The organism is Enterobacter cloacae complex sp. P12RS (assembly GCF_014895875.1).
Taxonomy (GTDB): domain Bacteria; phylum Pseudomonadota; class Gammaproteobacteria; order Enterobacterales; family Enterobacteriaceae; genus Enterobacter; species Enterobacter bugandensis.
Map to the genome: position 1 here is coordinate 1 of NZ_JADBQO010000012.1, position 54,738 is coordinate 54,738.

General features: G+C 53.5%; 66 protein-coding genes, 1 pseudogene and 1 other annotated feature (1 of these 68 only partly in view). Of the genes and pseudogenes, 47 read left to right on the plus strand and 20 right to left on the minus strand.

From position 1 onward, the window contains the following. Positions 1-280 precede the first annotated feature (280 nt). The 3 genes from clpB to rluD form a co-directional block, all read right to left on the minus strand. Complete coding sequence (gene clpB, locus IM284_RS09260; protein WP_047366676.1) at positions 281-2,854, minus strand: ATP-dependent chaperone ClpB; 2,574 nt, start codon at positions 2,852-2,854, stop codon at positions 281-283. Positions 2,855-2,983: 129 nt separating this feature from the next. Next, positions 2,984-3,715 (minus strand): purine nucleoside phosphorylase YfiH, encoded by a 732-nt coding sequence (yfiH, locus tag IM284_RS09265; RefSeq protein WP_047366677.1) that lies wholly within the window; start codon positions 3,713-3,715, stop codon positions 2,984-2,986. Then, a complete protein-coding gene (gene rluD, locus IM284_RS09270) occupies positions 3,712-4,692 on the minus strand; it encodes a 23S rRNA pseudouridine(1911/1915/1917) synthase RluD (protein ID WP_028014116.1) in 981 nt (326 codons plus the stop codon). Before rluD ends, yfiH begins: the two co-directional genes overlap by 4 nt. A 131-nt stretch (positions 4,693-4,823) precedes the next feature. On the opposite strand from rluD, the gene bamD reads away from it, so the two are divergent. The 4 genes from bamD (at position 4,824) to pheA (ending at position 7,591) form a co-directional block, all read left to right on the plus strand. Further along, the gene (gene bamD / locus IM284_RS09275) at positions 4,824-5,561 is read left to right on the plus strand and encodes an outer membrane protein assembly factor BamD (RefSeq protein ID WP_023308867.1); all 738 of its coding nucleotides are present in this window, start codon (positions 4,824-4,826) and stop codon (positions 5,559-5,561) included. A gap of 268 nt (positions 5,562-5,829) precedes the next feature. Then, entirely contained in the window at positions 5,830-6,171 is a 342-nt protein-coding gene (raiA, locus tag IM284_RS09280; protein ID WP_003863162.1) for a ribosome-associated translation inhibitor RaiA, read from the plus strand. 103 nt (positions 6,172-6,274) lie between these two features. Continuing rightward, positions 6,275-6,400 (plus strand) — a sequence feature (Phe leader region). Then, on the plus strand, positions 6,276-6,323 hold the full coding sequence (gene pheL, locus IM284_RS09285) for a pheA operon leader peptide PheL (RefSeq protein ID WP_100249759.1): 48 nt from the start codon (positions 6,276-6,278) through the stop codon (positions 6,321-6,323). Its footprint overlaps the feature before it by 48 nt. 30 nt (positions 6,401-6,430) lie before the next feature. Next, positions 6,431-7,591 (plus strand): bifunctional chorismate mutase/prephenate dehydratase, encoded by a 1,161-nt coding sequence (pheA, locus tag IM284_RS09290; protein ID WP_028014117.1) that lies wholly within the window; start codon positions 6,431-6,433, stop codon positions 7,589-7,591. On the opposite strand, the gene IM284_RS09295 is transcribed toward pheA, so the two are convergent. The 3 genes and pseudogenes from IM284_RS09295 to IM284_RS23740 all read right to left on the minus strand — a co-directional run. After that, entirely contained in the window at positions 7,588-8,460 is an 873-nt protein-coding gene (locus IM284_RS09295) for an SMP-30/gluconolactonase/LRE family protein (RefSeq protein ID WP_047366678.1), read from the minus strand. The genes pheA and IM284_RS09295 overlap by 4 nt on opposite strands. Before the next feature lie 189 nt (positions 8,461-8,649). Then, positions 8,650-9,630, minus strand: coding sequence for a tyrosine-type recombinase/integrase (locus IM284_RS09300; RefSeq protein WP_193055776.1), 981 nt, complete (start codon positions 9,628-9,630; stop codon positions 8,650-8,652). 219 nt (positions 9,631-9,849) lie between these two features. Then, positions 9,850-9,993: pseudogene (locus IM284_RS23740) on the minus strand (helix-turn-helix domain-containing protein); the annotation flags it as partial. A gap of 158 nt (positions 9,994-10,151) precedes the next feature. Between IM284_RS23740 and IM284_RS09310 the strand changes: the two are divergent. The 9 genes from IM284_RS09310 to IM284_RS09345 all read left to right on the plus strand — a co-directional run bounded on the left by IM284_RS09310 (position 10,152) and on the right by IM284_RS09345 (position 15,036). Then, the gene (locus IM284_RS09310; protein ID WP_047634742.1) at positions 10,152-10,424 is read left to right on the plus strand and encodes a Cox family DNA-binding protein; all 273 of its coding nucleotides are present in this window, start codon (positions 10,152-10,154) and stop codon (positions 10,422-10,424) included. A gap of 2 nt (positions 10,425-10,426) precedes the next feature. Next, a complete protein-coding gene (locus tag IM284_RS09315) occupies positions 10,427-10,606 on the plus strand; it encodes a hypothetical protein (RefSeq protein WP_193055796.1) in 180 nt (59 codons plus the stop codon). Beyond that, on the plus strand, positions 10,597-11,097 hold the full coding sequence (locus tag IM284_RS09320; RefSeq protein ID WP_193055777.1) for a replication protein B: 501 nt from the start codon (positions 10,597-10,599) through the stop codon (positions 11,095-11,097). Before IM284_RS09315 ends, IM284_RS09320 begins: the two co-directional genes overlap by 10 nt. A gap of 64 nt (positions 11,098-11,161) precedes the next feature. After that, entirely contained in the window at positions 11,162-11,377 is a 216-nt protein-coding gene (locus tag IM284_RS09325) for a DUF2732 family protein (RefSeq protein WP_193055778.1), read from the plus strand. 15 nt (positions 11,378-11,392) lie between these two features. Continuing rightward, entirely contained in the window at positions 11,393-11,668 is a 276-nt protein-coding gene (locus tag IM284_RS09330) for a DUF5405 family protein (RefSeq protein WP_193055779.1), read from the plus strand. Continuing rightward, positions 11,658-13,943 (plus strand): replication endonuclease, encoded by a 2,286-nt coding sequence (locus IM284_RS09335; RefSeq protein WP_193055780.1) that lies wholly within the window; start codon positions 11,658-11,660, stop codon positions 13,941-13,943. Before IM284_RS09330 ends, IM284_RS09335 begins: the two co-directional genes overlap by 11 nt. A 5-nt stretch (positions 13,944-13,948) precedes the next feature. Next, positions 13,949-14,413 (plus strand): DUF3850 domain-containing protein, encoded by a 465-nt coding sequence (locus IM284_RS09340; protein ID WP_193055781.1) that lies wholly within the window; start codon positions 13,949-13,951, stop codon positions 14,411-14,413. Further along, on the plus strand, positions 14,410-14,646 hold the full coding sequence (locus IM284_RS23345; protein WP_226838642.1) for a hypothetical protein: 237 nt from the start codon (positions 14,410-14,412) through the stop codon (positions 14,644-14,646). Before IM284_RS09340 ends, IM284_RS23345 begins: the two co-directional genes overlap by 4 nt. 132 nt (positions 14,647-14,778) lie before the next feature. Then, entirely contained in the window at positions 14,779-15,036 is a 258-nt protein-coding gene (locus IM284_RS09345; RefSeq protein ID WP_193055782.1) for a hypothetical protein, read from the plus strand. A gap of 312 nt (positions 15,037-15,348) precedes the next feature. Here the strand turns inward: IM284_RS09345 and IM284_RS09350 are convergent, their stop codons facing one another. Together IM284_RS09350 and IM284_RS09355 are read right to left on the minus strand one after the other, a co-directional pair. Further along, positions 15,349-16,374 carry a phage portal protein gene (locus IM284_RS09350; RefSeq protein WP_062856926.1) on the minus strand — a complete coding sequence of 342 codons (1,026 nt, stop codon included), beginning with the start codon at positions 16,372-16,374 and terminating at the stop codon, positions 15,349-15,351. Between the two features lies 1 nt (position 16,375). After that, a complete protein-coding gene (locus IM284_RS09355) occupies positions 16,376-18,145 on the minus strand; it encodes a terminase ATPase subunit family protein (protein WP_193055783.1) in 1,770 nt (589 codons plus the stop codon). Between the two features lie 166 nt (positions 18,146-18,311). Between IM284_RS09355 and IM284_RS09360 the strand changes: the two genes are divergently transcribed. The 12 genes from IM284_RS09360 (at position 18,312) to IM284_RS09415 (ending at position 24,848) form a co-directional block, all read left to right on the plus strand. Next, positions 18,312-19,166: a GPO family capsid scaffolding protein gene (locus tag IM284_RS09360; protein WP_193055784.1), complete on the plus strand. Its 855-nt coding sequence runs from the start codon at positions 18,312-18,314 to the stop codon at positions 19,164-19,166. Between the two features lie 55 nt (positions 19,167-19,221). Beyond that, positions 19,222-20,289, plus strand: a complete 1,068-nt coding sequence (locus IM284_RS09365) for a phage major capsid protein, P2 family (RefSeq protein ID WP_193055785.1) — start codon at positions 19,222-19,224, stop codon at positions 20,287-20,289. A gap of 3 nt (positions 20,290-20,292) precedes the next feature. Continuing rightward, entirely contained in the window at positions 20,293-21,048 is a 756-nt protein-coding gene (locus tag IM284_RS09370) for a terminase endonuclease subunit (protein WP_193055786.1), read from the plus strand. A gap of 99 nt (positions 21,049-21,147) precedes the next feature. After that, the gene (locus IM284_RS09375) at positions 21,148-21,654 is read left to right on the plus strand and encodes a head completion/stabilization protein (protein WP_048957951.1); all 507 of its coding nucleotides are present in this window, start codon (positions 21,148-21,150) and stop codon (positions 21,652-21,654) included. Then, positions 21,654-21,857, plus strand: a complete 204-nt coding sequence (locus tag IM284_RS09380; protein ID WP_048957952.1) for a tail protein X — start codon at positions 21,654-21,656, stop codon at positions 21,855-21,857. Before IM284_RS09375 ends, IM284_RS09380 begins: the two co-directional genes overlap by 1 nt. Beyond that, the gene (locus IM284_RS09385) at positions 21,848-22,069 is read left to right on the plus strand and encodes a primosomal protein (protein ID WP_117580349.1); all 222 of its coding nucleotides are present in this window, start codon (positions 21,848-21,850) and stop codon (positions 22,067-22,069) included. Before IM284_RS09380 ends, IM284_RS09385 begins: the two co-directional genes overlap by 10 nt. Then, positions 22,053-22,562, plus strand: coding sequence for a lysozyme (locus IM284_RS09390; RefSeq protein WP_193055787.1), 510 nt, complete (start codon positions 22,053-22,055; stop codon positions 22,560-22,562). Before IM284_RS09385 ends, IM284_RS09390 begins: the two co-directional genes overlap by 17 nt. Then, entirely contained in the window at positions 22,559-22,984 is a 426-nt protein-coding gene (gene lysB, locus IM284_RS09395; protein ID WP_048957954.1) for an Rz-like lysis system protein LysB, read from the plus strand. Before IM284_RS09390 ends, lysB begins: the two co-directional genes overlap by 4 nt. Further along, on the plus strand, positions 22,872-23,117 hold the full coding sequence (lysC, locus tag IM284_RS09400; RefSeq protein WP_073971452.1) for an Rz1-like lysis system protein LysC: 246 nt from the start codon (positions 22,872-22,874) through the stop codon (positions 23,115-23,117). Before lysB ends, lysC begins: the two co-directional genes overlap by 113 nt. Continuing rightward, complete coding sequence (locus IM284_RS09405; protein WP_063437424.1) at positions 23,080-23,547, plus strand: phage tail protein; 468 nt, start codon at positions 23,080-23,082, stop codon at positions 23,545-23,547. Before lysC ends, IM284_RS09405 begins: the two co-directional genes overlap by 38 nt. Beyond that, positions 23,540-23,986, plus strand: a complete 447-nt coding sequence (locus IM284_RS09410) for a phage virion morphogenesis protein (RefSeq protein ID WP_063437425.1) — start codon at positions 23,540-23,542, stop codon at positions 23,984-23,986. The genes IM284_RS09405 and IM284_RS09410 overlap by 8 nt, the downstream gene beginning before the upstream one ends. Before the next feature lie 130 nt (positions 23,987-24,116). Beyond that, on the plus strand, positions 24,117-24,848 hold the full coding sequence (locus tag IM284_RS09415) for a hypothetical protein (RefSeq protein WP_226838646.1): 732 nt from the start codon (positions 24,117-24,119) through the stop codon (positions 24,846-24,848). A gap of 46 nt (positions 24,849-24,894) precedes the next feature. On the opposite strand, the gene IM284_RS09420 is transcribed toward IM284_RS09415, so the two are convergent. Beyond that, positions 24,895-26,379 (minus strand): SIR2 family protein, encoded by a 1,485-nt coding sequence (locus tag IM284_RS09420; protein ID WP_063437427.1) that lies wholly within the window; start codon positions 26,377-26,379, stop codon positions 24,895-24,897. Positions 26,380-26,635: 256 nt separating this feature from the next. Here IM284_RS09420 and IM284_RS09425 point away from each other — a divergent pair, with 256 nt between their 5' ends. The 14 genes from IM284_RS09425 to IM284_RS09490 all read left to right on the plus strand — a co-directional run bounded on the left by IM284_RS09425 (position 26,636) and on the right by IM284_RS09490 (position 38,376). Beyond that, positions 26,636-27,277 carry a phage baseplate assembly protein V gene (locus IM284_RS09425; RefSeq protein WP_063437428.1) on the plus strand — a complete coding sequence of 214 codons (642 nt, stop codon included), beginning with the start codon at positions 26,636-26,638 and terminating at the stop codon, positions 27,275-27,277. Further along, a complete protein-coding gene (locus tag IM284_RS09430; RefSeq protein ID WP_193055788.1) occupies positions 27,274-27,624 on the plus strand; it encodes a GPW/gp25 family protein in 351 nt (116 codons plus the stop codon). The genes IM284_RS09425 and IM284_RS09430 overlap by 4 nt, the downstream gene beginning before the upstream one ends. Before the next feature lie 5 nt (positions 27,625-27,629). After that, positions 27,630-28,538, plus strand: a complete 909-nt coding sequence (locus IM284_RS09435; RefSeq protein ID WP_063437429.1) for a baseplate assembly protein — start codon at positions 27,630-27,632, stop codon at positions 28,536-28,538. Then, entirely contained in the window at positions 28,531-29,064 is a 534-nt protein-coding gene (locus IM284_RS09440) for a phage tail protein I (RefSeq protein WP_193055789.1), read from the plus strand. The genes IM284_RS09435 and IM284_RS09440 overlap by 8 nt, the downstream gene beginning before the upstream one ends. A gap of 7 nt (positions 29,065-29,071) precedes the next feature. Further along, a complete protein-coding gene (locus IM284_RS23350) occupies positions 29,072-31,072 on the plus strand; it encodes a phage tail protein (RefSeq protein ID WP_226838649.1) in 2,001 nt (666 codons plus the stop codon). Continuing rightward, positions 31,072-31,614: a tail fiber assembly protein gene (locus tag IM284_RS09450; protein ID WP_226838652.1), complete on the plus strand. Its 543-nt coding sequence runs from the start codon at positions 31,072-31,074 to the stop codon at positions 31,612-31,614. Before IM284_RS23350 ends, IM284_RS09450 begins: the two co-directional genes overlap by 1 nt. Positions 31,615-31,764: 150 nt before the next feature. Further along, on the plus strand, positions 31,765-32,958 hold the full coding sequence (locus tag IM284_RS09455; RefSeq protein WP_193055790.1) for a phage tail sheath protein: 1,194 nt from the start codon (positions 31,765-31,767) through the stop codon (positions 32,956-32,958). 12 nt (positions 32,959-32,970) lie between these two features. Further along, a complete protein-coding gene (locus tag IM284_RS09460) occupies positions 32,971-33,489 on the plus strand; it encodes a phage major tail tube protein (RefSeq protein WP_047749184.1) in 519 nt (172 codons plus the stop codon). 60 nt (positions 33,490-33,549) lie between these two features. Continuing rightward, entirely contained in the window at positions 33,550-33,843 is a 294-nt protein-coding gene (locus IM284_RS09465) for a phage tail assembly protein (protein WP_193055791.1), read from the plus strand. Next, positions 33,840-33,998, plus strand: a complete 159-nt coding sequence (locus IM284_RS09470; protein WP_240326290.1) for a GpE family phage tail protein — start codon at positions 33,840-33,842, stop codon at positions 33,996-33,998. The genes IM284_RS09465 and IM284_RS09470 overlap by 4 nt, the downstream gene beginning before the upstream one ends. Further along, positions 33,988-36,435: a phage tail tape measure protein gene (locus IM284_RS09475; protein WP_193055792.1), complete on the plus strand. Its 2,448-nt coding sequence runs from the start codon at positions 33,988-33,990 to the stop codon at positions 36,433-36,435. The genes IM284_RS09470 and IM284_RS09475 overlap by 11 nt, the downstream gene beginning before the upstream one ends. Before the next feature lie 12 nt (positions 36,436-36,447). After that, the gene (locus IM284_RS09480; RefSeq protein WP_193055793.1) at positions 36,448-36,912 is read left to right on the plus strand and encodes a phage tail protein; all 465 of its coding nucleotides are present in this window, start codon (positions 36,448-36,450) and stop codon (positions 36,910-36,912) included. Continuing rightward, a complete protein-coding gene (locus IM284_RS09485) occupies positions 36,909-38,078 on the plus strand; it encodes a phage late control D family protein (RefSeq protein WP_193055794.1) in 1,170 nt (389 codons plus the stop codon). The genes IM284_RS09480 and IM284_RS09485 overlap by 4 nt, the downstream gene beginning before the upstream one ends. Positions 38,079-38,154: 76 nt before the next feature. Next, entirely contained in the window at positions 38,155-38,376 is a 222-nt protein-coding gene (locus IM284_RS09490; RefSeq protein WP_032665565.1) for a DNA-binding transcriptional regulator, read from the plus strand. Positions 38,377-38,424: 48 nt separating this feature from the next. Here the strand turns inward: IM284_RS09490 and IM284_RS09495 are convergent, their stop codons facing one another. The 3 genes from IM284_RS09495 to aroF all read right to left on the minus strand — a co-directional run bounded on the left by IM284_RS09495 (position 38,425) and on the right by aroF (position 41,218). After that, a complete protein-coding gene (locus IM284_RS09495) occupies positions 38,425-38,931 on the minus strand; it encodes a hypothetical protein (RefSeq protein ID WP_226838655.1) in 507 nt (168 codons plus the stop codon). Between the two features lie 84 nt (positions 38,932-39,015). Further along, positions 39,016-40,137, minus strand: coding sequence for a bifunctional chorismate mutase/prephenate dehydrogenase (gene tyrA / locus IM284_RS09500; RefSeq protein WP_047366679.1), 1,122 nt, complete (start codon positions 40,135-40,137; stop codon positions 39,016-39,018). 10 nt (positions 40,138-40,147) lie between these two features. Further along, complete coding sequence (gene aroF / locus IM284_RS09505) at positions 40,148-41,218, minus strand: 3-deoxy-7-phosphoheptulonate synthase AroF (protein ID WP_047366680.1); 1,071 nt, start codon at positions 41,216-41,218, stop codon at positions 40,148-40,150. 213 nt (positions 41,219-41,431) lie between these two features. Here aroF and IM284_RS09510 point away from each other — a divergent pair, with 213 nt between their 5' ends. From IM284_RS09510 to IM284_RS09525, 4 genes are all read left to right on the plus strand, one after another. Next, positions 41,432-41,806 carry a DUF2799 domain-containing protein gene (locus IM284_RS09510; protein ID WP_041908636.1) on the plus strand — a complete coding sequence of 125 codons (375 nt, stop codon included), beginning with the start codon at positions 41,432-41,434 and terminating at the stop codon, positions 41,804-41,806. Positions 41,807-42,034: 228 nt separating this feature from the next. Beyond that, a complete protein-coding gene (locus tag IM284_RS09515) occupies positions 42,035-42,496 on the plus strand; it encodes a YfiR family protein (RefSeq protein WP_370529584.1) in 462 nt (153 codons plus the stop codon). Further along, positions 42,489-43,709, plus strand: a complete 1,221-nt coding sequence (gene dgcN, locus IM284_RS09520) for a diguanylate cyclase DgcN (protein WP_045260861.1) — start codon at positions 42,489-42,491, stop codon at positions 43,707-43,709. The genes IM284_RS09515 and dgcN overlap by 8 nt, the downstream gene beginning before the upstream one ends. 12 nt (positions 43,710-43,721) lie before the next feature. Then, positions 43,722-44,207, plus strand: coding sequence for an OmpA family protein (locus tag IM284_RS09525; RefSeq protein ID WP_028014123.1), 486 nt, complete (start codon positions 43,722-43,724; stop codon positions 44,205-44,207). A gap of 2 nt (positions 44,208-44,209) precedes the next feature. Here the strand turns inward: IM284_RS09525 and IM284_RS09530 are convergent, their stop codons facing one another. From IM284_RS09530 to ffh, 7 genes are all read right to left on the minus strand, one after another. Continuing rightward, a complete protein-coding gene (locus IM284_RS09530; protein ID WP_047366681.1) occupies positions 44,210-45,580 on the minus strand; it encodes a PepSY domain-containing protein in 1,371 nt (456 codons plus the stop codon). 39 nt (positions 45,581-45,619) lie between these two features. After that, positions 45,620-46,024 (minus strand): DUF2946 domain-containing protein, encoded by a 405-nt coding sequence (locus tag IM284_RS09535; RefSeq protein ID WP_045260864.1) that lies wholly within the window; start codon positions 46,022-46,024, stop codon positions 45,620-45,622. Positions 46,025-46,156: 132 nt separating this feature from the next. Further along, positions 46,157-46,504: a 50S ribosomal protein L19 gene (gene rplS / locus IM284_RS09540; RefSeq protein WP_002914145.1), complete on the minus strand. Its 348-nt coding sequence runs from the start codon at positions 46,502-46,504 to the stop codon at positions 46,157-46,159. Between the two features lie 43 nt (positions 46,505-46,547). Further along, positions 46,548-47,315 (minus strand): tRNA (guanosine(37)-N1)-methyltransferase TrmD, encoded by a 768-nt coding sequence (gene trmD / locus IM284_RS09545; RefSeq protein ID WP_047366682.1) that lies wholly within the window; start codon positions 47,313-47,315, stop codon positions 46,548-46,550. 31 nt (positions 47,316-47,346) lie between these two features. Then, positions 47,347-47,886 (minus strand): ribosome maturation factor RimM, encoded by a 540-nt coding sequence (gene rimM, locus IM284_RS09550; protein ID WP_028014127.1) that lies wholly within the window; start codon positions 47,884-47,886, stop codon positions 47,347-47,349. 15 nt (positions 47,887-47,901) lie between these two features. After that, positions 47,902-48,150: a 30S ribosomal protein S16 gene (gene rpsP / locus IM284_RS09555; RefSeq protein ID WP_022649067.1), complete on the minus strand. Its 249-nt coding sequence runs from the start codon at positions 48,148-48,150 to the stop codon at positions 47,902-47,904. Between the two features lie 116 nt (positions 48,151-48,266). After that, on the minus strand, positions 48,267-49,628 hold the full coding sequence (gene ffh / locus IM284_RS09560) for a signal recognition particle protein (protein ID WP_003863132.1): 1,362 nt from the start codon (positions 49,626-49,628) through the stop codon (positions 48,267-48,269). Positions 49,629-49,794: 166 nt separating this feature from the next. Here ffh and IM284_RS09565 point away from each other — a divergent pair, with 166 nt between their 5' ends. Together IM284_RS09565 and IM284_RS09570 are read left to right on the plus strand one after the other, a co-directional pair. Continuing rightward, complete coding sequence (locus IM284_RS09565; protein ID WP_032645009.1) at positions 49,795-50,586, plus strand: inner membrane protein YpjD; 792 nt, start codon at positions 49,795-49,797, stop codon at positions 50,584-50,586. Between the two features lie 19 nt (positions 50,587-50,605). Continuing rightward, complete coding sequence (locus IM284_RS09570; RefSeq protein ID WP_032644905.1) at positions 50,606-51,892, plus strand: HlyC/CorC family transporter; 1,287 nt, start codon at positions 50,606-50,608, stop codon at positions 51,890-51,892. Between the two features lie 51 nt (positions 51,893-51,943). Here IM284_RS09570 and grpE read toward each other — a convergent pair whose 3' ends face one another. Then, positions 51,944-52,537, minus strand: a complete 594-nt coding sequence (gene grpE / locus IM284_RS09575; protein WP_032644906.1) for a nucleotide exchange factor GrpE — start codon at positions 52,535-52,537, stop codon at positions 51,944-51,946. 122 nt (positions 52,538-52,659) lie between these two features. Between grpE and nadK the strand changes: the two genes are divergently transcribed. Then, positions 52,660-53,538, plus strand: coding sequence for an NAD(+) kinase (nadK, locus tag IM284_RS09580; protein WP_008502500.1), 879 nt, complete (start codon positions 52,660-52,662; stop codon positions 53,536-53,538). A gap of 85 nt (positions 53,539-53,623) precedes the next feature. After that, on the plus strand, positions 53,624-54,738 hold the 5' portion of the coding sequence (gene recN, locus IM284_RS09585) for a DNA repair protein RecN (RefSeq protein ID WP_047366683.1). The gene runs 547 nt beyond the window's last position; only the first 1,115 of its 1,662 coding nucleotides appear in the window; it begins with the start codon at positions 53,624-53,626; the stop codon falls past the right edge of the window.

Consider the following 54,738-nt stretch of genomic DNA (forward strand, 5'->3'; position numbering starts at 1 on the left):
GCCGCTTCGTTTTCGCTGCGACGCGGGGTGTGCATATTACGCTTTCCCGCTTCAGAGTCAAGCGTTTATTTTGCTTTTCTCTGCTGACCCGGCGGCGTGTGTGCCGTTGTTCCGTGTCAGTGGAGGCGCATTATAGGGAGTAATTCCGAAGCTGCAAGGATAAAGTGAAAATTATTTACTGACTGCTCACTTTCCAGGCAAAACGCATCCCAGACCTCAATTTTCGCCTGGTTTTTAAACAAAAACGAGCCGCAAGCGGCTCGTTTTTGCGTTTTGTGACTTACTGCACTGCCACAATACGATCGTCGTTGGCTTCCAGACGGATAACTTTGCCCGGAATCAGTTCTCCGGAGAGGATCTGCTGCGCCAGCGGGTTTTCGATCTGCTGCTGAATAGCACGTTTCAGTGGACGCGCACCATAAACCGGATCGTAACCATTCTCGCTCAGCAGCTTCAGCGCATCGTCGGAGATGTGAATTTCATATCCACGCTCTTCCAGACGTTTGTACAGACGCTGCAGCTGGATCTGCGCAATCGACGCAATGTGTTTTTCACCCAGAGGATGGAATACCACCACTTCGTCAATACGGTTAATGAACTCCGGACGGAAGTTATGGCTCACCACACCGAGCACCAGATCCTTCATATGGCTGTAGTCCAGCTCACCGAAACGTTCCTGAATCAAATCGGAACCCAGGTTCGAGGTCATGATGACGACCGTATTACGGAAATCGACCGTTCTCCCCTGCCCGTCTGTCAGACGACCATCATCCAGCACCTGAAGCAGGATGTTGAACACATCCGGATGCGCTTTTTCCACCTCATCCAGCAGGATGACGGAATAAGGACGCCGGCGCACCGCTTCGGTCAGGTAGCCGCCCTCTTCATAACCAACATATCCCGGAGGCGCACCGACCAGGCGCGAGACGGAGTGTTTCTCCATGAACTCGGACATGTCGATACGCACCATCGCATCGTCGCTGTCGAACATAAAGTTTGCCAGCGCTTTACACAGTTCGGTTTTACCGACACCGGTCGGCCCCAGGAACAGGAACGAACCGATCGGGCGATTTGGATCGGAAAGCCCAGCACGGCTACGGCGAATAGCGTTGGAGACCGCTTCAACCGCCTCGTCCTGACCAATCACCCGCTGATGCAGATCCTGTTCCATACGCAGCAGCTTATCGCGTTCGCTTTCCATCATGCGCGCCACCGGAATACCGGTCCAGCGAGCGAGCACTTCGGCAATTTCGGCATCCGTCACTTTATTACGTAACAGACGCATGGTTTTGCCTTCAGACTGCGTGGCGATCTCAAGCTGTTTCTCCAGCTCAGGGATTTTGCCGTACTGCAGTTCAGACATACGTGCCAGGTCACCCACACGGCGAGCCTGCTCAATGGCAATTTTGGCCTGTTCGAGTTCCGCTTTAATGGTCTGCGTGCCAGAGAGGGAGGCTTTCTCGGCTTTCCACTCTTCTTCCAGCTCAGAATACTGGCGCTCTTTATCGTCCAGCTCTTCATTGAGCATATCCAGGCGTTTCTTACTGGCTTCATCAGACTCTTTTTTCAGCGCCTGCTGTTCCAGCTTGAGCTGAATGATGCGGCGGTCGAGTCGGTCCAGTTCTTCCGGCTTCGAGTCAATCTGCATACGAATGCTCGACGCCGCTTCATCGATCAGGTCGATTGCTTTATCAGGCAACTGACGATCGGCGATATACCGATGCGAAAGCGTCGCCGCCGCAACGATGGCCGGGTCAGTAATCTGTACATGGTGGTGCAGTTCATAACGCTCTTTCAGACCACGCAGGATCGCGATGGTATCTTCAACGCTTGGCTCAGCAACAAACACTTTCTGGAAGCGACGTTCCAGAGCGGCATCTTTCTCAATGTACTGACGATACTCATCAAGCGTAGTGGCACCGACACAGTGAAGTTCACCACGCGCCAGCGCAGGTTTCAGCATGTTCCCGGCATCCATTGCGCCGTCAGCTTTACCGGCCCCGACCATGGTGTGCAGTTCGTCGATAAACAGAATGACGTTGCCTTCCTGTTTCGCCAGGTCGTTCAGCACGCCTTTCAAACGCTCTTCAAACTCACCGCGGTATTTCGCCCCGGCCACCAGCGCGCCCATATCCAGCGCCAGTACGCGGCGGCCTTTCAACCCTTCCGGCACTTCACCGTTTACGATACGCTGCGCAAGCCCTTCAACGATGGCGGTTTTACCGACCCCCGGCTCACCAATCAGTACCGGGTTGTTTTTGGTACGACGCTGCAGTACCTGAATCGTACGGCGGATCTCTTCGTCACGGCCGATAACCGGGTCAAGTTTGCCCTGCTCGGCACGTTCGGTCAGATCGACCGTAAATTTCTTCAAAGCCTGACGTTGGTCTTCGGCTCCCTGATCGTTCACGCTTTCACCTCCGCGCATTTTCTCAATCGCCTGAGTCACATTGGCGGTGGTCGCACCGGCAGATTTCAGCAGTTCGGTCAAGGTACCGCGTGATTCAAGCGCCGCCAGAACAAAGAGCTCCGACGAAATAAAGTTGTCCCCACGTTTTTGCGCCAGCTTGTCGCAAAGGTTCAGCACGCGCACCAGATCCTGAGACGGCTGCACATCGCCGCCGGTACCTTCTACCTGCGGTAAACGGCTCAGAGCCTGATCGATAGCGGTGCGTAACTGGCCAGCATTAATGCCAGCAGACGTTAATAAAGGACGTACCGATCCCCCTTCCTGATTCAGCAAGGCGCTCATTAAATGAAGAGGTTCGATGAATTGGTTGTCGTGCCCCAGTGCAAGGGACTGGGCATCGGCGAGAGCAAGCTGGAATTTATTAGTAAGACGATCCAGACGCATAACTCCTCCCATAACAGGTCAAATTTGCTACTGGAGATTAAATGAGGTCATCCCTCAATTATTCAAGGTTAATGACCTGAATTATGTGAAAAGAAAACGGCACGTGCCGGATCGTCTTGATTCTTTAGGTTATATCAGCCAAATGAAACTTGCCATACGACCCGTCGTCTTGTCGCGGCGATAGGAGAAAAAATCACCCTTTTCGGTGAACGTACAGCGATCGCCGCCGAAGATCTGCGTTACGCCAATATTATTCAGACGCTGGCGGGCAAGCTGGTAAATATCCGCCAGATATTTTTCCCCGGCAGGCAGGAAGGCCTCAATGGCTTGCGGATCTTTTTCCATGAATGCTTCGCGAACCTCCGGCCCCACTTCAAAAGCACGAGGGCCAATCGCCGGACCTAGCCAGGCCATGATATTGGCGGGATCATCATTGAAGCAGGCGACGGTCTCTTCCAGCACGCCCTCGCATAAGCCACGCCAGCCCGCGTGCGCTGCTGCTACCTCCGTACCGGCACGGTTACAAAACAGAACCGGCAGACAATCGGCGGTCATTACGGCACAAACCGTACCCGGCGTATTACTGTAAGAAGCATCGGCGCGTTTGGAAGCGTAAGGTTCTCCCGTCAGCTTCAGTACCGCTTTGCCGTGAACCTGCTCCAGCCAAACCGGCTTCGACGGCAGATTTCCCGCAGCAAACAGACGCGTGCGGTTCTCTTCAACGTGTTCCGGGCTATCGCCGCAGTGCGCACCGAGGTTTAAAGACTCCCACGCGCCCTGGCTCACGCCGCCAATACGGGTCGAACTACAGGCGGCCACGCCTGCAGGCAGCGGCCACTCCGGGACAATCAGTTTGGTCATAACCAGTCCACTTGATCCTTATGTTCTTCGAAATCGGCACGCATGGCATCAATGAGTTCCACCATATCCTGCGGGATAGGCGCATGCCATTCCATCTGGATACCACTGATCGGGTGATAAAGACGCAGCATGGTCGCGTGCAGCGCCTGACGATCGAATTTACGCAGTACGCTGATGAACTCATCCGACGCGCCTTTTGGCGGACGCGGACGACCACCGTACACCTGATCCCCCACCAGCGGATGGGTAATGTGCGCCATGTGTACGCGGATCTGGTGAGTACGACCGGTTTCCAGGCGCAGGCGCAGGCGGGTATGAATACGGAAGTGCTCCATAATGCGATAGTGCGTCACCGCCGGTTTACCCATCGGATGCACCGACATATGGGTACGTTTCGTCGGGTGACGGCTGATCGGCTCTTCTACCGTGCCGCCAGCGGTCATGTGTCCAATCGCCACCGCTTCATATTCGCGAGTAATCTCACGCAGCTGCAGCGACTCCACCAGACGGGTCTGAGCGGGAACGGTCTTCGCCACCACCATCAGACCGGTGGTGTCTTTATCCAGACGGTGAACGATGCCTGCACGTGGGACATCCGCAATCGGCGGATAATAATGAAGAAGTGCGTTAAGTACCGTACCGTCTGGATTCCCTGCGCCCGGATGAACAACCAGGTCGCGCGGCTTGTTGATCACCAGAATGTCATCATCTTCATAGACGATGTCCAATGGGATATCCTGCGGCTCGAAGCGGATTTCCTCTTCGATTTCAGCATTGATGGCAACAGCTTCCCCACCAAACACTTTCTCTTTTGGTTTGTCCCAGATCTTGCCGTTTACCAGCACGCGCTGGTCAAGGATCCATTCTTTTATGCGTGAACGCGAATAATCAGGGAACAATTCAGCCAAAGCCTGATCTAAGCGTTGACCGAGCTGATTTTCGGAGACTGTTGCGGTAAGTTCTACTCGTTGTGCCATAAACTGCTTCTTTGTTTAACGTTGGGTTTTACGGCTTTGCCGTTTAATATAGTGTGCTATTGTAGCTGGTCTTAATCGGGAGCAGGAACAGAGTTTCTCCCGGACAAACATTTGAGGAAAGTCAAAACGTCATGACGCGCATGAAATATCTGGTGGCAGCGGCCACGTTGAGCCTGGCTTTGGTGGGCTGCTCCGGTTCGAATGAACAGGTCCCTGACAATCCGCCGAATGAAATCTATGCGACTGCACAACAAAAGTTGCAGGACGGTAACTGGAAACAGGCGATAACGCAACTGGAAGCGTTGGATAATCGCTATCCATTTGGTCCGTATTCGCAGCAGGTACAGTTAGATCTTATCTACGCCTACTACAAAAATGCCGATCTGCCGCTGGCTCAGGCAACTATCGATCGTTTCATGCGTCTGAACCCGACTCATCCTAACATCGACTACGTCATGTACATGCGCGGCCTGACCAACATGGCGCTGGACGACAGCGCCCTGCAGGGCTTCTTCGGCGTAGATCGCTCCGACCGTGACCCGCAGCATGCGCGTGACGCCTTCAATGACTTCTCTAAACTGGTGCGCGGCTATCCAAACAGCCAGTACGTGACCGACGCGACCAAACGTCTGGTGTTCCTGAAAGATCGTCTGGCGAAATATGAGTACTCCGTTGCGGAATACTATACCCGCCGTGGCGCATGGGTTGCCGTGGTTAACCGCGTAGAAGGTATGCTGCGTGATTACCCGGATACTCAGGCAACGCGTGACGGCCTGAAGCTGATGGAAAATGCTTACCGTCAGATGCAGATGACCGCTCAGGCTGAAAAAGTGGCGAAAATCATCGCCGCGAACAGCAGCAACACGTGATAGCGTTTCAATGCAAAACGGCAGCCCGAAGGCTGCCGTTTTTTTATTCAATTCAGACATCCGCTGAAGCGCTTTAGCCTCAACACATCCCGTCAACTATGACCGTAATTCGTACCTTCCACAAGGTAAATCTCATCTCTTCCTGCCCTGCCTCACAAAAAAGATTCCCTGACAAAAACCGACAAAATAACGTGATCTAAATCACACATTTTGACATTAGGTCGGGTATGCTGGAATCACCAAGACGGAAAGACAAGAGGTAAAATTTATGACAATGAACATTACCAGTAAACAAATGGAAATTACTCCGGCAATTCGCCAGCACGTCGCAGACCGTCTCGCCAAACTGGATAAATGGCAAACACATTTGATTAATCCACATATCATCCTGTCTAAGGAGCCCCAGGGTTTCATCGCTGACGCAACTATCAATACTCCAAACGGCCATCTGGTCGCCAGCGCAAAACATGAGGATATGTACACCGCAATCAACGATTTGATCAACAAGCTGGAACGGCAGCTCAATAAAGTGCAACACAAAGGTGAAGCCCGTCGCGCCGCAACGTCGGTGAAAGACGCCAGCTTCGCGGAAGAAGTTGAAGAAGAGTAATCCTTTAAATTGAGTGTACCGCCAACGCGCCTTCGGGCGCGTTTTTTATTGACAGGGTGAAAACAGTACGGGTACTTTAACGGTATCAATCACAGGATGACTTTATGAAACTTACGCCGTTCTTCTTCGCATTCTTTTTTACCTTCCCCTGAACGGGAGGCGTTTCGTCGTGTGATAAAGAATGCGAAGACGAACAACAAGGCCTCCCACACCGGGGGGCCTTTTTTATTGATAACGATAAAATGAGACAGGCAACACTATGACACCGGAAAACCCGTTACTGGATCTGCGAGTAAAAATCAGCGCGCTGGATGAAAAATTACTGGCGCTGCTGGCCGAACGTCGCGCCCTCGCCGTTGAAGTGGGCAAAGCCAAGCTGGACTCCCATCGCCCGGTGCGTGATATCGACCGCGAGCGCGATCTGCTGGAGCGTCTCATCCAGCTCGGTAAAGCGCATCACCTCGATGCCCATTACATCACCCGGCTGTTCCAGCTCATCATCGAAGATTCCGTTCTAACCCAGCAAGCGCTACTCCAGCAGCATCTCAATAAAACCAACCCGCACTCGGCGCGCATCGCCTTCCTCGGGCCTAAAGGCTCCTACTCTCATCTGGCCGCACGCCAGTATGCCGCACGTCATTTTGAAGAGTTTATTGAGAGCGGCTGCGCAAAATTCGCCGATATTTTTAACCAGGTTGAGACCGGCCAGGCGGATTACGCCGTGGTGCCGATTGAAAACACCAGTTCCGGCGCCATCAACGACGTCTACGATCTACTGCAGCATACCAGCCTGTCGCTGGTCGGCGAGCTGACGATCCCTATCGATCACTGCGTGCTGGTCTCCGGTTCAACGGACCTGAACACGATCGAAACGGTCTACAGCCATCCGCAGCCTTTCCAGCAGTGTAGCCAGTTCCTGAACCGCTATCCGAACTGGAAAATTGAGTACACCGAAAGCACCTCGGCGGCAATGGAAAAAGTAGCGCAAGCCAACTCCCCAACCGTTGCTGCGCTCGGCAGCGAAGCGGGCGGCGCGCTGTATGGCTTACAGGTTCTGGAACGCAATCTTGCTAACCAGACGCAAAACATTACCCGCTTCGTGGTGCTGGCCCGCAAGGCAATCAACGTGTCAGACCAGGTGCCGGCGAAAACCACGCTGCTGATGGCGACCGGCCAGCAGGCGGGCGCGCTGGTAGAAGCCCTGCTGGTGCTGCGCAACCACAATTTGATCATGACCAGGCTGGAATCACGCCCAATCCACGGTAATCCATGGGAAGAGATGTTTTACCTCGATATCCAGGCCAACCTGGAATCTGCATCCATGCAGAAAGCCCTGCGCGAACTGGGTGAAATTACCCGTTCAATGAAAGTGCTGGGCTGCTATCCGAGCGAAAACGTCGTCCCGGTCGATCCAAGCTAGCATTCGATAAAACGGCTTTTCTTCATCCCTGCCACATTAACCGGCAGGGTGAAGACGGCTCCGGAAAGCGGATACTTCGCCACCTCCTCCGCATCCATATTTTCCCGCGTGGTGGTAATGAACAGCGTTTTCATATCATCGCCGCCAAAGCAGACCATCGTCGGGCAACGCACCGGCATGCGGTATTCTTCCAGTTGCTCCCCTTGTGGAGAAAAACGCGCGATACGCCAGCCGTCAAACTGCGCGCTCCAGTAGCAGCCTTCCACATCCATCGCCGCACCGTCCGGTATCCCCTCGCCCTCTTTAAACTGACGAAACACCTCACGCCTGCCGGGTTCACCCTGTTCATCAAGCGGGGTACGGAAGATCACACCGTTGGGCGTGTCTGAGGTAAACATCCACTGCTTATCCGGGCTAAACGCCAGGCCGTTGTGCCCGTGGATATCGCACTGGATCACCTTCGGCGTCAGGTCGTTGTCGATGCGCATCAGCAGCGCGCCGTTGTAATCTCCCGGCCCCCAGAACGTGCCCGCATAGAACCGGCCCTGATGGTCGGTGCCCCCATCATTAAAACGTGCGAGCTGCGGGTTTGAGGGGTTATCACACACCTTGCGGCGCAGCAGTCCGTGTTTATCGGTTAGCCAGATGCCCGTGCGCATCGCAACGATAAAACCACCCTGCTCGCGCAGCGCGAAACAGCCGACCTCCTCGTGGAAAGAGAGCACGGTATGTTCCGCCGTCGGCAGGTGGTAGCGGTGGATCTCCCCTTCCAGAATATCCGCCCAGTAAAGCGCATTTTCTTCTGCGCTCCACGTCGGGCATTCGGGCAGATGCCCGGTGTAGTTCAACAGCAGCTGCGGTTCAGCCATGACAGTTCCCCAAAATGAAAAAAGCCAGCATTGCTGGCTTTTACCATATAATGCGTGGGTGTGGTTTATCAATCACTTACAAACATCCACTAATAAAAACAGTAAGTTAAAAAAAGCTGCAACCATCTGGAACCGTTTCAAATACCCCGAAGTGTGGACGCAATGTGGACACTCCGGGGTGAGCAGAACCTACAGCGATATTCCTCCTGAAAGCGGATTCAATGCAACGGCATTTTGCAGGTACTCCGGCGAAAGATGTGCATAGGTCATCGTCTGTTGGATGTTTGCGTGACCCAGTATTTGCTGTAATGCAATGATGTTACCCCCGTTCATCATGAAATGACTTGCGAAGGTATGACGCAAAATATGCGTTGCCTGATTTGCAGGAATATCGGGTTTAACCATCTTGAGCACCTTGCAAAAACTCACATAATCGACGTTGAACAGATTCCCGCTGGCTTTCTTCTTTATCAGCGATTCAAGCTCAGAAGAAATCGGTACAGTGCGCTTTTTCCCGTTTTTGGTTTTCAGGAACGTTACGCGCCCGTTTACTATCTGTGCTGGTTTGAGTGTTACCAGCTCTGACCATCGTCCACCGGTACTAATCCCCAACAGGGCAACCAGCAGGTCATCTCCTGTAAATGACTTAAGCAGCAGCGCAATTTCCGCTTTGTTTAGGAAAGCCATTTCCGGGTTAGCCTCTGCCAATGGTGGCAGACCATGAACGGGGTGCGCGCCCGCAAACTCTTCAAGTTGAATCAGCTTCGTGAACATGCCTGATAAGCGGTACATGTCACGGTTTATCGTCGATGCGCTTACACCCTCACTAAGCCGCGTTGAACGGTAATCCATAAGTATTCTTTTGCTTAACCTTGTAACAGGTATGTCACCCATATCACCGATGGTTTTAAGCAAATGATTAAACTCCTTCGTTCCGCGCTCATGGTTCTGGCCGTAGTACTTCCACCATACGTCCAGCAATTCTGAAAGCGTTCGGCGATCAGCTCGCTTACCCGCCCATTCTTTAGTATTAGCGTTCACCAGCGTATAGCGTTCGAATGCTACCGCTTCGGCTTTTCTTTCAAACTTCCGGCGGATGCGACGTCCTTCGCGCCCACGCGGTCTAATGTCCACTTCATATCGCCCATCATCAAGCTTCTTAATTGACATAAGAAAGCCCTCCGGTGGGGTTGTAACTATCTTGGTAACAAAGAGTGAAAATGTAATGCTTATATATAGTTAGCCAATCTTCTTCTCGGAGTGGTCTGATTTTGTTGGTTCTTGCCCATTGTGTGCGAAAGCCGGTGCGATCTGACCAGCTTGCGGGGCGGTTTTATCTGTCATTAACCAAAGCGTGTATTTCTGAAAGAGGGGAGCGTTAGTCACTCGAAGCACAACACTTAACCCTGGCTCCTTTTGCCCACTTTCATAGTTCTTGATTGTTCCTAAAGCTATCCCGCTCAGTTCACTGAATTTAGTCTGAGTTAACCCTTCGGCTTTTCTGATGGCTTTTAATTTTTCAAATGTCTGCATTTGACAGTAACCTATTGGTGACTTATATTCCCCATCTAGGTAATCAATGGATTACCTTTTCGGGCGTGAGTCCAGCACCTCAGGAAGCATCCTGAGCCGTTTTTAAGCCGCTGGATCCTGCAAGGTTAGCATGTAACCAGATGAGAATGGAGACTGTAATGGAAGCGAATGACTACGTTATTCAGTACCCGCTTGATGCGGTGCACCCCGATAAGTTCGCAGAACTGCTAGGAAAACCCCGCACCGCAGTAGCTGCAATGATTGAAAAAAACAAACTGCCTGTTGTCGAATTCCGCGATCCGACAAAACCAAAAGCCCGCGCCGGTGACAAGCTGGTTTATGTACCTGAGTTCAATCGCGGTGTGCGAGAAGCGTTTTATAACCGCCCGGTAGAGCAGCGTGATGCGTGGTTGTTGTGGATGGGGCTATGACTATGAAAGAACCACGTTGCATCGCTCAGTTACTCCGTAACGAAAGCCCGAACCCTATTAATTTCACGATCACCCATGGTCGGGGGCGTAAAGGCATCATCATCCGTACCCGTAAGCCTGGTATTTTGGCCGTCGTTGTTAAGCGCATCATGAAAATCAGAGAGGTGTCAAAATGGCTGTGATGACTCTTGATTTAGTACAAAAACAACCTGCAGCTCTGCGCGTAGTAATCGGCAAGCATCTTGCAGAACCACGCTGGCAGGACTCCTGCGATTTTTATAATCAGATGATGGAACGTGATCGCCTGACGGTCTGTTTTCATGCTCAGCTTAAACAGCGTCACGCGACCATGCGTTTTGAAGAAATGAACGATGTAGATCGTGAGCGCCTCGCCTGCGCGATTGACGAGCTGCGCGGCGCATTTTCTAAACGTCGTCAGGTCGGAGCCAGTGAATCGACGTATATAAGTTATCTGACAGTAAGCCAGCGTCGCACTTTATTCCTTCATGCCGGATTAACTGAGAATGAATTTAATCAGCCTTACTGGCGTGTTAATGAGGATTCATGTTATTGGCGGGAAAAATTATTCCGTGCGCTACGTGAGTTATTCAGCTTATTTGAATATGCCCCAACTATTTTAACCTCAGTTAAGCCTGAGCAATATTTGCATTAATTAACTCGCAAACTTTTTTACGCGCTTGAATGCGTGGGACATCTTTTTGTCTGGAATCGGGTAAATGAATAAACAAATATCAGCACCTCGCAGCAACATCAAAGCTCTACTGGCTCAGGCCGCAGGCGAGGCGCAGTTAGTCGCCGCGACCCGGTTCGCGTCTGCGCTTGATTCTCTGATAGCTCACATTTGCAAGTCTGAAATGAATCGCACGGAAATCATCGAGCTGTTAGGGCAGGAATCCGAAAAGCTGCACAATTCTATTTTGAATCAGCAATAAACTATCAGGGGTTTTATGAGCATTAATATTGTTATCGAAAATAAATTCGTAATTACCAGCGACCAATTCCAGTTTATTTTGCAGGAAAAGAAAATCGCTAAGTCTGGAAAAAATGCCGGTAAAGAGTGGCTCGATGCCGTTGGCTATTATCCAACAATCAGCAAGCTCGTTTCCGGTCTGGTGCTGCATAATATTTTAACCGGTGAAGCTCGTCAGTTTTCAGAGTTAGAGAAGCAGGTCGAGCATATAGGTCAAAAATGTCTGGAAGCATTCACTGCTAATGGCCGTTGAGACCCGGGGGCGCGTTGCCCCCTCGCCACCCCCACCACTAACAAAAAGCACCGGTGAGAATTTCGTCGGTGCTTATCCGTGGAACAAATCCCGCGAGGCCATTGGCCGCGACAGACCCCTTACACGTGCCGAACTCCGTCAGGTGCAAGGTGTTTTAAACCGTATTGACCGCCTGCCGTTTTTCCTGCAAACGCTGTTTACCTCGCGTTATAACTTCATCCGCCGCACAAAGAGCCCTTTGGGTGGGCTATATTTCCTCAAAAACACTTTTGAGCGCAAGCTGTTGCCGCGTCTTGAGCGTGTTAATGAGCTGTGCGGGATGAATGAATCCGCCTCGATTGGTTTTCTGTCCGAGCGCGACCAGTATGCGCGCTTACCAGATATGAATGACAAAGAACTCAGGAAATTTGCGGCCAGAATTGCCTCTCAGCTCTGGAGCAAATACGAGGAGTTAAGCGATGCCTGGGCGGAGGCGCACGGCGGGAAAGAAACACTTTTCACCGATGAAGCTCAGTCGCACCTATACGGGCAAGTGGCCGGTGTTGCTCACGCTTTTAACATCACCCCTATCTACTGGAAAAAATACCGTAAGGGTCAGATGACGGTCCGCATGGCATTTTCCGCTATTTCACGACTGATTAAAGACGAGTGGTGGGTTAACCAGCTCAAGGCGCAGCGTATGCGCTGGCGCGAGGCGCTGCTCATCGCTGCCGGTGAGGTCAACAAAGACCGCTCCCCCTACGCCAGCAAAATGGCGATCCGCGATGTTCATGCGCGCCGCCTGGCTAATCTCGAATTCCTGAAATCCTGCGAGCTGGAAAACAAAGTTACCGGCGAACGTATCGACCTCATCAGCAAGGTCATGGGGAGTATTTCAAACCCTGAAATACGTCGCATGGAGCTAATGAATACCATCGCCGGGATTGAGCGCTACGCGGCCAGCGTTGGTGACGTGGGGATGTTTATCACGCTGACCACTCCATCGAAGTATCACCCGACCCGTCAGGTTGGCAAAGCTGAAAGCAAAACTGTGCAGCTCAATCATGGCTGGAACGAAACCGCATTCACGCCAAAAGACGGCCAGCGCTATCTCTGCCGAATCTGGAGCCTGATGCGTACCGCTTTCAAGGATAACGATTTGGAAGTGTACGGGATGCGCGTTGTCGAACCGCACCACGACGGCACGCCTCACTGGCACATGATGCTGTTTTGCAAACCCGGTCAGCGTAAAGCCATCAACGAAATCATGCGTCGTTATGCCCTCAAAGAGGACGGACACGAAAAGGGCGCGGCAAAACAGCGCTTTGAGTCCCGTCATCTTAATCAGGGCGGCGCGGCGGGTTATATCGCTAAATACATTGCCAAAAATATCGACGGTTACGCGCTCGACGGCCAGCTCGACCACGACACCGGCAAGCCCCTGAAAGATACGGCCGCAGCCGTCACCGCATGGGCGTCTACATGGCGCATCCCGCAGTTTAAACCAATTGGCCTGCCGACAATGGGCGCTTACCGCGAACTGCGCAAGCTGCCGCGTGGCGTGAGTATTGCCAGCGAGTTTGACGACAGGGTCGAGGCTGCGCGAGCGGCTGCAGATGCAGGCGAATTTGACCAGTACATCATCGCGCAGGGTGGAGCAAATATGCCGCGTGATGCTCAGGTCGTCAGGGTCGCTCGTAAGGTGACGGATGAGGTCAACGAATATGAGGAAGATATCGAGAGGGTTGTCGGGATTTATGCCCCTCACCTCGGGGCTCATCGTGTCCATGTAACCCGTACAGCCGAATGGCGCATCGTTCCAAAAGTTTTGGCCGTTGAGCCTTTGACTTTAAAAAGCGGCTCTGCCGCGCCTCGGAGTCCTGTCAATAACTGTGGAAAGCTCACCGGCGGTGGCGATCCAGTTATGACCCCTACACCGTCTGAGCAAGCCGCAGCGGTGTTAAATCTGATTGAGAGCGGGGTTATCGGTTGGAATGAGCCGGACGTCGTGAAGGTGCTTAACGGGGCGTTAAAAGCTGGCGCACCGCGAAAAAATCGGCAGCAAAGAAGTAATGCGCCGCTCAAAACCAGCGAGCAAGCGCCATCAGCAAGGATGACAAAGCCCGAAAGGGATCGCGTCGCAAAAATTCGTTTCGATTTGGCTCAGGAGGGCATTACCCCTGAACGTTGGGAGCTCGACGCGCTGGCGCGTGGGGCAACGGTGATTTATGGAGATAAAAAATTCAAATATCCGGCTGTTGATGAGTGGCCGGGATTTTCAATGCAAGAGGAATGAAGTCAATGAGCAAAATTCACGATTTAGAGATTTTACCGTCACAGTTTGAAGTGATCCGTAGCGGTGAAAAGCGAGGTTTGTGTCGGTTTAATGACCTCGCTTATGCGTGCGGTGATGTCATTAGGTTACATGAGTGGGAACCGGAAAGCGGCTATACCGGGCAACGTGTGTTAGTCAGAGTTACAGACGTCACTGATTTAAGCGAGTGTGCGGAAAATTATGTAATGTTGAGTTTCCAGTTAATTCTTGATGAACCTGCCACCAATAAGAACTTGATGAACTGGAAAGAGCTAAGCGAGAGGGGGCTGGTTTTCAGAATAAATCACGAAATATTACATCCGTTAGGGCTGGCTGTTGGTTATGAATCGACTGGTGGGGTTTCGGCTGGTGCTTTCGTCGCTGATGATGGTGTCTGGCAATATTCTGACGAGCTGGTCGCAGAAGCGAAAAAAAACGGGTGGTTAAAATGACTAAATTACATCGAGAGGCACCCCGGCACAGAACCGACAGTATCAAATTGATGGCAATCGTCCATCGCTTGCAACAGATTATGATTAACGAAAATCTGACTCCTGACGAGCTGGTCGGGTGCGCCGGTATCGTAAGAGATAACCATCGCAAATATAGCGACATCAGCAATACGAAAAGTGAGGTGTTCGCACCGGCAAAGGGTCCTAGAATTCCGCCACCACGGCGACCGTAAAAACAGCGCCGGTGCTGAAACTTGCTTTCAGTGCCGGTGGTGTTGAACAACGAGCCCGGCGAGGCGTTAGCATTTTCCCCGAAAACCTGCTAAAAATACTGTATGTGCATACAGTATTTGTTGGAGGGGATTATGGCAGGTCATGACTTAAATTTTCAGGTGGTCTATCGGGGCGAGACCTTAGAGTATTACTGCCCCGGAGGGTGGGTTTTCTTCCAGCGGCCTAAAGAGTGCGGCGGCGGGTACTGGTTAGGGCGCACGTATGACAACGTTTTTATGATTGAATACGAGCGGCCTGTATCACTCAATGACGGCATGAGCTACTTAGACACTCTGCGAAAAGTAGAGGCAAAAAGTAACGAATTTGACGCGAATTTTTCACTGTTTTAGCTCCGCATGCATCAGGTGCATGAGTTTGCATTCGTTTTTTATTTCAGGATTCGCCAGTCAGCGCCAGTGCTGGCGCGGCTCGGCGCTCCTGATGCACCTGCATTAAAAGCGACCCGTTAAGCGGGCAGGCGAGGCGGGGATAGCACTGCGCGCCAGCCGTGGTGGCAGGATTTATTTTGCGCGTCTGTGCGCGTCGTAGCGGCGCGCTGAGCGGTGAGGTCGAATCCAGAGGCGGTGGCGGGGATGCGTGGCGTGTGCGGCGTCTGGTGAGGTCTGAGGATGTGCCGCCCGCAGGCGGCATTTTGGGCGGGGTTACTCGGTATCGATGTTGTAATCTTTAAAGCGGATCACCTCCATCCCTAACCAATCGTTTATCTCTTTAAAACGCTCCTGCAGCGGCGTCAGCTCGTTACGCACAAATACCCGCGCCACCTTCTCAATATCCCCCATCGAGCCGATATTTTCAGGCTTGCCGCCCATCAGTTGAAACGGCACGCGATGCGCGTCAAGCAGGTCAGCGGCGCTCACCTTCTTAATGTTAAAAAAATCATCTTTCGTGGCGACTTCACTCAGCGGCACGATCTTAATGCCGTCCGGTTTCCCGTTCGGAGCATAGAAAAACAGGTTTTTGAAATTACCGAGCCCTTTTGAGTCACGCATGGCTGAGCGCAGCGCCTCGACGTCGGTACTACTCTGCGCCGCGTCGGTCACGTACATGATGTAACCCGCATGCGCGCCGTTCTGGTAATACTTGCGGCGAAACAGCGTGGCGGACTCATTCAGCCAGGCGGAATTGAGCGCGCTCAGGTATTCCGGCATCCCGTAGAGCTCCTGATTGATATCAGGCTCAAGCAGGTGAAACACCGAACCGGGGGCGAACTGGTGCGGATTGGTAAAGCTCGACACGTACCAGTAAACGCCATCCTCGACACCACGGCGGGTGTATTTGGCCGGGGAAGTTTCAAGTTTAAAGAGCTGGCCGGTCACGCTCATGCGCTTTTCGAGATAGCCGTTTGCAAACACCAGATAATCAAGCACAAGGCGGCTGAAGTCCTGACGCGACAGCAACGGGTGCGGGATAAAAGTGCTGGTCAGTATGTTGCGCTTGACGTAAATCGGGGAGCTGTGGTGTACGGCGGCGCGCAGGCTTTTCGCCAGCCCGGAGAAGTTGACCGGCGGCTCGTACCACTTCCCGTTATTGATACACTCGACATAGTCGAGGATGTCGCGGCGATCCAGCACGGGCGACGGCTCACCAAAGGTGAACGCCTCCATTTTCTGCGGCGCGCTGGCGGTCATGCTGGTCTGTTTTGGCTGTTTCTTTTGGCGTTTTTTCATCTTAGTTAATATCCAGAATGGAGCTTGATTGCATACCGCTACCGGCGGAAAGCGGCTCGTTTAACAGGGCGTGCATGGTCGCCCACGCGATATCCGCGTGGCTGGCTTCCTCGCTGCGGCTGGCTTCATAGGTGGCGCTGCGGCCGCTGCTGGTCATTGTTTTGCGGATAGCCATAAATGACTGAGTGATGTCGGTCGCACCGGCGTCATATTCCAGACACCCGCGCCTGATGGTGTCTTTCGCTTTCAGCACCATTGCGGTTTTCATTTCCGGCGTGTAGCGGATGGCGCGCGCCGCCGGGAAGAATGAGCGCACGAGCTGGTAAACACCCTGACCGATGCCGGTCGCATCGATGCCGATATAGTCAACGGTGTATTTCTCGGTCAGCGCCCGGATGGCCTCGGCCTGCGCGGCAAAGTCCATGCCTTTCCACTGGTGACGCTCAAGGATGCGGAACTTGCCACCTGCAACCAGCGGCGGAGCCAGTACCGCACAGCCTGCGCTGTCGCCGGTGTGTGACGGGTCGTAGCCAATCCAGACCGGTCGCCAGTTAAACGGACGGTCAGCGAACGGCTCGAAGTCCTCCCATTCTTCCATCGCATCGACCATGCAGCGCTGCAGCTCCTCGAACGGGAATACCGACGCCTTATCGTCAACGAACTCGCACATAAACAGGTTACGAAAGTCATCTGCGCTGTTTTCCTGCTTAAGCTGGTCGAGGTTAAACAGGGTGCAGCCTCCGGCGAGCGCGTCCTCAATGGTGACAATCTGCCGCCACTGTCCATCACCGCATAACATGCCCCCGGCAAGCGCCTGATGACTGATGTCGATGTCGACACGTTCGTCGCGGTTGCTGCGGCCACGGTTAAACAGCTCGCCTGACCAGAACGGGTAAGCGCCGTGCGCGAGCGTCGACGGGGTCGAAAAATAGGTTGTGCGCAGGTGAGATTGTGACGCCATACCGGAGGCGACTTTGCGCAGCTTCTGAAAATTGGGGATCCAGAAAATTTCATCGACATACAGGTCGCCGTTGTGGCTCTGCGCGGTGTTGGAATTTGTCCCGAGAAAAATCAGCTCAGCCCCATTGTTGCCGATGACGATCGGGTCGCCTGACAGGTCGACGTCAACCAGACGGGCAAAGGCGATAATGTACTTACGGAACACGTAAGCCTGCGTTTTACTTGCCGACAAAAATATCTGGTTTTGCCCGGTTTTGAGCGCGCGCAGGAGTGACTCGCGGGCAAAGTAGAACGTCGCGCCAATCTGGCGTGATTTCAGGATGTGGCGGATGCGGTGCTCTAAGCCCGCTTTATGCCAGCGGAGCTGATACTCAAACGACTGTTCGAAGAAAATCTCTTCCAGCTTCTCTATAGCCTCCTCGCTGAAATAATTTCGTTTCGGCTTTTTGCGATCCCCTTTGTTGCGGCTGGCGATATTGGGGTTTAAATCCACCTCGTTTCCGGTCTGGCCGTAGCGGTTAATGCGCGCAAGCCGCTCCATCTGGCGCGACAGAAAATCAGCGACTTTGAAGTCATGCGCGGTCAGGTCTGGCTTTGCGTAGAGCTGAATAAGCCGCGCCTCTAACGCCGATTCCACGCGGTTAATCGGGGCGGTTTCCTCCCATCCATCGCGCTGTTTCCAGCTCTGCACGGTCGGGCGCTTGAGCTGCAGCATGTCGCAGATTTGCGGCACGGCGAACCCCTGCCAGTACAACAGGCGCGCCTGTCGTCGCGGGTCATTGAGCAGCGAAAGGTCAGTTGAAATGGTCATGCTTGCCTCGTTTCTGGTGTTACGTGGCAAGGCTAAGGAAATGGGGGATTATTCGCGCTAAGTGCCTGTTGTGTCAGATCTAATCAGATCGTAAGCGGTGGCTGACACGGGTCAGAGTCAGGAAACTAAACCCGACCCGAAAACCCAACATCAGGACACCTGAGCAATGGCAAAGAAAGTTTCTAAATGGTTTCGTATCGGCGTCGAGGGTGACACCTGCGATGGCCGTGTCATCAGCGGCGATGATATTCAGGATATGGCCGACACGTTCGACCCGCGCGTCTACGGTTGCCGCATTAACCTCGAACATATCCGGGGGCTGATGCCTGACAGTCCGTTTAAACGTTATGGCGATGTCATCGAGCTTAAGGCTGAGATTATCAGCGATGGCTCTGCGCTCGATGGCAAAAAAGCGCTGTTTGGCAAAATCCAGCCGCTCGACGAACTGGTCAGCATGGTTAAGGCCGGGCAGAAGGTTTACACCTCGATGGAGATCCGCCCGAACTTTGCCAATAGCGGCAAGTGTTACCTGGTTGGTCTAGCCGTCACCGATGACCCGGCAAGCCTCGGCACCGAATACCTCGAATTCTGCAGCCGTGCCGCGCAGAACCCGCTCGCCGGAAAAAAAGACCAGCCGGACGACGTTTTCTCTGTGGCCTCACTGGCTGTGCTGGAATTTGAAGACGTCCCCGACACCATGCTCAACAGCCTGACCGATAAGGTTAAAGCCATTTTCAGTCGCAAACAGGCCAGCGATGACGCCCGTTTCGCTGATATCCATGAGGCTGTGACCACCGTCACCGAACTGGTGCAAACCAATTTCAGCGCAACCGACCAGCGCGTCACCGAACTGGAGACCGCTTTCGCGCTGCTTAAGCAGGACGTGACCAGCAAGGCGGAAGAAAGCGCGCAGGCGTTTAACGACCTCAAAAGCTCCCTCGACAGCACCGAAAGCCAGCGCCAGCCGCGCCGCGAGCTTTCAAAAGGCGGCACGGGCGACGAGCTGCTGACCAACTGCTGATAACGCGCCGGGCGCGCTGCCCGGTCTGAACCCTTTTACCCGAACAGGAAAAACCATGCGTAAAGATACCCGCTTCAAATTTAATGCCTACCTGACCCGCGTCGCGGAGCTGAACGGTATTTCCACCGATGACGTGGCGAAGAAATTCACCGTCGAGCCGTCGGTCACGCAAACCCTGATGACCACCCTGCAGATGTCATCCGCGTTTCTGACCAAAATCAACATCGTGCCGGTCGACGAGCTGAAAGGCGAAAAAGTTGGCGTCGGCGTTAACGGTACAATTGCGAGCACCGCCGACACCGCCGGTGATGATGAGCGTAAGACCGCTGATTTCACCGCGCTGGAATCCAATAAATACGAGTGCGACCAGATTAACTTTGACTTCCATATCCGCTACAAACAGCTCGACCTGTGGGCGCGATTCCAGGACTTCCAGACCCGTATCCGTGACGCCATCATCAAACGTCAGTCGCTGGATTTCATCATGGCCGGTTTTAACGGCATCGAGCGCGCGGCGACGTCCGACCGCAAAAAGAATCCGATGCTGCAGGATGTGGCCGTGGGATGGCTGCAGAAGTACCGCAATGAAGCGTCAGCGCGCGTGATGTCCAAAATCACCGACGAAGAAGGTGCGGTCATTTCAGACGTGATCCGCGTGGGGAAAAACGGCGACTATGCGAACCTCGACGCGCTGGTCATGGATGCCACCGGCAACCTGATTGACGAGATTTATCAGGATGACCCGGAACTGGTTGTTATTACCGGCCGTAAGCTGATGGCGGATAAATATTTCCCGATCGTCAACAAAGAGCAGGCAAACACCGAGTCGCTGGCCGCTGACATCATCATCAGCCAGAAGCGAATCGGCAACCTGCCAGCCGTGCGCGTGCCTTACTTCCCGGCAGATGCGCTGATGGTGACGCGTCTCGACAACCTGTCTATCTACTTCATGGATGACGCGCACCGTCGCAGCATCATCGAAAACCCGAAGAAAGACCGCATCGAAAACTACGAGTCAATGAATGTTGACTATGTAGTCGAGGCTTACGCTGCCGGTTGCCTGATTGAAAACATCAAGCTCGGTGACTTCACCGCACCTGCTGCACCGGAAAGCGGAGAGTAAGCCATGACGAGTCCCGCAGCGCGTCACATGATGCGGGTCTCGGCCTCTGAAACAGCGCGGCGGGCTGCAGTCCCGCTGCGCAATGCAACTGCCTATGAGCAGATGCTGGTTAAGCTGGCCGCAGACAACCGCACGCTGAAACAAATCCGATCCAATGAGCGCAAGGCAGACAAAAAGCGCGAGCTGCTGCCGTTCTATCTGCCGTGGGTCGCTGGCGTCCTCGCAAACGGCAAGGGCGCGCAGGATGACATCGTTATGACGGTCATGCTCTGGCGTCTCGATGCTGACGACATCGCCGGGGCGCTGGAAATTGCCCGTTATGCCATGACCTACGGCCTGACTATGCCGACCGGGCGACGCCCGACGCCTTACCTGCTGGCCGAAGAGGTGGCACTGGCCGCGCAACGCCTGCGCGGTGCGAAACAGCCTGTCGAACTGGCGAACCTGATCGACACCCTCGCGCTGACTGAGCGCGCAGATATGCCCGACATCGTGCGCGCGAAGCTGCACAAAATCACCGGCTACGTGCTGCGTGATGCAGGACAACTGCCTGAGGCGCTGGCGCACCTGCAGCGTGCGATCCAGTTAGAGAGCTCTATCGGCGTACGAAAAGACATTGAGCAGTTGGAGCGTCAGCTCAGGCCAAAGCCTGAACCGGCAGCGAAAACGAAAACGACTAAACCGCGCACGCGCAAAGTCGCCCCTAAACCGGCGGCACGGCGCGGGCGTCCACCAAAGGCGGCAAAAGCCGCAGGTTAACCGAGCGCTCCCCGAGCCGGGCGGCACGCCGGTCAATGCGGGTATCAATTGCCCTGACTGCGACCGGCGTCCACCGCCCACCCATTACCCGAGGTTGTCATGACGACGCTGATTATTGAGCCAAAAAAAGAGCCGCAGGATGTGCCGGGCGTGGTGATACCGCCACCGGGCGTGAGCGAGCCGGTAATCAAAAACACCCCGTTTTTTCCTGACGTGGATCCGAAGCGCGTGCGTGAGGAAATGCGTTTAGAGCAGACCGTTTCCCCCGTGCGACTGCGCCGGGCGATTAAGACCGCCATCGCGGAGACTAACGCGGAGCTGAGCGACTGGCGCGAAATTCAGCTCGATGCCGGTTACGCCACGCTGGCTGACGTCCCGACGGACAAGCTCGATGGCGAAAGCGTGCGCGTTTTCCACTACTTCAACGCCGTGTGTTCGATGACGACGGCCACGCTTTATGAGCGTTTTCGCGGCGTGGATGCGACCGCCAAAGGTGACAAAAAGGCCGACAGCATCGACAGCACTATCGATGAAATGTGGCGGGACATGCGCTGGTCTGTGGCGCGCATCCAGGACAAAGCGCGCTGCATTGTGGGGCAAATCTGATGAAAGCGTATGCGCTGCAGGGCGACACTCTCGACGCGATTTGCGCCCGGTTTTACGGGCGCACTGAGGGCGTGGTCGAAACCGTCTTAGAGGCAAATCCCGGCCTGTCCGAGCTCGGCGCGATCCTGCCGCACGGCACGGCTGTAGAGCTGCCTGAGACCGAGAGCGCGGCCAGAACCGAAACGGTGAATCTATGGGACTGAGTATGGAAAAAATCACCACGTTTATCGCCTACTGGCTGGCCGTGGGGCTGGCGTATGTCGGGGCAATGTCCCCCGAAAAGATGGCGCTTTACGTGGGCGGCGGATGCGCCATTTTTACCGCGCTGACGAACTACTGGTTTAAGCGCAAGACGTACCTCTATCTGACATCGCTCGGATTCGATAAAGGGGCTATTCGTGAAATCAATCGTTAAAAAATGCAGTGTGGCCGCCGTGCTGGCGCTGGCAGCACTGATGCCTGACTTTCGTCTGCTTAACACCTCGCCGGAGGGGCTGGCGCTGATTGCCGACCTCGAAGGTTGTCGCCTGACGCCTTACCAGTGCAGCGCGGGAGTGTGGACGTCGGGCATCGGCCACACTGCAGGCGTCGTGCCGAAGGGAGAAATCACCGAACGTCAGGCGGCGGCGAACCTCGTCGCGGATGTGCTGAACGTCGAGAAACGTCTGGCCGTGTGCGCGCCGGTGAAAATGCCGCAGCAGGTTTACGATGCGCTGGTCAGCTTCTCTTTCAACGTTGGAACCGGCGCGGCCTGCCGGTCGACGCTGGTCTCGTTTATTAAGCGCCAGCAATGGCCGCAGGCGTGCGACCAGCTCACCCGCTGGGTGTATGTGAATGGCGAAGTTAACAAGGGGCTGGAGAACCGCCGCGCGCGCGAGCGTGCTTACTGCCTCAGGGGGATTCAATGAAAGTGATGTTGTTTTTACTGGCCGCGCTGATGGCGGTTGTGCTCTGGCAGCGTCATGAAAACGGAAACCTGACGCGCTCGTTTGAACGGGCAAACAGGGTCGCCACCGAACAAAAAACCGCGATCGGAATGCTGAAAAATCAGCTTTCCGTTTCGCAGGGAATTGCCAGGCGAAATGAAACCGCGCAGGTCAGTTTACGCGGCGAACTGCTGGCCGCCGGTGCGATGGCCGTGCGGCGTGAACAAACCATTACGAGGCTGATAAATGAGAATGAAACGTTACGCCGCTGGTACAGCGCTGAGCTGCCTGATGTTGTGCGTCGGCTGCACACCCGCGCCGCCTGCGCCTCCGCCGGTCATTGTTTACAGCGCCTGCCCGAAGGTGAGCTATTGCCCGATGCCGGAAAGCGACCCGGCCACTAATGGCGACCTGAGCGCCGATATTCGCAGGCTTGAGCACGCGCTCGCCGCCTGCGCGCTGCAGGTTGAAACCGTCAAAGACTGTCAGGATAAACTCGATGAAGAAAGCACGCAGCCTGCGCGAAGCGCTGATTAAAGCCGTTCCGCAGCTTGAAACAAACCCCGAAATGATGCGCATCTTTGCCGACGAGGGGAATATCGATGCGCGGCTCGCGGCCTCGCTGTCGCACGAGAAAATTTATACCCTGAATGTGATCGTGTGTGACTTTGTGGGCGACCCTGACCTGATTTTCGTGCCGGTGGCCGCATGGCTCAGGGAAAACCAGCCGGATATCTGCACGCTCGATGACGGCCGCAAAAAGGGCTACCGTTTCCAGATGGATTTGAATGACGGGGACAGCGTCGATATCAGTATCAGCCTGCAGCTCACCGAGCGCACCATTATCAGGGAGGAAAACGGCGCGCTGCACGTGAGCTATGCCCCTGAGCCGCCGCTGCCGGAGCCCGTCACCCGGCCAAAAAAGCTCTATATCAATGGCGAACTGGTGAGTAAATGGGATGAATGACTTTAAGCCCTTTGACGACCGGCTTAATGGTCTGATTGCTGCCCTGTCACCGGCTGCGCGCCGGAAGCTGGCCGGAGAGATAGCAAAGGAGCTGCGCAAGTCGCAACAGCAACGCATCAAACAGCAAAAAGCCCCGGACGGCTCACCCTATCAGGCGCGAAAACGTCAGCCGCTCAGGGCTAAGACCGGGCGGATTAAACGGGCGATGTTCCAGAAGCTACGCACAAGCCGGTACATGAAAGCCACTGGCAGTGAAAGCAGTGCAGTGGTGGAGTTTACCGGCAAAGTGCAGCGCATCGCACAAATTCATCAGTACGGGCTCAAAGACCGGCCTAATGTACATTCTAAGGACGTGCAGTACGCAGAACGCCAGTTACTTGGTATTACTGTTCTTGACCAAAAATTGATTGAAAAAATAATTCTAAAAGGAATAATCTGATACTACATTGGTAATGTGTATTTTTTTATATTGTGATTGAAAATAATGGCTTTGATATTTTTAGAGAGTATCTTTTTTGCTTAGTTTTAGTCAGTGTGAAGTTTTAAAGTTCGCATGAGGGGGGGGTAGGTTGAATAAATTAATGTCGGCTAATTTAGAACGCATGAAAAAGGCGATAACCGAATGGGCGATAAAAGATAGTCTATTGCATGATGCAACGTTTTACTCCCAAGCGGAATGGCTTTCACGTGGAGAGGATATGCATGATGATGCTCTATTAGTTTTAACGATTGATTCTAGTGGGTTATATCACTTGCTTAATTATGGATGTGATACTGAGGAGTTTGAGGATCTTGTTGAATCGTTCGGTTTTTATTATGAAATGGGCTATGCTTGGAGTCTGGGATTTTATCCTTTAGAAGGGTATGATTATTCGAGGTTGTCAGGTAGCTATACTCAGAAGTTAAAAGATATTCGATGGAAGAATAAGTCAACTGTAGTAAGGCGCAGAGCTCAGGAACGTTGCCAAGACTGCGGTGTGAAAAGCGTTTTGGAAGCACACCATTGCTATTATACAAATATGCGTGAAGGCTTTGAGCCGTGGGAATATCCGTTGAGTGCATTTAGAGCGCTATGTAGATCCTGTCATGAGAAAAGACCTGTGCCTGAAATAAGAATTAGAGCTTTTCTAGCTCAATTAACACAACAACAATTGACGGAGTTGATTGATGGTCTTGATAACGCATTTAATCGTTTTGAAACGGATTCATTCTTAGCCTTTTTACAAAAGGTCTCTTTCCATGACCATTTGCTCGATTCTGCAATCAAGCTATTGAAAAAAAATACTGATATATATGACTAGTGTACTTATGCGTTTAAGACTTGTTCTCAGCCTTAAACGCATTTTATTAATTGGCTAGGAAGTCGTATAGGCAGAGTAATTGACGATACCCAGTGTTAACATTATGTGAATTTGCAAGTAAATAATTCTTTAGTTGTTCAATGTCTATATTGTCGTCAAAAATACAGCATGTGATAGTTCCTGCGACTTTCCATGCGGGTGTTTGGCTTATGATTTCGTCGATTGATTTAAAGTCAGAGCGGCAAACAGCGCGAGATCTTTCAATCTGGCTGACAATTTTATCAAGTTGTCTATCTTTGGCTGCTGGAATGTTTTCTAACTCAGGGCAAATGGAGCTAAATGCATAAAATGGGAAGTGCTCGTGGTTACCTATTGTTTGCTTATTAAGTAGGGAGATAAGTTGAGAATTGGCTTCTTCTACTATCTTGAAATAATTTTGCAGCATTTCAGATTTCGTTTGATATACATATTGGACTGTCCTTTCAGAGCCAACAGCGATAACCATTTCCTCGTTTCTTAACTCGTCAAGGTTTTCGGTGATTTTTACTTTAATCTCTCCACCACTTTTTATCGTATTCCAAACTTTTTGTACTTTTCTGATGTCCATTGCAGATACAGGTAGAACTAAGTTTGATATTGCTTCATACACAGCTTTGTAGTTATCTGTTTTTATTTTGTTGATTCTAATAATAGATAATCCTTCAATATTAATATCGTGCTCGGATATTGTCGTGGAGAGATTATTTTCGTCATACTCAACCAAGAGGAAATTATCTTTTATGCGTTTGGCAAGATCAGTATTGAGATCAACATAAGAGAAAATAGTTTGCAAAAGGTATTTAATGTTTTTGTCACTTATGCTATATCCGATGAATATTATTGGGTTGTGTATGAAAATTGAGAGTAATTGAGCTCTTATTAACTCGTATTTATTGTCAAAGTTTTTGTAGTCGTCAAGGGTGATGATTATATTGTTGGGATCGCTAACACATCCATGAATTTTGTAGACTGAACCATAAGGATTGCTTAGTAAGATGTTATTGCCAATTAAAGGGATGAAGTCGAAAATGTTCTCAATGAGTTGGTCATAATTTGTTGTGATTACGGAGCCAATGTTTTTTCTTGTTTTAATAAGAGCGTTAACTTCCTCTTTCATATGCTCTTTGATTTTAAGCTCTTTTAATATTGATGTTAGATAGATTTTAAATCGGCTAAGCTTTTTACCCTGCTTCATGTTTTCATAGAAAATATCATTAATGGTCTCAAATTTACCATTGCGATCTGAAGCCAGTGTTTGATTGAAAATATCCTCAAGTTTAGTGGCTAAGATGTCATATCGATATTCATCGCCTTCTAGGCTGTCAGCTTTCAGGTCGTAGTAAAATTCGGGGTTTCCAGTTAAGTCTACCGCGGCCTTCATTAATAAATCATCCCAACTATAAGAGTTTTCTAGGTAGCGGAGACTAAAACCTGTTCCGATAAACAGGACGGGATGGTTTTTATATTGACTTACGAAATCCTTAATTTCCATGTTAACCCTCAATATGAATTACTTATAACCCAATGTAATCAAATATCAGTCAGAATTACCAATAATCTATTCAAAAATTGATAGGTATTGATTGGTGTGTCTCATAGTGAAGAGTGATTTTAACCCTAAAAAGTTAAGGTGTTGCAAGTTTTCTTTGAACTATTCAATTCAATACTCGGGATTGATGACGGTTGTCACAACGCCCACAAAACACCGTTACATTGCCGCTGGCCTCCCCCGGCGGCATCCTTTCCCCATGAATAATCTAAATTCTCTGCAGGAAATCGCACGCGCGATCCGCAACCTTATCCGCACCGGCATCGTGACCGACGTCGACCACGACGAGGGGCTTTGTCGTGTCCAGACCGGCGGCATGGAAACCACCTGGCTGAACTGGCTAACCTGCCGCGCCGGTCGTTCGCGCGTATGGTGGGCTCCGTCCGTTGGCGAGCAGGTGCTTTTGCTTGCTGTCGGCGGCGAGCTCGATACGGCGTTTGTGCTGCCCGGCATTTTCTCTGATGACAATCCTGCGCCGTCTGCATCCCCTGATGCGCTTCACGTGTCCTTTCCTGACGGGGCGGTTATCGAGTATGAACCCGAAAACGGTGCGCTCACCGTGTCTGGCATCAAAACCGCCGACGTCACCGCGTCGGACTCCATTAAGGCCACCGTGCCGGTTGTGCTGGTGAAAGCGTCGAGCCGTATCACGCTCGATACGCCGGAGGTGGTTTGCACCAACAAGCTGACGACCGGCACGCTCGAAGTGCAGAAAGGCGGCACCATGCGCGGGAACATCGAGCACACCGGCGGGACACTGAAATCAAACGGCGTGCAGGTGGATAACCACGACCACGGCGGCGTCGAACGGGGCGGAAGCTGGACGGAGGGCATCAAATGACGGTGCGTTATCTGGGAATGAACAGCCAGACCGGTCTCAGTATCTCTGAGGTTGAGCATATCCGGCAAAGCGTGCGCGACATTCTGGTCACGCCGGTTGGCTCACGCGTCATGCGCCGTGAATACGGCTCGCTCCTGTCGCAGATGATTGACCAGCCGCAGACCCCGGCGCTGCGCCTGCAGATTATGGCCGCGTGCTATTCCGCGATCCAGAAGTGGGAGCCGCGCGTAAATCTCTCGACCATCACCTTTGAACTGTCGGAGACCGACGGCGGGCTGTATGTCGATATCACCGGCACCCGCTCCACCGGCGGCCAGCCTTTTTCACTCACCATTCCACTGAGTTAAACGCTATGGCAATTGTTGACCTGAGCCAGCTCGCCGCGCCTGACGTCGTGGAAGAACTGGACTATGAAACTATCCTGAGCGAGCGAAAGGCGACGCTCGTCTCGCTTTATCCCGAGGAACAACAGGAGGCAGTCGCACGCACGCTGACGCTCGAATCAGAGCCGATTGTGAAGCTGCTGCAGGAAAACGCCTATCGGGAAGTTATCTGGCGACAGCGCGTCAATGAGGCCGCGCGTGCCGTCATGCTGGCCTACGCCACCGGCGCTGACCTCGACCAGATAGGCGGAAATTCCAGCGTTGAGCGTCTCGTCATTACCCCTGCAGACGACACGACGTTACCGCCGACGCCTGCTGTGATGGAATCGGACTCCGACTACCGTCTGCGTATACAGCAAGCCCCGGAGGGGCTGAGTACCGCAGGCTCAACCGGCGCATATGAGTTTCATGGCCGCAGCGCTGACGGACGGGTCGCTGATATCTCGGTCATCAGTCCTGAGCCTGCGTGTGTGACCGTCTCGGTTCTGTCCCGTGAGAATAACGGCGTGGCGTCTGATGAACTGCTCGCCATCGTGCGTAACGCACTTAACGGTGAGGACGTCAGGCCGGTCGCTGACCGCGTGACCGTGCAGTCGGCGAATATTGTCGACTATAAAATCACAGCATCGCTTTACCTTTACCCGGGTCCAGAAAGCGAGCCGGTGCTCAGTGCAGCTAAAGCAAAGCTGAAGGCGTATATCACCGCGCAGCACCGGCTCGGGCGTGACATCCGTAAATCTGCAATTTATGCCGCGCTCCACGTCGAGGGGGTGCAGCGCGTCGAGCTGGCCGCGCCGGTGGCTGACATTGTGCTCGATAAAACTCAGGCGTCATGGTGCAGCGAGTCTAGCGTGACTATCGGGGGCAACGATGAATGATTCCCGCCTGCTGCCGGTGGGCTCGTCACCGCTTGAGGTGGCGGCGGCGCGCGCCTGCGCTGAGATTGAGAATACCCCCGTTCCGCTACGTCGACTCTGGAGTCCTGACGACTGCCCGGCAAATCTGCTGCCGTGGCTGGCGTGGGCGTTTTCCGTTGACCGCTGGGATGAGAACTGGCCGGAGGCCACAAAGCGCGATGTGATCCGCGCGGCGTGGTTTATCCATGCGCACAAAGGAACGATTGGGGCGGTTCGCCGCGTGGTCGAGCCGCTCGGCTATCTGATTAACGTGTCGGAGTGGTGGGAAACGAACGACCCGCCCGGCACGTTTCGCCTCGATATCGGTGTGTTAGAGACCGGCATCACCGAGGAAATGTATTACGAGATGGAGCGGCTCATTGCGGACGCAAAGCCAGCCAGCCGCCATCTTATCGGCCTCAACATTATTCAGGATGTGCCGGGCTATCTCTACACCGGCGCGCTGACGTATGACGGCGACATCATCACGGTTTACCCGGATAAGTGAGAACACCATGACGGTAAAATATAAAACGGTCATCACCAAAGCCGGTGCGATTAAGCTTGCTGCCGCGACCGTCCCGAACGGGAAAAAAGTGAATTTTACGGCGATGGCCATCGGTGACGGTGGCGGCACATTGCCGGTGCCTGATGCCAGCCAGACAAAGCTCGTCAATGAAGTCTGGCGCCATACGCTGAACAAAATCAGCCAGGACAACAAGAATCAAAACTATGTGATCGCCGAGCTGCTCATCCCGCCAGAAACCGGCGGTTTCTGGATGCGCGAAATGGGGCTTTATGACGACACCGGCACGCTGATTGCCGTCGGCAACATGGCGGAAAGCTACAAGCCGGAGCTGGCGGAGGGGTCAGGCCGCGCGCAGACCGTGCGTATGGTCATCATGGTGAGCGACATCGAGTCAGTCGAGCTGACGATTGACACCTCAACGGTGATGGCAACGCAGGACTACGTCGACGACAGGCTCGCAGAGCATGAGCAGTCCCGCCGCCATCCTGACGCCACGCTTAAGGAAAAAGGGTTTACTCAGCTAAGCAGTGCGACCGACAGCACGTCTGAGACGCTCGCAGCAACGCCGAAAGCAGTCAAGGCGGCGTATGACCTTGCCAACGGTAAATACACGGCTCAGGACGCGACCACGGCGCAAAAGGGTATCGTTCAGCTCAGTAGCGCCACCGACAGCGCGTCTGAGAGCGTCGCCGCGACGCCAAAAGCGGTTAAGGCGGCGTATGACCTTGCTAAAGGGAAATATACTGCTCAGGACGCGACCACGGCGCAGAAGGGTATCGTCCAGCTCAGCAGCGCAACCGACAGCACGTCTGAGACGCTGGCGGCCACACCAAAAGCTGTGAAGACTGTCAACGATGAAGTTAAAACTCTTAAAGACAGCCTCGGGGAAGCAGCGCACAGAAACGTTGCTGATAATGCATCTGGAGAGTTAATTCCTGTAGGATATAAAGGTAATTTTAAATCTGAATGTAACCATGTGGCTATAGACTTTGCGACATATCCTTTCGTTGTTGGAGAGTCATTATTCGTTGATTCCCGTGGCTGTAAGAATAACCCGACTTTTTTGACGCAGGATTTTTATTATATAAATGTTGTGTGTGCCACTAGCCCAGCTCAGGGAGGGAGAGTTAACAGGCCGTTAATCCAATTCGTAAGTTATACAAATTCAACAATGATTTTTGCCATTCGGGAAGATGATGGTACAACCATAGGCTGGCGTTATTTCCGTGCAGTGCAATTTGATGCCGACAACCAGAATGTTACCTTTCCTGTTGATGTAAGAGCGCGTAACGGTGCAATTGAATTAAGTCAAAATGCAATAATCATTCGGGGCTCTGGCAATAAACACCTTTGGTTTTTCAATGCTTCAGGCGCTGAAATGGGGCTTGTTTACGCTTCTGACGATAAAGTACTCCACTTGCGGGCTGGTGAAGGACCGTCAGTTAATATTCAGTCGAACGGTAATGTTGTTGCCCCAAACTATCTGGAGGCAAAAGATGACATCCATTCTGGGCGCAATATCAGCAGTAAAGGTTTAATTGAGGCCGGGGCGGGAGTGTACGATACACCGGGTGTGCGGGTATACTCCCCAAACTATCTCCCAACATTCCCTGTGACCAGTGTTAATGGGATGCAGGGCGCTGTTGTGATTCCAGAACCGAACTTAGACCCCTATGTTAAAAGAGACTCAATAACATATGTTGGGCTTGCAGCTAACAATACTGCATATCCTTATATGCGGCACGCTGATTCAGATACGATTGTCTATCTGGCACCGAGTGATTGGGTGAGAAGTAACTTCATTCAAGGGGTACGAAAGGGAGCTAAAGGCAGCGCCAATAGCAACCAAAACAGCGATAGATTTGCCAGAGCACCCGATGGGGCAAGTGTAGTATCAGTATTTAATGAAAGTACTTACATTGCTGTTGAGTACAGATATGACCAATATAACATTAATGGGAACTGGTATAATGTAGGGGCGCTGTGATGATATTAGGGAAATTTTCTAAATATATTCCTTCTGAGGAAAGCAAGCTTTCTGATTTAGAAATGATGAAAAAACTCACCGGGAGTAGCATCATCTTTTTAAAAGATGAGAATGATGTGGATTGGTATGATGCGCAGAAACTGTTTTCAAAAGACACACTTAAAGTTGCTTTTGATGAAGCTAATGTAATTCGCTCTTTTTCAACTGACGCATCCATGTTAAATCCTGTTGATATGTCAGTCGGAGAATGTGATATTTCAGATGTTCCGGCAGGCCTTAATATTTTTGGTGAATGGATTTTTGATGGCGGAAAAATAATAGCCGCGCCAGTGGATTATGTAGACGAAGCGCAACGCAAAAAACTGGAGCTGATGACTCAGGCAAATAACGTCATCGCCACTATGCAGGATGCGGTTGATCTAAACATGGCAACAGACGAAGAAACAGCAAATTTGCAGGAGTGGAAAAAGTACCGCGTGCTTCTGAGTAGGGTCGATGTTAAAAAACCGGTCTGGCCGTCATCGCCTGAGACTGTGATTTGAGTCAGTTAGCCGTGTTTTAAATGATTTACCGAAGCCCTCCACCCGGAGGGCTTTTGTTTGTTGTTTTATCCCTCCACCAACGCCATTTCATCGCACCCGCAGAACACACAACAGAAAATAGTCGCACCCCTTAACCACGGAGTTAAACAGATGGGCGACTATCATCACGGCGTCGAGGTCATCGAGATTAACGATGGCACGCGCACCATTTCCACCGTTTCGACGGCTATCATCGGCATGGTCTGCACGGCCAGCGATGCCGACGCAAAGACATTCCCCTTTAATGAGCCGGTGCTGATTACCAGTGTGCAAAACGCCATCGGTAAAGCCGGTAAAAAAGGTACGCTATCAAAATCCCTGCAGGCCATCGCCGACCAGTGCAAGCCGGTCATAGTGGTGGTGCGCGTTCCCGAAGGTGTCGACGACCCGGCAGACCCGGAAGCGGCGCAGAAAGAAACCATTTCGAACATCATCGGCACGACCGACGAAAACGGCAAATACACCGGGCTGAAAGCGCTGTTAACGGCGAAAACCGTCACCGGCGTTAAGCCGCGCATTCTCGGCGTGCCGGGGCTGGATTCTCAGGAGGTGGCGACCGCGCTCGCGTCAACCTGCCAGAGCCTGCGCGCGTTCGGCTACGTGAGCGCGTGGGGCTGCAAGACCATTTCCGACGCCATCAAATACCGTGAGAACTTCAGCCAGCGTGAGCTCATGGTCATTCACCCTGATTTTCTCGCATGGGACACGACGGCGAACGATACCGATATTGCATGGGCGACCGCCCGCGCGCTCGGCCTGCGTGCCAGAATTGACCAGGAGACCGGCTGGCACAAAACGCTGTCCAACGTCGGCGTGAATGGCGTCACCGGCGTCAGCGCCTCGGTCTCATGGGATTTGCAGGAGCAGGCTACCGACGCCAACCTGCTGAATCAGGCCGGGGTGACAACGCTCATCCGCAACGACGGCTTTAAGTTTTGGGGCAACCGCACCTGCTCGGACGATCCGTTATTCGTGTTTGAAAACTACACCCGCACGGCGCAGGTGCTGGCCGACACGATGGCGGAGGCGCACGCGTGGGCGATGGATAAGCCCGTTTCCGCAACGCTTATCCGCGACATCGTCGCCGGTATCAATGCCAAATTCCGCGAGCTGAAAAATAACGGCTATATCGTTGACGGGTCATGCTGGTACGACCCGGAGTCAAACACCGTGGAAACCCTGAAAGCCGGGAAGCTGTATATCGATTACGACTACACCCCCGTCCCGCCGCTGGAAAACCTGACCCTGCGCCAGCGCATCACCGATACCTATCTGGCAGACCTGTCAGACTCGGTCAACAGCTAAGGAGCTCAGAGCATGGCGTTACCACGCAAACTGAAATACCTGAACATGTTTAACGACGGTCTCAGCTACATGGGCGTCGTTGAATCCGTGACCCTGCCAAAGCTGACCCGCAAGCTTGAGAAATACCGCGGCGGCGGGATGCCGGGCTCGGTGTCGATTGACCTCGGTCTCGACGACGACGCGCTGTCGCTTGAGTGGACACTGGGCGGCCTGCCTGATGTCGCGCTGTGGGCGCAGTACGCGTCACCGGGTGCCGACAGCGTGCCGCTACGCTTCACCGGCTCTTTCCAGCGCGACGACACCGGCGCAATTTCCGCCGTTGAGGTGGTCATGCGTGGCCGTCACAAGGAGTACGACGGCGGCGAGAACAAACAGGGCGAAAGCGGCACGACCAAAATCTCGACCGAGTGCTCGTACTACCAGCTCACGATTGACGGCAAGGAGGTCATCGAGATTGACGTCGTCAACATGGTGATGAAAGTCGACGGCGTCGACCGTCTCGCTGAGCATCGTCGGGCGATTGGCCTGTAACCCTTTAACCGGTCAGCCAGGCTGGCCGGTCACTTACTCACATTCAAAGAGAGCAACATCATGGAAAACATCAACGAAACCGAAAACCCAAACATTGTGATCCTCGATAATCCCGTCATGCGCGGTGAGCAGAAAATCGAACAGGTGACACTGACCAAACCCAACGCCGGTACTCTGCGCGGTGTGAGTCTGGCCGCGCTGGCAAACTCTGACGTCGATGCGCTGATTAAGGTGCTGCCGCGCATGACATACCCGGCGCTGACCGAGCCCGAGGTCATGCGTCTGGAAGCGTCAGACCTGATTTTGTTCGCCGGTAAGGTGGTCGGTTTTTTGTCGCCATCTTCGGCTCGCTGACCTTCCCGGATAACCTTTCGGTCGATGACCTGATGGCGGATATCGCGGTGATATTTCACTGGCCGCCATCAGAGCTGAATTCCCTGAGCGTGACCGAGCTCATCACATGGCGCGAAAAAGCGCTGCAGCGAAGCGGACACCACCATGAGCAATAACGTCAGGATTGAGGTACTGCTGAACGCAGTTGACCGGGCAAGCCGACCGCTTAAAGCTATCCAGAATGCCAGCAAGACCCTTGCCGGCGACATCCGCACTTCTCAAAACAGCCTGCGTGATCTGAATGCGCAGGCGTCCCGGATTGACGGATTCAGGAAAGCGAGCGCACAGCTTGCCGTGACCGGCCAATCGCTTAACAAGGCGAAACAGGAAGCCGCCGCGCTGGCCGTACAGTTTAAAAACACGCAGAACCCTACAACCGCACAGGCGCGGGCGATGGAAGCGGCGAAGAAATCCGCCGCTGACCTGCAGCTCAAATACAACAGCCTCAGGCAGTCGGTACAGCGTCAGCGCACCGAACTCGCACAGGCCGGGATTAATACCCGCACCCTGTCGGCGGATGAGCGCCGTCTCAAAACCAGCATCAGTGAGACGACCGCACAGCTCAACCGGCAGCGCGAGGCACTGGCGCGGGTCAGTGCTCAGCAGGCGAAATTAAGCCAGGTAAAAGAACGATATAAATCAGGTAAGGAGCTGGCGGGCAATATGGCCGCTGCAGGTGCTGCCGGTGTAGGTATCGCCACGGCGGGAACAATGGCCGGGGTAAAACTGCTGATGCCTGGCTATTCGTTTGCACAGAAAAACTCTGAACTGCAGGCCGTGCTCGGCGTCGATAAACAATCACCCGAAATGGAGGCGCTGCGCAAACAGGCGCGCCAGCTCGGGGACAATACCGCCGCGTCTGCAGATGATGCGGCCAGCGCGCAGATTATCATTGCGAAAAGCGGCGGGGATGCCGCAGCGATTCAGGCGGCGACGCCGGTCACGCTGAATATGGCACTGTCTAACCGTCGCTCGATGGAAGAAAACGCCGCGCTGCTGACGGGTATGAAATCCGCGTTTCAGATGTCAAACGACCAGATCGCACACATCGGCGACGTGCTGTCGATGACGATGAACAAAACGGCCGCTGACTTTGACGGGCTGAGCGACGCGCTGACGTATGCTGCGCCGGTGGCAAAAAATGCCGGGGTCAGTATCGAGCAGACCGCCGCAATGGTCGGCGCGTTACATGACGCCAAAATCACCGGCTCGATGGCGGGAACGGGCAGCCGTGCCGTCCTGAGTCGCCTGCAGGCTCCGACCGGTAAGGCATACGAGGCCATCAAAGAACTCGGCGTTAAAACGTCTGACAGCAAGGGCAACACGCGCCCGATATTTGCCATTCTGAAAGAAATGCAGCGCAGTTTTGAGAAAAACAATCTCGGAACAAGCCAGCGCGGCGAATACATGAAAACCATTTTCGGTGAGGAAGCCAGCTCGGCGGCGGCGGTACTGATGACCGCTGCCTCAAGCGGCAAGCTCGACCAGCTCACGGCGGCGTTTAAAGCCTCGGACGGTAAAACCGAGGAGCTGGTCAAAATCATGCAGGACAATCTCGGCGGCGACTTTAAAGAATTTCAGTCTGCCTATGAGGCAGTGGGTACAGACCTGTTTGACCAGCAGAATGATTCGCTGCGTAAGCTGACGCAGACGGCCACGCAATATGTCTTAAAGCTTGATGGCTGGATTAAGCAAAATAAGTCACTCGCGACAACTATCGGTGTGGTGGCCGGTGGCGGGCTGGCGCTGATTGGCGTGCTGGGCGGGATTGGCCTGATAGCGTGGCCGGTGGTAACGGGCATCAACACGATTATCGCTGCTGCCGGTTTTCTCGGTACAAATCTGGCCGCAATGGGTACGGCCATTGTCTCTGTGCTCGGGGCTATCACCTGGCCGGTTGTGGCCGTTGTTGCGGCATTTGTGGCCGGGGCGCTCCTGATTCGTAAATACTGGGAGCCGATAAGTGCATTCTTTTCCGGCGTGGTGGAGGGGCTTAAAGCAGCCTTTGCGCCGGTGGCGGAAATTTTCTCACCGCTCGCGCCGGTGTTTGATTCTTTCATGGAGAAATTACGCGGAGTCTGGCAGTGGTTCAAAGACCTGATCGCACCGGTTAAGTCGACGCAGGAGACGCTCGACAGCTGTAAAAATGCGGGTGTGATGTTCGGTAAGTTACTGGCCGAAGCGCTGATGTTACCGCTCAAAAGCTTTAATACATTACGTACCGGCGTTAACTGGCTGCTGGAAAAGCTCGGGGTTATCAATAAAGAATCGAGCGACCTTGACCAAAAGGCCGCAAAAGCTAACGCTGCCACCGGCTCGCAAAATGGATCTTATATTCCGGCAACCTCAGCATATGGCGGTTATCAGGCATATCAGCCGGTAACGGCACCCACCGGAAAGACTTACGTCGACCAGAGCAAGCCAGAATATAACATCAACCTGAATGGTGGCATCGCGCCGGGCAGCGACCTCGACCGTCAACTGCGTGAGGCTGTCGATAAACTCGATCGTGAAAACCGTGCGCGTCAGCGCTCAAGTATGCGTCATGACTGAGGGGGATAAAGCATGTTAATGGTTTTAGGTTTGTTTGTGTTTGAGCGCCGCACGCTGCCCTATCAGTCTATGCAGTATTCGAAAGATTACCGCTGGGCGTCAAACGACCGTATCGGCAAGCCACCGGCATACCAGTATCTCGGGGAAGGGGAAACCACGCGTACGCTGTCGGGCGTGCTCTATCCCGAAATTACCGGCGGGCGGATGTCACTGACCGCCATCGAGCTGATGGCAGACGAGGGGCGCGCGTGGCCGCTGATTGACGGAACGGGCATGATCCACGGAATGTATGTCATCGACAAAGTGACGCACACGCACACCGAGCTATTCAGCGACGGCGCGGCGAGAAAAATCGAGTTTAGCCTTTCCCTTAAGCGGGTCGATAAATCGCTGGCGGCCATTTATGGCGACCTGAAAACGCAGGCCGACAATCTGGTCACTTCTGCCAGTGACTGGCTGGGAGGGCTGGCGGGATGATTACGGGTATGAATATTCAGGCCGGGGCGAAGATAGCCCCGGCGTTTATGCTCAAGCTGGATAACGACGATATCACGCAGGATTTTAGTGACCGCCTTATCAGCCTGACCATGACCGACAATCGCGGATTTGAGGCCGACCAGCTCGATATCGAGCTCGATGACACCGACGGCCAGATAGCAATGCCACCGCGCGGCGCAACGTTGACCCTGTGGTTAGGCTGGCAGGGTGCCGCGCTGATAAAAAAAGGAACATTCACGGTCGATGAAATCGAGCACAGGGGCGCGCCTGATACGCTAACCATCAGGGGGCGCAGCGCTGATTTTCGCGGGTCGCTGAACTCGCGCCGGGAGCAGTCATGGCATGACACCACGCTCGGGCAAATTGTGGAGACTATTGCAGCACGCAATAAGCTGACGGCCAGCGTGGCCGACACGCTAAAAGCAATCGCCGTGCCTCACATTGACCAGTCGCAGGAATCCGACGCGGTGTTTCTTTCCCGTCTGGCTGACCGGAACGGGGCGGCGGTTTCGGTAAAAGCGGGGAAACTGTTATTCCTGAAAGCGGGGAGCGGTAAGACGGCCAGCGGTAAGCCTATTCCGCAGATGACGCTTGAGCGCGGCGACGGCGATCGTCATCAGTTTGCCATTGCTGACCGGGAAGCCTACACAGGCGTGACGGCAAAATGGCTGCACACTAAAGACCCGAAGCCGCAAAAGCAAAAGGTTAAGCTCAAGAGAAAGCCCAAAGAGAAGCACCTCCGCGCGCTTCAGCACCCGAAAGCGACCAAAGCCCCGGCAAAGGCCAAAGCCAAAAAAGAGCAGGAAGCGCGCGAGGGTGAGTATATGGCCGGTGAGGCTGACAACGTGCTGGAGCTGACGACCATCTACGCGACAAAGGCGCAGGCCATGCGCGCCGCTCAGGCGAAGTGGGACAAGCTGCAGCGTGGCGTCGCGGAGTTTTCAATCACGCTGGCGATTGGTCGGGCAGATTTATTTCCTGAAACGCCAGTCGCGGTGAAAGGGTTTAAGCGCGTTATAGACGAGCAGGTGTGGATAATCAGCCGGGTGGTGCATAACCTTAACGGGAGCGGCTACACGACGGGCTTAGAGCTTGAGGTTAAGGTTGCGGACGTGGAGTACGAAAGCGAAGAATTAACGCAGTGATATGTTTTTAACTGTTTGTTTTATAAGGATAAAATGAGTAAAATTAACGCATCAGAAATTAAATGAGGTGCTCGACATGTTTCACTGTCCAAAATGCCATTTCGCCGCTCACGCCCGCACAAGTCGCTATTTTACTGACACGACAAAGGAGCGGTATCACCAGTGCACTAATATCAACTGCAGCGCGACGTTTGTGACCACCGAAACGGTCGAGCGCTTTATTGTATCGCCGGGAGTAGTAGTACCAGCGGCACCGCATCCGACATCATCAGGCCAGCAGCAAATGCACTGGCAGTGACCAAAAGAAAGCCCCGCATATGCGGGGTTTTTTTCATATGGGTGCTGTTCAGAAAAGGTGTGTATGAGAAAGCATAATCACTTTTGCTCTTTCGGGTTGCTCTTTTCCCATTTCATTACAAGTGTTTAGCGGCTGCTCCAAAACATATCCCTGAGCTTTATGCTTGTTGAGGATATGCAGCTCCTTTGTCGATTTAAGATATTTTGCTGGGACGTCTTTGGTCCAAATATCCATGCAAGCACCCGAGCTGATGACAGCATCGTAAACGTCAGGGGTGATCCGATTCTCGTTTAGTACCACCGTAAGTATGTCGCCACTTTTCGAAACTTCAATCGGCTGCCACGGCTTGAGAGATTTTTTCATTACAGAGATATCATTTGCCTGTGCGGTGTAGGACGTTAGGGCAAGAGTTAAAAAAGCTGCTGCTTTATAGAATTTCAATGTAATTTCCTTATTAAACATATGTTTGAGTCTTATTCTGGCACCGTATGAAACAAAAAGTAAAGCCCCGCACAAGGCAGGGCTTTTTTCGATGTGTGGACGACGTGTGGACATCGTTAGAAACAAATCCTTTTGTTTCAGTATTTTGCATCTAAAATTAAAACAGCATTGCTGGCTTTCAGTATATACATCATTGGATTACTGGCGACTGTCATTTGCCTGGCGCAACAGCGTGCGGCTTTCACTCTGGAAACGCGTGGCGTAATCGCCGAACCAGTGCTCCACTTTGCGGAAGCTATCGATAAACGCCTGCTTGTCTCCGTGCTCCAGCAGCGTAATGGCTTCGCCAAAGCGTTGATAGTAGCGCTTGATCAGCGCCAGGTTATTTTCAGACGACATGATGATGTCGGCGTAAAGCTGGGGATCCTGCGCAAACAGACGCCCGACCATCGCCAGCTCAAGACGATAGATGGGTGAAGAGAGCGCCAGCAGCTGTTCAAGCTGCACGTTCTCTTCCGCCAGATGCAGGCCGTAGGCAAAGGTCGCAAAGTGGCGCAGCGCCTGAATGAACGCCATGTTCTGATCGTGCTCGACCGCGCTGATGCGGTGCAGCCTCGCGCCCCAGACCTGAATCTGTTCCAGGAACCATTGATAGGCTTCCGGCTGACGGCCGTCGCAGTAAACCACCACCTGCTTTGCCAGGCTGCCACTGTCCGGGCCAAACATCGGGTGCAGCCCGAGCACCGGGCCCGTATGCGCAGCCAGCATCGCCTGCAGAGGACCGTTTTTAACGGAGGCCAGATCCACCAGGATGCAGTCTTTCGGTAAAGGAGGCAGCTTTTCGATGATCTGCTCCGTCACGTGGATCGGCACGCTGACGATAACCATTCCGGCATCTTTCATCAGTTCCGGTGCTTGTGCCCAATCATCTTTTTCCAGAATGCGCACCTGATAGCCAGAAAGCGTCAGCATTTTCTCGAACAGACGCCCCATCTGCCCTGCTCCGCCAACAATCACCACCGGACGCAGGGACGGACAGAGGGTTTTAAAGCCCTTGTCGTTTTCGCTGGAATAGGATTCCCGCATCACGCGACGCAGAACATCTTCAATCAAATCCGGCGAAACGCCCAGCGCCTGCGCCTCTTTACGACGGGAGGCCAGCATTGAGGCTTCGCGCTCCGGGACGTAAATCGGCAGGCCGTATTTGCTTTTCACCTCACCGACTTCGGCAACAAGCGCCATACGGCGCGCCAGCAGGTCCAGCAGCGCCTTATCCACTTCATCAATTTGATCGCGCAGTGCGGTCAATTCAGCAACCATAACTACCCTCTTAAGCCAGACGCGTCGCCAGCTGGCCGCTTAAATCTTTATGGATCTCACGCAGCAGCGCATGGGTGGTTTCCCAGCTGATGCAGGCATCCGTCACGGAGACGCCGTGCTTCATCGCGCTGCGCGGCTGTTCTGATGACTGATTACCTTCATGAATGTTGCTCTCAATCATCAGGCCGATAATCGAACGGTTTCCGTCTTTGATCTGTGCGACCACGGATTCCGCAACCGCTGGCTGGCGACGGTAATCTTTATTCGAATTACCATGACTGCAATCTACCATCAGTGCCGGACGCAGTCCCGCCTGTTCCATCTCTTTTTCACACTGCGCCACGTCCGCCGGGCTGTAGTTTGGCGCTTTACCGCCGCGCAGGATCACATGACCGTCCGGGTTGCCCTGCGTTTGCAGCAGGCACACCTGGCCCGCCTGGTTGATCCCAACAAAGCGGTGCGGCATGGCGGCGGCGCGCATGGCGTTGATCGCCGTCGCCAGGCTGCCATCGGTACCATTTTTGAAGCCAACCGGCATCGACAGGCCAGACGCCATCTCACGGTGGGTTTGCGATTCAGTCGTACGCGCACCAATTGCGGACCAGCTAAACAGATCGCCCAGGTATTGCGGGCTGTTTGGATCCAGCGCTTCGGTTGCCAGCGGCAGCCCCATGCTGACCAGTTCCACCAGCAGGCGACGCGCAATCTTCAGGCCTGCTTCCACATCAAAAGAGCCATCCATGTGCGGATCGTTGATCAACCCTTTCCAGCCGACGGTGGTACGTGGCTTCTCAAAATAGACGCGCATCACCAGATAGAGGCTATCGCTGACCTCCTCCGCTAATGCTTTAAATCGACGCGCATACTCAATGGCGGTTTCAGGATCGTGAATAGAGCAAGGACCACAAACCACCAGCAGGCGCGGATCGCGGCCGGCGATAATGTCAGAAATGGTCTGGCGAGAGTGCTCGATCTGAGCCTCCTGCGCGGCGCTCAGCGGAAACTCCGCTTTCAGTTGATCCGGGGTAATCAAAACCTGTTCGTCAGTGATATGTACGTTGTTCAGCGCGTCTTTTTGCATGATAGCGATCCTGTAAAGCTCGTTTGCGATAGTTGTTTTCCTCAGTGAGGTGAAACCACGATACCATAAAAAGTAAACATTTCAATCCAAAATACGTACACATTAGTTTACATTGGCACAATAAAGGCAAAAATCAGCCGCTAAAATCGTAAACTTTAAATTACAGACTAAATTTCTTCCGCCAGGCTATGCTGAAGAAAAAGGAGAAGGGTTATGCGATCGATTGCTTTCGTCCTGCTATCGCTGTTTTTATCGGGCTGCCAGATTAATCCTTACACTTTCCAGCCCAACTGGACGAGCCCGGACTGGTTCAGCGCGGGTAAAGAAGACGCCATAAATGGCCTGCCGGTTAAAGATAACCAGACCCTGGCCGATAGTTTTAACGACCCCCACGTCGATCGTAATGAATATCTTCGCGGCTATGCTGATGGTCAGAAAAAAGTGTGTGAAGAAGGCTTTATTCATGCATGGGGATTAGCGGGCAAATCTTATCCAGCCAGTTGTGATACTGTTGAAAATGCAGCGAAACTACATGCGTCATGGCAAAAAGGTATGGATGAAAGTATGCGTTCCAGCAGGCTTAATTAAGTCTGCTTTTATTCTTTAGAAAATAAACAACTGTAGGATTTAGCTTAGGTCAGCCATGGGCTATTTCTGACATAATGACGGTTCTGATAAACAATGGTATTCTGCCCGCAACTCTTAAGGACATCTATTTCCGGAGCGGTACGGCGGATTCTGGTGAGAAATTTATACTTGAACTCTTTGTTCCGACTCACTCTGGTGCTAATGCTGTTCCTTATGGTGGGCCCGGCGATGGCAGGCGCGCTCTCGGAGACAGATAAATCGGTACGTTCTATTGTCTCAGGCATAGTGAGCTATACGCGATGGCCGTCGCTTTCCGGTCAGCCTAAACTCTGCATCTATGCCACTTCTCACTATACGCACGCGCTCAGCGAAGACCAGGGGCATAACGAGTTACCTTATACCCCCGTTATTGTACGTAACGATCGGGAAGCCCTGGCCGCGACATGCGATGCTGTTTATTTCGGGACTGAACCACCTGCGAAACAACTTGAATTAATAAGTCAATATCAGGGCAGAGCATTGCTATTAATCTCAGAGCAAAATCCGGAATGTGTTATTGGCAGCGCCTTTTGCCTGATAATCGATCGTGGCCAGGTGCGATTTTCCGTCAATCTGGATGCGTTGACACGCAGTGGCGTCAGGGTTAACCCGGATGTATTGATGCTTGCACGGAATAAGCAGCATGGATAAAGATTTCATCTCGACGCAGCGTCCGACCTTTAAAAGAACGCTGAGGCGAAACAGCATGATAAGCGTCATCATCACAATGACGTTAATATGGCTATTGCTCTGTTTTGCCTCGGTCGTAACATTAAAACAATACGCGCAAAAAAATCTCGAATTAACCGGCGCCACAATGAGCCACAGCCTTGAAGCCTCTCTGGTTTTCAACGATTCACTGGCGGCCAACGAAACGCTCGCTGCGCTGGGTAAGCAGGGGCAGTTTGCCGTAGCAGAAGTCATCAACGGGCATAAAAAGCGCTTTGCCTACTGGTCCTGGAACCCGAAGGATAATAACGACACGCTGGGGGCGCTGGTCAGCCGCTGGCTTTTCCCCGTTCCGGTTGCGCAGCCCATCCTGCACAACGGCGCGAAGATAGGTGAAATACGTCTTACCGCGCGTGACAGCCTTATCAGCCATTTCATCTGGATGTCGTTTGCCGTCCTCACCGGCTGTATTCTTTTTGCAACCGTCGTCGCGCTCACCATTACCCAGTCTCTGCACCGCGGCATGGTCACGGCGCTGCAAAATATCACCGACGTTGTGCATGACGTCCGCACCAATCGCAACTTTTCCCGTCGGGTGAAAGATGGGCGCATTGAAGAATTCCATCAGTTTGGAGAAGACTTTAACAGCCTGCTGGACGAGATGGAGGAGTGGCAGCTTAAGCTACAGGCGAAAAACGCTCAGCTGCTTCGTACCGCCATGCACGACCCGCTCACCGGTCTTGCTAACCGCGCTGCGTTTCGTAACAGTATTGCGGCATTAATGAATGACCCCTCGGCAAAAACAAACTCGGCCCTGCTCTTTCTCGACGGTGATAATTTTAAGTTTATTAACGACACCTGGGGACACGCGGCAGGAGACTGCGTGCTGATTGAAGTCGCCAGCAGGATGGTGGAATTTGGCGATAAACGCCACCAGTCCTACCGCCTTGGCGGTGACGAATTTGCCATGGTGCTGTACGGGGTGCATTCTGAACCAGAGGTTCAACACATTTGTGCTGCGCTAGCGCAGCAGTTTATCCGTCCGTTTGATCTGCATAACGGACAAAAAGCATCGATGTCACTCAGCATTGGCTTTGCTCTGGCGTGGGAAAATGCTTCCGTGGAAGCATTACTGGAGAGGGCTGACCGCAACATGTACCAGGTTAAAAACCAGCGTACGAAAACAATAAGTTAGAAAGGATACACTATGTTAAAACGTTACTTCGCGCCGTTAGTTATGGCCTCACTGGTTCTGGCAGGCTGTCAGTCGCCGCCCCAGGGCAAATTTACTCCTGAGCAAATCGCGGCGATGAAGTCATACGGTTTTAACGAACTGAACGGCGACTGGTCGCTTGGTATGTCGGACACCATCCTCTTTGATAAGAATGACGCCAGACTGCGTCCGGAAAGTGAAACACAGATCCAGTCCATGGCCTCTCGTCTGGCGAAAACTGGCCTGAATCACGCGCGAATGGACGGTCATACGGATAATTACGGTGAAGCAAGCTACAACGAAGCCCTGTCGTTAAAACGCGCCAATGCCGTGGCCGACGCCTGGGCGAAAGGCGCGAATATCCCGCGCAGCAATCTCACCACCCGGGGATTAGGCCAAAAATATCCGATTGCGAGCAACAGCACTGCACAAGGGCGCGCTGAAAACCGCCGGGTGTCAGTGGTGATCAGCGCGCCATAGGATTATTTAGCGGATGATTCGGTGAGCGACACGCCTGTTGCCGCTCGCCAGCGCAGCCAGTCAATCAGAACAAACAGCGCCAGACTCACGCCCATCACCGGCAAAGCCAGCCCCAGCAGTGCGCTGATGACCACAGTAACACCTCTTCCCCACCCTGACAGCGCCAGCCAGCTCTGAGTAAGCGTCTGCACCGGACTCATTGCCGACTGTGCCGGACGACGCATCCACCACATCCGGTATCCCCAGATGATAAGCACGCACAGGGCAAGGCCGAAAGCAACGAGCAGCAGCTGATTCACCAGCCCGAATAAGATCCCCATATGGAAATCCACGCCCCAGCGGGTCAGTTTTGCCATGAGCGGGAAGTCCTCGAATCGGGTTCTGTCGAGGATCTGCATCGTACCGGGATCAACCGCAACGGCGTCCACCTGAGTCGGCCAGCTGCGGTCGATTTCCGTTACTGTCCATGCGCGATCCATTGTTTTCGCCGGGCGGATCTCCAGCCTGTTGGCATCAATCCCCGCTTTACGCGCCGCGCTTAACACACCGTCAAACCGCGTCAGATCCATCGCCATTTCCGGCATCATCATTCCGCCGTGATGGCCACGGTGTTCGGCGTGCTCATCCACGCTCTCCGGCACGCCGGATAGCATCGTATTCACCTGCGGGGTTAGCCAGTTCAACTCAGCGCGCAGCTTATCAACATTCCCCCCCGCCCACTGGGACCAGGTCAGGCCGGTTGCAGAGAAGAGCAGCATGCCCCCCAGTAATATCCAGCCGAGCGTCACATGCACCCGACGGCGGTTCTGGAAGCGATTGTTAATCCGGCGTTTTGGTCGGGTATAAAACCACAGGGCAATCCCTCCCAGTGCGGCCACCCACATCCAGGAAGCGGCCAGTTCGCTATAGAGCCGCCCGATATCGCCCAGCATCAGAGAGGTATGCAGATAATCAATGGTCTGACGCAGCGGTAAAATCCCGCTGGTGCCGTACACCGTCATATCCCCCCGCACCGCCAGGCTTACCGGATCGATAAAGATCGCCCGGTTTTCCGAAGGCCCCAGCGTCGGGTCAGCAAACATCACGCGGGTGGTTTCACCTTCAACCAGCCCCGGGCGAACGGCGTGCAAACGCAAATCTGAGCCAACGACCTTTTCCGCCGTGGCGATTTGTTCCGCCAGCGGCTTCGGCTCGCCCCCGGAATCCGTATGGAGCGCGTGCCGGTAGAGCGCATTCTCGAGCTGCGGGGTCGCCACGTACAGCGTACCGGTCAGCGCGGCGAAGAAGATAAACGGGCCGACAAATAGCCCGACGTAGAAATGGAGGCGACGCAGCAGGTTTCCCCATGCCGCGCGCGGAGTGCAGGTAGTCATACTTTTCCTTTTTAAGGCAAAAAGTTATCGATTGAGTTTTTAAAGGGAAAAAGCAGACTGCCGCGGCGGCGCGCGGGTATCAGGGTAAAGCCAGGGGAAAAAGTGCCAGTGGCTGACCGCCTGACGTGGCGGCTTAACGCGAAGCCTCTGCAGCACGATACTGAGCAGCACAATCAGCGCGAGCATCACGCCCGGCACGTGGGCTAACAGCACGCAGTAGCCGCACGCCTCCGCATGGTCGACAGGCATCGTGTGCGGCATATCGCCGTGATGCTCGTCCATCGACATCATGCTCATGTCATGATGCATGCCCGGCATGGCGCTCATGGGGTCTTTCTGCAAGGAGACGGAGATAAGGGGTGCCACCACGATCAGCAGGATCGCAAACAGCGCGGTCAATGCCGCTGCGCGTTTCCGGTTAGGCTGATGCAGTACGTTATCCACGTCCCCTCCATTCAAGAGGCAAGCATTGTAAATGATTTATGACGAAAGGGTTAATGCGAGAGGTGCGATGGGATAAAAAAAGGGCCAGCCTTTCGGCCAGCCCTTTCTAACAGGATGTCGCTTAAGCGAATCTTAGTTCAGACGCTCTTTAATACGAGCAGACTTACCAGTACGCTCACGCAGGTAGTACAGTTTAGCTTTACGTACAGCACCACGACGTTTAACAGCAATGCTGTCAACTACCGGAGAGTGAGTCTGGAAGACACGCTCAACGCCTTCGCCGTTGGAAATTTTACGAACAGTGAATGCAGAGTGCAGACCGCGGTTACGAATAGCGATAACCACGCCCTCGAATGCCTGCAGACGTTTTTTGGAACCTTCAACAACCCATACTTTCACTTCCACGGTGTCACCTGGACGGAAGGAAGGTACGTCCTGCTTCATCTGCTCTTGTTCAAGTTGCTTAATAATATTGCTCATAATTTAATCTCTTATCCTGGGTAAACTGATATTCGGGAGCGTATTACGCCTTCCCATCATGTTCATGCTGCTGTTGCGCGTGTTCAGTTTTGAACTCGGCCAGCAACTTTGCTTGCTCTTCAGTCAGAGCCAGGTTTTCCAGAAGTTCAGGTCTTCTAAGCCAGGTTCGGCCCAGCGACTGCTTCAAACGCCAGCGACGTATCTCGGCATGGTTTCCAGACAGTAACACTGCCGGTACTTCCATCCCTTCTAACACTTCAGGACGAGTATAGTGTGGACAGTCCAGCAATCCATCGGCAAAGGAATCTTCCGTTGCCGAAGCTTCATGGCCCAGTACCCCCGGAATAAACCGGGCGACGGAGTCAATCAGCGTCATTGCCGGTAACTCACCACCGCTGAGAACGTAATCGCCGATAGACCATTCTTCGTCAATCTCGGTTTGAATTACGCGCTCATCTATCCCTTCGTAGCGCCCACAGACCAGAATCAGCTTTTGATTCGTCGCCAGTTCGCTCACGCCCGCTTGATCAAGCTTGCGTCCCTGAGGTGACAGATATATCACCTTTGCGCCTTCACCTGCCGCGGCTTTTGCTGTGTGAATGGCGTCCCGTAAGGGTTGCACCATCATTAGCATCCCCGGTCCGCCGCCGTAAGGACGATCGTCCACGGTACGGTGCCGGTCATGAGTAAAGTCACGAGGACTCCAGCTCTGGATGCTCAGCAGGCCATTCTTTACTGCCCGGCCAGTTACCCCGTAATCGGTAATCGCGCGGAACATTTCAGGAAACAGGCTAATTATGCCAATCCACATAGCGCCGTCTTTTACCGTTTATCCGGAGAATTTAAAAACCAGGATCCCAATCTACTTCAATGGTTTGAGTAGCGAGATCGACTTTCTTGATAACCTGTCCATCGAGGAACGGGACCAGCCGCTCCTTGATGCCAAATGCATCTTTCAGGTTTGCCTTAATGACGAGAACGTCATTTGACCCGGTTTCCATCATATCGATGACTTTCCCCAGGCTGTAACCTTCAGTGGTGACTACCTGGCAGCCCATAAGGTCTTTCCAGTAGTAGTCGCCCTCTTCCAGCTGTGGCAACTGCGACGAATCCACGACAATTTCACAATTAGTCAGCGCATTCGCGGCATCACGATCGTCAATGCCTTTCAGCTTGATGATGATGTCCTGATTGTGGTGACGCCAGCTTTCCAGCTCGACCTCTTCCCACTTACCGGCTTTCTGGATGAACCAGGGCTGGTAATCAAAAATGCTATCAGCGTCTTCAGTGGAGGAAAACACTCTGAGCCAACCACGGATACCGTAGCAAGAACCCATTTTTCCCAATACGATCGGTTCAACAGGTGCTTTATTGCTCATCATGACCACCGTGACAGATTAAGCTGCTTTGTTTGCTGCTTTGATCAGCGTAGCAACGCGATCGGAAACAGTAGCGCCCTGGCCAACCCAGTGAGCGATACGATCCAGATCCAGACGGGTTTCTTCTTCTGCGCCAGAGGCCAGTGGGTTGAAGAAACCAACGCGCTCGATGAAGCGACCGTTGCGTGCATTACGGCTGTCAGTCACAACAACCTGGTAGAACGGACGCTTTTTAGCGCCGTGACGTGCTAAACGAATAGTTACCATAACATCCTCTTGTGTGAATAAAACAACCGGGCCCCATCGAGGAACGGAGCCCGGGTGTCATATTAAAAGCCCGAAAATTTTACTCATTTTCGGGCAAAAAGCAATCTCAAAAGCGATTAACGCCCTGGAAAACCGGGAGGCATCATGCCTTTCATGCCGCGCATCATCTTCGCCATGCCGCCTTTCTTCATTTTCTTCATCATGCGCTGCATGTCGTCGAACTGTTTCAAAAGGCGGTTAACGTCCTGCACCTGCATGCCGCAACCGGCAGCGATACGGCGCTTACGGGAACCTTTGATGATTTCTGGCTTGGCTCGTTCTTTCAGCGTCATGGAGTTAATGATCGCCTCCATACGCACCAGCACTTTGTCATCCATCTGGGATTTAACGTTGTCAGGGATCTGGCCCATGCCCGGCAGTTTGCCCATCAGGCTTGCCATGCCGCCCATGTTTTTCATCTGACGCAACTGCTCAAGGAAGTCGGTCAGATCGAAACCGTCGCCTTTTTTCAGCTTGCTGGCGAGCTTTTCAGCCTGCGCGCGGTCGACCTTGCTCTCGATATCTTCGATCAGCGACAGCACGTCGCCCATGCCGAGGATACGGGAGGCGATACGGTCCGGGTGGAACGGCTCCAGCGCTTCGGTTTTCTCGCCCACGCCGAGGAACTTGATCGGCTTACCGGTGATATGACGAATAGAAAGCGCCGCACCGCCGCGGGCGTCGCCGTCGACTTTGGTCAGCACCACGCCGGTTAACGGCAGCGCTTCGTTAAACGCTTTCGCGGTATTTGCCGCATCCTGACCGGTCATGGCGTCAACGACAAACAGGGTCTCTACCGGGTTGATAGAAGCGTGCACCTGCTTGATTTCGTCCATCATCGCTTCGTCAACGTGCAGACGACCGGCGGTATCCACCAGCAGCACGTCGTAGAATTTCAGCTTCGCTTCTTTCAGCGCGGCGTTAACGATGTCGACAGGCTTCTGGGCAACGTCGGACGGGAAGAAGTCCACGCCGACCTGCTCGGCCAGCGTTTCCAGCTGCTTGATCGCCGCCGGGCGATAGACGTCCGCAGAGACCACCAGCACTTTCTTCTTGTGCTTTTCGCGCAGGAATTTACCCAGCTTACCGACGCTGGTGGTTTTACCCGCACCCTGCAGGCCCGCCATCAGCACCACGGCCGGCGGCTGAGCCGCCAGGTTAAGCACCTGGTTCTCTTCGCCCATCGCCGAAACCAGTTCGTTACGAACGATTTTGACGAACTCCTGACCCGGGGTCAGGCTCTTGTTAACTTCATGACCAACCGCCTTCTCTTTTACGCGGTTGATAAAATCACGAACAACCGGCAACGCCACGTCTGCTTCCAGCAGCGCCATGCGCACTTCGCGCAGCGTTTCCTTGATGTTCTCTTCAGTAAGGCGTCCGCGGCCGCTGATGTTGCGCAGCGTGCGCGACAAACGATCGGTTAAATTATCAAACATTGTCTCTCGCCTGAGTAGAAACGTTGGGCCGCATTGAGCGACACATACACAGAATTTTGCCGGAGTATAACATGAAGGCGCCTTTGTTGTTATGCAACGGTTGGAGCAGGCGTCACGTAACGTTATACTGCTTCTCTTTCTTATTAAGACAACTGTCGATGCCTATATGCCTGTTTTCGCACTGATCGCCCTTGTTGCCTACTCTGTCAGCCTCGCGCTGATCATTCCCGGACTGCTGCAAAAAAACAGCGGCTGGAGGCGCATGGCTATTCTTTCGGCGGTCATCGCACTGATAAGCCACGCGTTTGCGCTGGAATCACGCATTATTCCCGGCGACGGCAGCGTGCAAAACCTGAGCGTCCTCAACGTCGGCTCGCTGGTCAGCCTGATGATCTGTACGGTAATGACCATCGTCGCGTCTAAAAATCGCGGCTGGCTGCTGCTGCCGATTGTCTATACCTTCGCGCTGATCAATCTGGCTTTAGCCACTTTTATGCCTAATGAATTCATTACGCATCTGGAGGCGACGCCGGGGATGCTGGTGCACATCGGCCTGTCACTGTTCGCCTATGCGACGCTGATCATCGCCGCGCTTTACGCCATGCAGCTCGCCTGGATTGATTACCAGTTGAAAAACAAAAAGCTGGCGTTCAACCATGAAATGCCGCCGCTGATGGTCATTGAGCGTAAGATGTTCCACATCACCCAGATAGGCGTGGTGCTGCTGACGCTCACGCTCTGCACCGGCCTGTTTTACATGAAGAACCTGTTCAGCGTGGAGAATATCGATAAAGCAGTGCTCTCCATCATCGCGTGGTTTGTCTATATTGTCCTGTTGTGGGGCCATTATCATGAAGGCTGGCGCGGTCGTCGCGTCGTCTGGTTCAACGTCGCGGGTGCGGGCATTCTCACCCTTGCCTATTTTGGCAGCCGCTTCATACAGCAATTTGCTGGCTAAGTTATAAAAGGAGTTCCCCCTGGAACACATCTCTACCACCACGCTGATCGTTATCCTGATCGTCATGGTGGTCATCTCCGCCTATTTCTCCGGCTCGGAAACCGGCATGATGACCTTAAACCGTTACCGGTTGCGTCATCGTGCTAAACAGGGTAACCGTGCCGCCCGCCGCGTTGAAAAACTGCTCCGCAAGCCGGATCGGCTGATAAGCCTGGTGCTTATCGGCAACAACCTTGTCAATATTCTGGCCTCAGCCCTCGGCACCATCGTTGGGATGCGCCTGTACGGCAACGCCGGGGTCGCGATTGCCACCGGCGTGCTGACGTTTGTGGTGCTGGTGTTTGCCGAAGTACTGCCAAAAACCATCGCCGCGCTTTACCCGGAAAAGGTGGCCTACCCGAGCAGCTTCCTGCTGGCACCGCTGCAGATCCTGATGATGCCGCTGGTCTGGCTGCTGAACATGGTCACGCGCGTTTTGATGCGGATGGTCGGGATCAAAGCCGACGTCACTATCAGCAGCGCGCTCAGCAAAGAAGAGCTGCGCACCATCGTGAACGAATCCCGCTCGCAGATCTCCCGGCGCAATCAGGATATGCTCCTGTCGGTGCTGGATCTGGAAAAAGTGAGCGTGAACGACATCATGGTGCCGCGCAACGAAATCGTCGGTATCGACATCAACGACGACTGGAAAGCCATTGTCCGCCAGCTGACGCACTCTCCGCATGGGCGCATCGTGCTCTATCGCGACTCGCTGGATGACGCCATCAGCATGCTGCGCGTGCGCGAAGCCTACCGTCTGATGACCGAGAAAAAAGAGTTCACCAAAGAGGTGATGCTGCGCGCCGCCGACGAGATTTACTACGTGCCGGAAGGTACGCCGCTCAGCACGCAGCTGGTTAAATTCCAGCGCAACAAGAAAAAAGTCGGCCTGGTGGTCAACGAGTACGGCGATATTCAGGGCCTGGTGACGGTCGAAGATATTCTGGAAGAGATTGTCGGAGACTTTACCACCTCAATGTCGCCTTCCCTCGCGGAGGAAGTGACTCCGCAGAACGACGGTTCGGTGCTGATTGACGGTAGCGCGAACATCCGTGAACTCAACAAAGCCTTTAACTGGCATTTGCCGGAAGATGAAGCTCGTACCATGAACGGGATGATTCTGGAAGCGCTTGAAGAGATCCCGGCGGCGGGCACGCGGGTGCGCATTGAGCAGTACGATATTGATATCCTGGACGTGCAGGACAATATGATTAAGCAGGTGAAGGTACTGCCCGTTACGCCACTTCGGGAAAGTATTGCCGAATAAAACGTAGGCCGGGTAAGGCGAATGCCGCCACCCGGCACTACAGGTAGCAAATTACGCTTTCGCTTTCGCCACGGTCACCATCGCAGCGCGAATGGTACGGCCGTTCAGGGTGTAACCTTTCTGCATCACGCCCAGCACTTTACCGGCTTCAATCTCTTCAGATTCCACCATCGCAATGGCCTGGTGAACGTTTGGATCCAGCGGCACATCGGTATCCGCAATCACTTCCACGCCAAACTTACGCACGACGTCGAGCATGGATTTCAGCGTCAGTTCGATACCTTCGATCATCGCCGCGTTGTCCGGATTCGCTTTGTCAGCCACTTCCAGCGCGCGGTCAAGGCTATCGATCACCGGCAGCAGTTCGTTGACGAATTTCTCCAGCGCAAATTTATGCGCCTTCTCAACGTCCTGCTCGGTACGACGACGCAGGTTTTCCATTTCCGCCTTGATGCGCAGAACGGTGTCGCGTTCGCGATTCTGTGCTTCTACCAGTTGGGCTTCCAGATTCGCAATTTTTTCATCGCGCGGGTCCACCTGCTCAGCAGATGCGTCTGGCTCTACAGCCTCAACTTCATCGTGCTGTTCCGTGATAATTTCTTCAGGGGCTTGCCCCTCAGGCGTTTTCTGTTCTTTACTACTCATGAATTTCTCCGCGTTTTTCTGCATTCATCTCGCTAACTTCGCTTATTATGGGGATCAGTTTCCTGGATTCAAGGGAACAAGAGAGATTGTCATCATTCATCAGGCACAAGGACCTCCAGAAAATGAATAATCATTTCAGGTGTATTGGGATCGTCGGGCATCCGCGTCACCCTACCGCATTGACGACACATGAAATGTTGTATCGCTGGTTGTGTAGCAAAGGCTATGAAGTGATGGTCGAGCAGCAAATTGCGCAGGAACTGCAGCTGAAGAGCGTCAAAACCGGCACGCTGGCGGAAATTGGCCAACAGGCCGATCTCGCCGTGGTGGTGGGCGGCGATGGCAACATGCTCGGCGCGGCACGCACGCTGGCGCGTTATGACATCAAGGTCATCGGTATCAACCGCGGCAATCTCGGCTTTTTAACCGACCTCGATCCGGACAACGCGCAGCAACAGCTGGCCGACGTGCTGGAAGGTCATTATATCAGCGAAAAACGCTTTTTACTGGAAGCGCAGGTGTGCCAGCAGGACTGCCAGAAGCGCATCAGCACCGCGATTAACGAGGTGGTGCTTCATCCCGGCAAAGTGGCACACATGATTGAGTTCGAAGTTTATATCGACGAAATCTTTGCCTTCTCCCAGCGTTCTGACGGGTTGATTATCTCCACCCCGACCGGCTCAACCGCCTACTCGCTTTCTGCAGGCGGCCCGATCCTGACGCCCTCTCTGGATGCTATTACGCTAGTGCCGATGTTCCCGCACACGCTCTCCGCGCGCCCGCTGGTGATTAACGGCGACAGTACGATACGTCTGCGCTTCTCGCACCGCCGTAACGACCTGGAGATCAGCTGCGACAGCCAGATCGCGCTGCCAATCCAGGAAGGTGAAGATGTTCTTATTCGCCGGTGTGATTACCACCTGAACTTGATTCACCCGAAAGATTACAGCTATTTCAACACATTAAGCTCGAAGCTTGGCTGGTCAAAAAAATTGTTCTGATTTTGCATCCAGTACTTTACTGTATAAAAAACCAGTTTATACTGTATTAAAACACAGTTATGGTTTTTCATACAGGAAAACAATTATGCTGGCACAACTGACCATCAGCAACTTTGCCATTGTTCGTGAGCTTGAGATCGATTTCCACAGCGGCATGACGGCGATCACCGGCGAAACCGGTGCGGGTAAATCCATTGCCATTGATGCCCTCGGCTTGTGCCTTGGCGGCCGTGCAGAAGGCGACATGGTGCGCATGGGCGCAAACCGTGCCGATCTTTGCGCACGTTTCTCCCTGAAAGATACCCCTGCAGCCCTGCGCTGGCTGGAACAAAATCAGCTCGAAGATGGACGTGAGTGTTTACTACGCCGCGTGATCAGCAGCGACGGGCGCTCCCGTGGCTTTATCAACGGCACGGCGGTCCCGCTCTCCCAGCTCCGCGAACTCGGCCAGCTGCTTATCCAGATCCACGGTCAGCACGCGCATCAGCAACTCGTCAAACCAGAACAGCAGAAAGCCCTGCTTGATGGCTATGCGGGTGAGTACGCGCTTCCTCAGCTTATGGCGGAGCACTACCGCCAGTGGCATCAGAGCTGCCGCGAGCTCGCCCAGCACCAGCAGCAAAGCCAGGAGCGCGCCGCGCGTGCGGAGCTGCTGGCGTACCAGCTTAAAGAGCTGAACGAATTCAACCCGCAGGCGGGTGAGTTTGAACAAATTGACGAAGAGTACAAGCGCCTCGCCAACAGCGGCCACCTGCTCTCAACCAGCCAGAATGCCCTCAACATGCTGGCAGATGGCGAAGACGTTAACCTGCAGAGCCAGCTGTACAATGTCCGTCAACTGATCACCGAACTGGCCGGCATGGACAGTAAACTTTCTGGCGTACTGGATATGCTGGAAGAGGCCGCGATTCAAATCTCAGAAGCCAGTGACGAACTGCGTCATTATTGTGAACGGCTGGACCTCGACCCGAACCGCCTGTTCGAGCTGGAGCAGCGCCTTTCTCGTCAGATTTCACTGGCGCGCAAGCACCATGTCACGCCGGAAGAACTACCAGGCTATTATCAGTCTCTGCTCGAAGAACAGCAGCAGCTTGACGATCAGGCGGATTCGCAGGAAACCCTCTCTCTGGCCGTGAACCTGCATCATCAGCAGGCGCTGACCACGGCGAAAAAACTGCATGAGATCCGTCAACATTACGC

Excerpts from the sequence above, each read along its gene's own strand:
- clpB (WP_047366676.1), bottom strand. The coding sequence starts at position 2,854 with ATGCGTCTGGATCGTCTTACTAATAAATTCCAGCTTGCTCTCGCCGAT.
- yfiH (WP_047366677.1), bottom strand. The coding sequence starts at position 3,715 with ATGACCAAACTGATTGTCCCGGAGTGGCCGCTGCCTGCAGGCGTGGCC.
- rluD (WP_028014116.1), bottom strand. The coding sequence starts at position 4,692 with ATGGCACAACGAGTAGAACTTACCGCAACAGTCTCCGAAAATCAGCTC.
- bamD (WP_023308867.1), top strand. The coding sequence starts at position 4,824 with ATGACGCGCATGAAATATCTGGTGGCAGCGGCCACGTTGAGCCTGGCT.
- raiA (WP_003863162.1), top strand. The coding sequence starts at position 5,830 with ATGACAATGAACATTACCAGTAAACAAATGGAAATTACTCCGGCAATT.
- pheA (WP_028014117.1), top strand. The coding sequence starts at position 6,431 with ATGACACCGGAAAACCCGTTACTGGATCTGCGAGTAAAAATCAGCGCG.
- IM284_RS09295 (WP_047366678.1), bottom strand. The coding sequence starts at position 8,460 with ATGGCTGAACCGCAGCTGCTGTTGAACTACACCGGGCATCTGCCCGAA.
- IM284_RS09300 (WP_193055776.1), bottom strand. The coding sequence starts at position 9,630 with ATGTCAATTAAGAAGCTTGATGATGGGCGATATGAAGTGGACATTAGA.
- IM284_RS09310 (WP_047634742.1), top strand. The coding sequence starts at position 10,152 with ATGGAAGCGAATGACTACGTTATTCAGTACCCGCTTGATGCGGTGCAC.
- IM284_RS09315 (WP_193055796.1), top strand. The coding sequence starts at position 10,427 with ATGAAAGAACCACGTTGCATCGCTCAGTTACTCCGTAACGAAAGCCCG.
- IM284_RS09320 (WP_193055777.1), top strand. The coding sequence starts at position 10,597 with ATGGCTGTGATGACTCTTGATTTAGTACAAAAACAACCTGCAGCTCTG.
- IM284_RS09325 (WP_193055778.1), top strand. The coding sequence starts at position 11,162 with ATGAATAAACAAATATCAGCACCTCGCAGCAACATCAAAGCTCTACTG.
- IM284_RS09330 (WP_193055779.1), top strand. The coding sequence starts at position 11,393 with ATGAGCATTAATATTGTTATCGAAAATAAATTCGTAATTACCAGCGAC.
- IM284_RS09335 (WP_193055780.1), top strand. The coding sequence starts at position 11,658 with ATGGCCGTTGAGACCCGGGGGCGCGTTGCCCCCTCGCCACCCCCACCA.
- IM284_RS09340 (WP_193055781.1), top strand. The coding sequence starts at position 13,949 with ATGAGCAAAATTCACGATTTAGAGATTTTACCGTCACAGTTTGAAGTG.
- IM284_RS23345 (WP_226838642.1), top strand. The coding sequence starts at position 14,410 with ATGACTAAATTACATCGAGAGGCACCCCGGCACAGAACCGACAGTATC.
- IM284_RS09345 (WP_193055782.1), top strand. The coding sequence starts at position 14,779 with ATGGCAGGTCATGACTTAAATTTTCAGGTGGTCTATCGGGGCGAGACC.
- IM284_RS09350 (WP_062856926.1), bottom strand. The coding sequence starts at position 16,374 with ATGAAAAAACGCCAAAAGAAACAGCCAAAACAGACCAGCATGACCGCC.
- IM284_RS09355 (WP_193055783.1), bottom strand. The coding sequence starts at position 18,145 with ATGACCATTTCAACTGACCTTTCGCTGCTCAATGACCCGCGACGACAG.
- IM284_RS09360 (WP_193055784.1), top strand. The coding sequence starts at position 18,312 with ATGGCAAAGAAAGTTTCTAAATGGTTTCGTATCGGCGTCGAGGGTGAC.
- IM284_RS09365 (WP_193055785.1), top strand. The coding sequence starts at position 19,222 with ATGCGTAAAGATACCCGCTTCAAATTTAATGCCTACCTGACCCGCGTC.
- IM284_RS09370 (WP_193055786.1), top strand. The coding sequence starts at position 20,293 with ATGACGAGTCCCGCAGCGCGTCACATGATGCGGGTCTCGGCCTCTGAA.
- IM284_RS09375 (WP_048957951.1), top strand. The coding sequence starts at position 21,148 with ATGACGACGCTGATTATTGAGCCAAAAAAAGAGCCGCAGGATGTGCCG.
- IM284_RS09380 (WP_048957952.1), top strand. The coding sequence starts at position 21,654 with ATGAAAGCGTATGCGCTGCAGGGCGACACTCTCGACGCGATTTGCGCC.
- IM284_RS09385 (WP_117580349.1), top strand. The coding sequence starts at position 21,848 with ATGGGACTGAGTATGGAAAAAATCACCACGTTTATCGCCTACTGGCTG.
- lysB (WP_048957954.1), top strand. The coding sequence starts at position 22,559 with ATGAAAGTGATGTTGTTTTTACTGGCCGCGCTGATGGCGGTTGTGCTC.
- lysC (WP_073971452.1), top strand. The coding sequence starts at position 22,872 with ATGTTGTGCGTCGGCTGCACACCCGCGCCGCCTGCGCCTCCGCCGGTC.
- IM284_RS09405 (WP_063437424.1), top strand. The coding sequence starts at position 23,080 with ATGAAGAAAGCACGCAGCCTGCGCGAAGCGCTGATTAAAGCCGTTCCG.
- IM284_RS09410 (WP_063437425.1), top strand. The coding sequence starts at position 23,540 with ATGAATGACTTTAAGCCCTTTGACGACCGGCTTAATGGTCTGATTGCT.
- IM284_RS09420 (WP_063437427.1), bottom strand. The coding sequence starts at position 26,379 with ATGGAAATTAAGGATTTCGTAAGTCAATATAAAAACCATCCCGTCCTG.
- IM284_RS09425 (WP_063437428.1), top strand. The coding sequence starts at position 26,636 with ATGAATAATCTAAATTCTCTGCAGGAAATCGCACGCGCGATCCGCAAC.
- IM284_RS09430 (WP_193055788.1), top strand. The coding sequence starts at position 27,274 with ATGACGGTGCGTTATCTGGGAATGAACAGCCAGACCGGTCTCAGTATC.
- IM284_RS09435 (WP_063437429.1), top strand. The coding sequence starts at position 27,630 with ATGGCAATTGTTGACCTGAGCCAGCTCGCCGCGCCTGACGTCGTGGAA.
- IM284_RS09440 (WP_193055789.1), top strand. The coding sequence starts at position 28,531 with ATGAATGATTCCCGCCTGCTGCCGGTGGGCTCGTCACCGCTTGAGGTG.
- IM284_RS23350 (WP_226838649.1), top strand. The coding sequence starts at position 29,072 with ATGACGGTAAAATATAAAACGGTCATCACCAAAGCCGGTGCGATTAAG.
- IM284_RS09450 (WP_226838652.1), top strand. The coding sequence starts at position 31,072 with ATGATATTAGGGAAATTTTCTAAATATATTCCTTCTGAGGAAAGCAAG.
- IM284_RS09455 (WP_193055790.1), top strand. The coding sequence starts at position 31,765 with ATGGGCGACTATCATCACGGCGTCGAGGTCATCGAGATTAACGATGGC.
- IM284_RS09460 (WP_047749184.1), top strand. The coding sequence starts at position 32,971 with ATGGCGTTACCACGCAAACTGAAATACCTGAACATGTTTAACGACGGT.
- IM284_RS09465 (WP_193055791.1), top strand. The coding sequence starts at position 33,550 with ATGGAAAACATCAACGAAACCGAAAACCCAAACATTGTGATCCTCGAT.
- IM284_RS09475 (WP_193055792.1), top strand. The coding sequence starts at position 33,988 with ATGAGCAATAACGTCAGGATTGAGGTACTGCTGAACGCAGTTGACCGG.
- IM284_RS09480 (WP_193055793.1), top strand. The coding sequence starts at position 36,448 with ATGTTAATGGTTTTAGGTTTGTTTGTGTTTGAGCGCCGCACGCTGCCC.
- IM284_RS09485 (WP_193055794.1), top strand. The coding sequence starts at position 36,909 with ATGATTACGGGTATGAATATTCAGGCCGGGGCGAAGATAGCCCCGGCG.
- IM284_RS09490 (WP_032665565.1), top strand. The coding sequence starts at position 38,155 with ATGTTTCACTGTCCAAAATGCCATTTCGCCGCTCACGCCCGCACAAGT.
- IM284_RS09495 (WP_226838655.1), bottom strand. The coding sequence starts at position 38,931 with ATGTCCACACGTCGTCCACACATCGAAAAAAGCCCTGCCTTGTGCGGG.
- tyrA (WP_047366679.1), bottom strand. The coding sequence starts at position 40,137 with ATGGTTGCTGAATTGACCGCACTGCGCGATCAAATTGATGAAGTGGAT.
- aroF (WP_047366680.1), bottom strand. The coding sequence starts at position 41,218 with ATGCAAAAAGACGCGCTGAACAACGTACATATCACTGACGAACAGGTT.
- IM284_RS09510 (WP_041908636.1), top strand. The coding sequence starts at position 41,432 with ATGCGATCGATTGCTTTCGTCCTGCTATCGCTGTTTTTATCGGGCTGC.
- IM284_RS09515 (WP_370529584.1), top strand. The coding sequence starts at position 42,035 with ATGGCAGGCGCGCTCTCGGAGACAGATAAATCGGTACGTTCTATTGTC.
- dgcN (WP_045260861.1), top strand. The coding sequence starts at position 42,489 with ATGGATAAAGATTTCATCTCGACGCAGCGTCCGACCTTTAAAAGAACG.
- IM284_RS09525 (WP_028014123.1), top strand. The coding sequence starts at position 43,722 with ATGTTAAAACGTTACTTCGCGCCGTTAGTTATGGCCTCACTGGTTCTG.
- IM284_RS09530 (WP_047366681.1), bottom strand. The coding sequence starts at position 45,580 with ATGACTACCTGCACTCCGCGCGCGGCATGGGGAAACCTGCTGCGTCGC.
- rplS (WP_002914145.1), bottom strand. The coding sequence starts at position 46,504 with ATGAGCAATATTATTAAGCAACTTGAACAAGAGCAGATGAAGCAGGAC.
- trmD (WP_047366682.1), bottom strand. The coding sequence starts at position 47,315 with ATGTGGATTGGCATAATTAGCCTGTTTCCTGAAATGTTCCGCGCGATT.
- rimM (WP_028014127.1), bottom strand. The coding sequence starts at position 47,886 with ATGATGAGCAATAAAGCACCTGTTGAACCGATCGTATTGGGAAAAATG.
- rpsP (WP_022649067.1), bottom strand. The coding sequence starts at position 48,150 with ATGGTAACTATTCGTTTAGCACGTCACGGCGCTAAAAAGCGTCCGTTC.
- ffh (WP_003863132.1), bottom strand. The coding sequence starts at position 49,628 with ATGTTTGATAATTTAACCGATCGTTTGTCGCGCACGCTGCGCAACATC.
- IM284_RS09565 (WP_032645009.1), top strand. The coding sequence starts at position 49,795 with ATGCCTGTTTTCGCACTGATCGCCCTTGTTGCCTACTCTGTCAGCCTC.
- grpE (WP_032644906.1), bottom strand. The coding sequence starts at position 52,537 with ATGAGTAGTAAAGAACAGAAAACGCCTGAGGGGCAAGCCCCTGAAGAA.
- nadK (WP_008502500.1), top strand. The coding sequence starts at position 52,660 with ATGAATAATCATTTCAGGTGTATTGGGATCGTCGGGCATCCGCGTCAC.